This window comes from Mordavella massiliensis, from assembly GCF_016901695.1.
GTDB lineage: Bacteria > Bacillota > Clostridia > Lachnospirales > Lachnospiraceae > Claveliimonas > Claveliimonas massiliensis_A.
The window spans coordinates 1-47,911 of the sequence record NZ_JACJKS010000018.1 but is presented as its reverse complement, the minus strand read 5'-3'; the positions used below and the strand labels follow the sequence as shown (position 1 = coordinate 47,911).

Sequence of the window (47,911 nt, the reverse complement as noted above, 5' to 3'; positions counted from 1 at the left end):
GCCGCCATGCAAAGCGTCAGCAAACCTGCAAGTATTTTTCGCTTCATGATTGTTTCCTCCTTGTCAAATAAGATTGTTTATCCTTTGGTGTAAGCAAAGGATAGAAGGGGCGCCCCTTCTAAAAATTTTTCCTGCCGGCTGCCCGGGACAGGTTTTGCATGAATCCCCGCCCGCAGGCGCTTTTGCCGGTTTTGTTTTATCTCTCAGCCTTATTTCCCGGCCGCCGCCTTTTTCCGCCTGCAGTCCAGTATTCCCAGTACGCCGCAGGAGACCAGCAGAACGATATAGACGGCGTTTTGCCCTTTATCGCACTGGAGCGCTCTGCGGGAGAGCGGCGCCCTGCATTTCGGACAGAATTTCACGCTTGGGGCCGGCCGCTGTTCCTTACACAGCATAATGCCGGTCCTGCACGAAACAGCGGCGGTTGATCATCAGCTCGTTCTCAAGGTACTGGGCGACCATATCGGCTACGGCGGTCACCGCCCGTTCCTCTCCCTTGGCCGACAGGCCGGGACAGGGATCACGTACGGAAACCGTCAGTCCGGTTCCCGTGTCGCATATCTCCGCCGAAAGGCTGAAGGTGCTGACGTTCCCGTAAACCGAAAGCCGGGCGACCACCGCGCCGCTTTCATTCTTCCAGTATTCCGCCCCCTCCGCGTCCAGCACATCGTAAACAGCCATCTGCACATACCGCCGGACATAGGGAAGGAGCCTTTTCACTTGACACATTCCGTTTCTCTCCTTTCGTTTTAATCGCCATACAGAGCGGAGAACTTCTCCTGCACATCACCGCAGTGCCGACCCATCAGTCACACGGCAAGATTCCGAAAAGCAGTATCATTTTGCTTTGACATTCCATCGCAGGGGCGGCGCAGTGAAATCGTCAGTTCAGTTCCAAACGCTTTTTCCTCCGCCGTTATGGAAAGGGAGACGTCTGTTCCGTCTGCTCTGCATTCGGCAATAATCTTTCCCGGCGCTTCCTCCCCAAAAGCAATCCCTTCCTGCCGCAGCATACCATACACCGAGCGCAGGACATAGGAGCGCACATAGGGAAGTTCTCTTTGAACGTATTCCATCATTTCTTTTCCTCCTGAATTTTTGGGGAATCGTGGCGGACGCCGGGAAGAAGTAGATTCCTAAGTCCTCATTTTAGGTGAAAAGAGGCCGGATTGTCTATGCGTAACCCCCGCCAATCGTATCAAAACAGGTGGCGGTGAACCGCCATTTTTCAAAAAACCGATGGCGGTCAACCGCCACTTGTGCATATTATATAAATCAAAGCAACTATTTTGAGGCTTTATATATGCACAACTTCTAATCGTTCCAAGTAGGGGATGAGGTGTGCTTTTCGTTCCTGATTTTTCCTTTCCCGGATGCCGAATGGCGTAAATTTCATTTTTCAAGTGGGGAAAACGATATTTTTCATCAGGACAATTCGTTACCGCACACAAAAACACCCTGCCTCTCCTGAGAGAAAGCAGGGTGTCAGCCAGTATGTTAATCGTTGCGGTAAAGCAGGTACATAGTGATGCGGGATTTTGCGCCCGTCTTTTCGTACAGGGCGGAGATATGCCGTTCCACCGTCCGCTTGGAAAGGAACAGGCAGTCGGCTATCTCCTGGGCGCTGCTGTCCGAGGAAATCATCTGGGAAAATACATCCCATTCCCGTTCGGTCAGCCCGTATTTTGCGATGAACGCCTCCCTGCGCTCTTCGTCCGACTTTTGGGAAGCAGGCGGCTCCTTGGGTTCTTTGACGGCGTTCATGCGGGCGGTATACACAGCCATAACAACGCTGACCGCCACGAACAGCACCAGGGCGATGGCAATGGCGGCCAGGCTGTTGCCGGTGGACAGCAGCGCCACCGATCCGCTGGCGATCAGGGCGGCGCTCACGTTATTCATGGCGCGGCCCATGCCCGCCCACAGCGACGGCAGGCGCATATGCCGGGAAAGCTCCATAAAGCCCGCTGTGAAAAAGACAACGAAAAAGCCCGAGGACAGGTAAAAGACCACCAGTCCAATCAGGAACGGAGCGCCCAGGTTCAGTACCACAATGGACAGAACCGACATCATCATCACGCAGTACATAATAAGCCCCATATACTTCCGCTTACGGATATCGAAGACAAAGCCTGCGGCGAGGCCGCTGAATGCCAGCAGCAGGCGGGGCCACTGCCCGATATCCGTCCCGCCCGCATGGCGGAGGGTCACGGCATTGTCCAGTGTGCTGAACACGCAGGCCATCAGCACTACCAGCAGCGCCAGCATAATGCCCGCCGTCCGTTTTTTCCGGGTGAGGGAAATGTCTGTTTCTGATTTTGAGGACAAAGCCGCAGTCTCCGTCATTTCGATGCGGCTTTGGCCGGCCTGTCTCGTTCGGATGACCAGCAGGCTCAGAGCCGCCAGGAATACCGAAAGAAACGCCGCCTCCGCAACCTCCAGGTTGACAAGGTTGTTGTTTGCATACTGGAGCAGAATTCCCAGAGCGTAGGCGATCCCCGCCAGCCGTGCCAATGCATTGTCGCCGTCTATGGTGACGGAAGCCAGATAGTGGACGGCGCTGCCGAAAACGCCCAGCAGCAGAAACAGCACCATCCCGGCTGCCATAGTCACCTCATAGGAGATATGCTGCTGAACAATGAAGGTACAGATAATCGCACCCAGCGCCAGGATAAAGGTCAGTCCGCTTTTATAGCGCCTTCCAACCCAGCGTTCCATGGCCGGATACAGGAAAAAGCCGACGGCGCTGGCGCCCAGCGCATAGTTCTGGGCAATGACGGTTTTCCCTTCCGTCACCGACAGGGAGATCATATTGACAAACAGATATTCCGCACCTAAAAAGACAAAAGTGAAAATGCCGACCAAAAGGATAAAGTGAATCGCCGGCTTGTTAAAAACAAAATGATGTTTCATATGTTTTCACCCCCGTCCTCGGGTTCTTTTACGATCTCAACCACATCGCCGATGTCGCAATCCAGAGTCAGGCAGATCCGTTCCAGTACGGAAAGAGCCACATATTCACCCCTGTCCATCTTCGCCATAGTAGAGGGGGCAATCCCTGTCATTTTCGACAAAGCAGAAGGCTTTATCTTTTTATCTATCAGCAGCTTCCAAAGCTTATTGTACTGAACCGCCATTTTGTTCACCTCATAAACAGAATATATTTATTATAGCAGAAACAATTTGATAAGTCGAGCTTTAATTTGACTTGTCAAAATATTTTATGAGAAAAACATTAACAGAGGAATAACAGCAAATAGTCTGTGTTTTCTCTTTCTGCTGTATTCTCTCTTAAAGTGGGTACTTCAAGGCGGGTCAAAATGAACCGCCCCTCAGTCCACTGTTTAGGCATAGTTCTCCCTTGGCGGACGAGATTTGTTTTTTTCGGCTCACAGCAGATAGTATCGATTGGAGGTCGCACTGCCGTTTTCACGGCAGTGCGGCTCCTTTCGTATCAGTCCGGCTTTCTCTAAATCCTTGACGGCTCGTTTAACAGTGGAACGGGAGAGTGAGAGGTGGGAGGCGATAGTGTTTAGCCCCGGCCACGCCTTTCGCTCCTTATCCATATGTAATTGATATTGTATCGGCTTCCAGATGAACCTCTGAAAAATGTGCAGTCCGCATACCACGCTTTTACCATGTTTTACTATTTTAAATACAGGCTGACATTTAACTGAGCACTGTTATTAGCTGATCTGCCTGGAAAAAAATTATTAGCCACAAAGCTTTTTTATTAGCCAGATCCGCTAATTTTTGACAGTGTATTAGCTGGATTTTCATCCCATTCAGGGTAATTTTCTTCTTCAGAAAATGAGATAAGCGGGTAATTATTAAAGCCTTTCCAGCTAATAATTCCCGCTTATATCTACCGTCTCGTATAGGAATCGAACCTATAATTGAGTCTTAGGAGGACCCTGTTATATCCATTTAACTAACGAGACATTCTCTGATTTTTTGGCTTAAACACTGGGTTTTCAGCCTCTCGGTCAGATAGCCGATTCTATGGTAACAGCCTTTTTCAATGCTGATAACCAACAATTTTTTTGATCCCTTTGACACTTGAGCAAACACCTTTTTCTTGTCTCCGCTCCGTTCAAATGGTTTCCGTACCGGATCCGATTTGATCCTTTTTCTGCTTCTGTCCTGTTTCCTCAGGTGTTCGCTTAGCAAACACTTAGGAGGGATCCGTAATATCCATTTTACTAAGGGAACATAACGGTGTTTCTTCCGTACTAAGATATTTTACCATCTCGCACGGTCAAAATCAACCGTTAATTTCAGAAATTGATGCGGCCCTGCAGCCAGATATCCGCCTTGAACCGGCGTCCCTTCGCAGGTTCGCCGAACACGTCGCGCACAGGCACGCACACGTCGAACTCCAGCTCATTGACATCCAGCTTCATGATATAGAGCTCCTCGCCAGTCTCCTGGTTCTCTGTCGTATGTACGTTAAGGATCTCCCCCAGGATGGAGTACCGGTCGCACTCCACCCCGCAGGGCATGAAATAGGTGTCCACAATACTGAACACATCCTCTGTCACAAGCCGCTTTGACACTTTGGAATAGATATCAATGTCATCCAGGGTCAGGCTCTCCATCGCAGTCTGGTCGCCGTTTCTGGCCGCGCTTAACAGCATCATCCGGTTGCGCGACTCCTCCCGGCTTCTTCGCTGTGCCTCCCGGCTCTTGCGCACGGGGAGGAGCACCATGCCGGACTCGCACAGACCGGCAAGCGTCACGGAACTGAAGTTCACGCCGTCGCCGGCAAGCTGCCTCTCCCGGATGTACTCCACCGTGTTCTGCAGGTGGAAGATGAGGCTCACCCCCACCTTCATATCCTCGCAGATCCCCACATAGGCTTCCCTGTCCATCCGCTTCTCCACAACGATATCCGCATAGGAGGAGATGCCGCTTCCGATGAAGTAGGGATAGTAGTACTGCCGGTAAAAATGCTCCCGCACGTCCATATCCCCGCACACGGCCACGCCGATCCCGGGGCCGCACTCTCTCTGATACTCGCAGAAATCCGCCTCCTCGTCCAGGGCCGTCAGCTCGTGGCATGTATAGTTCTTCTCAACCGATGATAAAAACTCGTTTAACTCTCTTCTTGACCGGATCCGGCCAAACCCAATAGATCGTAAATATCTGTGCATCTGTCACCTTTATTTTTTCTTTTCCAGCTTCTCCTTGCCGCCCATGTACGGACGAAGCACTTCCGGAATACGCACGGAACCGTCCGCCTGCAGGTTGTTCTCCAGGAAGGCGATCAGCATTCTCGGAGGAGCAACAACCGTGTTATTCAGTGTGTGTGCGAAATATTTGCCCTCGGCTCCCTTTACGCGGATGCCAAGTCTTCTCGCCTGCGCGTCTCCTAAGTTGGAGCAGCTTCCTACTTCAAAATACTTCTTCTGGCGCGGGGACCATGCCTCCACGTCGCAGGATTTTACCTTCAGGTCTGCCAGATCTCCGGAGCAGCACTCCAGCGTGCGGACCGGGATGTCCAGGGAGCGGAACAGATCCACTGTGTTCTGCCACAGCTTGTCGTACCACATCATGCTGTCCTCAGGCTTGCAGACAACGATCATCTCCTGCTTCTCAAACTGATGGATCCTGTACACGCCTCTCTCCTCGATGCCGTGGGCTCCCTTCTCTTTCCGGAAGCAGGGAGAGTAGGATGTCAGCGTCTGGGGAAGCTGCTCCTCTTCCAGCATGGTGTCGATGAACTTGCCGATCATGGAATGCTCGCTCGTTCCGATCAGGTACAGGTCCTCGCCCTCGATCTTGTACATCATGGAATCCATCTCCGCAAAGCTCATTACGCCCGTCACCACATTGCTGCGGATCATAAAGGGCGGAACGCAGTACGTAAAGCCTCTGTCGATCATGAAATCACGCGCGTACGCAAGCACAGCGGAGTGAAGTCTCGCGATGTCCCCCATCAGGTAGTAGAACCCGTTTCCTGCCACTCTTCCGGCGCTCTCCAGATCGATGCCGTTAAAGCTCTCCATGATATCCGTGTGGTAGGGAATTTCAAACTCCGGCACAACAGGCTCGCCGAACTTCTCGATCTCCACATTCTCTGAGTCGTCCTTTCCGATGGGTACGGACGGATCGATGATGTTGGGGATGGTCATCATGTTCTTTTTGATCTTCGCCTCAACTTCCTTCTCCTCCGCGGACAGGCTCTCCACTCTGTCGGCGTTTGCCTGCACCTGTTTTTTCAGTTCCTCGGCCTCCTCTTTCTTTCCCTGGGCCATGCAGGCGCCGATCTCTTTGGAGATCTTGTTTCTCTCCGCACGCAGCGCCTCTACCTCCTGTTTGATCTCGCGGTTTCTCTTGTCGAGCTCCAGAACCTCGTCTACAAGCGGAAGCTTCTCGTCCTGAAATTTCTTTTTGATGTTCTCTTTTACGACATCCGGGTTGTTTCTGACAAATTTGATATCAAGCATTTTTTCCACCTCATCCTTTTTTTACTTGTTTCCCTGTTTTCTGCTTTCCTTTGTATCCTTCGCCTCCATGCTGTAGGCCTCGCTGAAGATCGCGCGGTCAAGCGCTTCCGTCTCTTCCTCTGCCAGTTCCACGTAGCTCTCTCCCTTGACGATCTCCTTAATATATGTGTAGCAGCCTTCCCTGCTGTGCATGGCGTTGATCACCCAGCCGCTGTTGTTTCCATCCAGCATGGCCAGTGCAAAACTGAGCTTTCCGCCCATCTCGTTAAACGCGTCGTACTTGACAATGCCGACTTTCTTGAAGTCTTTCTCCATCTTCCGCCAGATGTCCTTCACATCCTGCCGGTTCTGCCGTGTCAGCTTCGCGAGTCCCTCGATCTCCGCGAACTTCGCGGCAAAGCTCTCTTCCAGAGTCTTTCCATCTTTTCCTTTCATAAACGAATTGTAACTGTTTTTCAGCCGGTCGTACTTCATGCTCACATTTACGTAGAGCACAAACAGGGCAATGATCAGTACCAGCAGAAACAGAAATATAAATGCCGGATCTATGCCCAGTTTCGCTAAAATCGCACTCTCCATTAAATCTGCTCTCCTTTTCCTATGGACATTATCATATCGAACATACGTTCTAATTCCTTGTCTGAATAATACTCGATCTCGATCTTTCCTTTCCCTTTCCCCTTTGCCGAGACGTGTACTTTTGTTCCAAGCACTTCCTTCATCCGGTTTTCCAGGTCTTCGTAGACAAAGGCGTTCTCGATCTTCTTCTTTTCCTTCTGCTTCTTCGGATTTTTCAGATCCTTGATCAGCTTCTCTGTCTCGCGGACGCTGAGCTTCTCGTCAAAGATCCTGTTGGCAAGCGCATACTGCTGTTCCGGATCGTCGATAGCCAGAAGCGCCCTCGCATGACCCGTGCTGATCATGTCATCGATGATCATCTGCTGCACTCTCCCGTCAAGCTTCAGAAGGCGCATGGAATTGGTAACAGCCGTCCTGCTCTTGGACACCCGCTCCGCCACCTCATCCTGCTTGAGGTTGAACTCCTCCAGCAGCTTCTTAAACGCCATCGCTTCCTCGATCGGGTTTAAGTTTTCCCTCTGGATGTTCTCTATGAGGGCAATCTCCAGGATCTCCTGCTGGTTATAATCCTTGATGATGACAGGAACTTCTTTCACACCGGCCATCTTGGCGGCGCGCCATCTCCTCTCTCCGGCGATGATCTCATAGTAATCGTCCCGCTTTCTGACGATCAGCGGCTGCAGCACTCCGTACTGTTTGATGGAGTCTGCCAGCTCCAGAAGCGCGTCCTCCTCAAAGTTCCGTCTCGGCTGCTCCCGGTTCGGTTCGACCAGACTGATCTTCATCATCTGTTCGCCGGTTCCCGCCTTTTCAGCTGTGTCAGCCTTTTTTGACTTCTCAGGCTGTGCAGACTGGGATGTGTTCTTTTCCGGGATAAGACTGTCAAGTCCTTTTCCGAGCCCCTTTCTCTTTACCATACTTATTCCTCCACCTCTTCCTTTGCTACTCTTTTTCTATCACTTCGTCAGCCAGAAGCCGGTAACTCTCGGCTCCCGAAGATTTCGTGTCGTACAGATTGATCGGCATGCCATAGCTCGGCGCTTCTGCAAGACGGATATTTCGCGGTATGATCGTCTTGTAGATATTCTGGTTCAGATTGTCCTTCACATTCTCAACCACCTGGAGAGAAAGGTTGGTCCTCGCGTCATACATCGTGAACACAACGCCCTCGATCTCAAGCCGTTCGTTCAGTCTCTCCTTTACGAGCTCAATCGTATGTATAAGCTGACTCAATCCCTCCAGCGCATAGTATTCGCACTGTATGGGGACAAGGACGGAATCTGCTGTAGTCATGGCATTGATCGTCAGCATACTCAGAGAAGGCGGGCAGTCAATGATAATGAAATCGTACTGATCTCTGATCTTGTCTACCTCATTCTTTATGATATATTCTTTATTCTCAATGCCGATCAGCTCGATTTCTGCTGCGGAAAGATCAATATTTGTGGGAAGTACGTCAAGATTATCCAGTACCTCTTTGCACAGTATATCTTCCACCCCGGCCTCGCCAATAATGAGATCATATACTGTCTTTTCAACTTCATTTTTGTCCACGCCAAGGCCACTGGTCATGTTTCCCTGCGGATCCATATCAATTGCGAGAACTTTCTTCCCTTTTTCCGCAAGACATGCTGAAAGGTTAATGGCAGTTGTTGTCTTACCTACGCCGCCCTTCTGGTTGGCTATTGCTATAATTCTTCCCATTTCTTTTCATTCACCTTTCTCTATAGTCATATATAAGTATAACACCTTTCATTTTCTTATTCCACTGAATGTTTCACGTGAAACATATTTTTTCTGTTTTTCATAAATGTTTCACGTGAAACATTTATCTTTTATATATATTTCTTTAGTTATCCGCCCATATGTGGTAAACTATAGGTAACTCATCAGAAAGGTGGTATGGATTATGAGTTGGAAAAAAGCTCTTACAATAGGAACTCTTCTCACCGGTGCAACAGCAGTCGGCATACACCTGCTCAATAAGGCAATTTATCTTTCAGCAGTAGCGGAACATCTGTTGAAACCGTCTGCAGAAACATACTATGACTGGAAATTCGGAAAAGTATATTATACGAAACGGGGCGAAGGCGCGCCCCTGCTCCTCATCCATGACTTGAATACATACAGCAGCGGCTATGAATGGCATGCGCTGACTGAAAAACTGGCAAAAAAGAGGACCATCTACACGCTGGACCTGATCGGCTGCGGGCGCTCTGAAAAGCCAAATCTGACATACACCAATTATCTCTATGTACAGCTTATAAATGATTTTATAAAAAATGTAGTAAAGGATAGCTGCGATGTGGTTGCCACAGGTGATTCCTGTCCTCTTGTTCTCGGAGCATGTCAGAGCGGGGAATCTTCCATAAAGAGTATCTCTATGATAAATCCGGAGGATATTCATAAAGTGGCACATATTCCGACATACAGAAGCCGGATCCTGACAAAGCTGATCCTTCTTCCACTCGCAGGTACTCTCCTCTATAACATACTTATGAGGAAGGAAAATATAGAAACAGCTCTGAAGGGAGCGTTCTTCGACAAAAACAAGATCAGTCAAAGCCTGGTCCAGACATACTATGAGACCGCACACTGCGGAAATGCCTCCTCAAAGTATCTCTTTTCCAGCATCTGCGGCAATTATCTCACCGCAAATGTGATGCTGTACCTGAAGGATCTGTCAAACAGCATCTATATTATCACAGGCTGCGATGAGAAGAAGCAGAACGATGCGGAGGAATATAAAAAAGTCCTTCCGTCTGTCGAAATCTTTCATCTGGAAGAGAGCGGGTACTATCCGCATCTTGAGACACCGGATGCGCTGCTGGAACAGCTCTCCATCTGTCTTGACCTTTAATATACCTTTTCTATTTACAGAAAGAACCTCTGCACATCAGTGCAGAGGTTCTTTTGATGGAAGCCCGGCCTTCCGCGGAAACTTTCCGGGCGTCTTCTTTACTTTTCTGATCTTTACGAGAGATCTTCCGATATCCGTTCCGGGAAGCGTAAATTTCTCGACAGTTTCAATCTTCCCTCCAAGAAGGCTCACTGCCTTTTTGGATGCATCCAGTTCTTCCTCGATCTCACCGGATTTGTAGGGAATGAAATATCCGTTTTCCTTCACGTAGGGAAGACAGTACTCGGATAATGTTGCGAGATTCGCCACTGCCCGGGAAACACAGAGATCATAAGTTTCTCTGTACTCCTTCTTTTTTGCAAAATCCTCCGCCCGGCCATGCAGAAGCTCTACGTCTGCCAACTGAAGTTCTTCTGCCACATGTCCCAGGAAGCGGATCCTCTTATTCAGTGAATCAAGGAGCGTCACATGGAGATGAGGAAACACGATCTTTAAAGGAATTCCCGGAAATCCGGCGCCTGTCCCGATATCAATGACCCGGTCCGTCCCGGAGAGGTCCAGCACCCTGACAACTGCCAGACTGTCAAGAAAATGCTTTTCATTCACCTCATCATAGTCTGTGATCCCTGTAAGGTTCATAACCTTATTCCACTCTACCAGAAGTTCAAAGTACCGGTCAAACTGCCTCTGCATCTCATCTGTCAGTGTAATGCCGAATGCACTCATTCTCTCACACAGTTTCTTCTCAATCATAGTTTCTCCTATCTTCTGAACTGCTCCATATAGACGAGCAGCACGGATATATCTGCAGGGGAGACGCCGGAAATGCGGGAAGCCTGGCCAACCGATACGGGGCGGTATGCTTTCAGCTTCTGCAGCGCCTCGAGCCGCAGGCTCTTTACCTGATCGTAGTCAATGTCTTCAGGAATTTTCCTGCTCTCCATCTTCCTGAACTGCTCAACCTGTCTTTTCTGCCGCTCGATATATCCTTTATATTTTATATTTATGTTAACTTGTTCCTGTACCTCTTCTCCGAGCCAGCCAGGGAAAACAGGTCTGTCCTTATCAACAGGAGCCAGCTTCTCATAGGAAAGTTCGGGCCTGCGTATGAGTTCCGCAAGATTGATCCCCGACGTGAGCGCTGTGCTCTTGTACTTCTCAAGAAGCTCCTGCACGTCAGATGACGTTCCCACATAGGTCTTTTCCAGGCGCTGCGTCTCCTCAAGGATCAGCTTCTCCTTTTCCAGAAGCCTCTGGTAGCGCGCCTCGCTGATCAGGCCGACCTCATAGCCGATCTTCGTAAGTCTCTGATCTGCGTTGTCCTGCCGAAGCAGCAGCCTGTACTCGGCTCTCGAAGTCATCATGCGGTAAGGCTCGTGGCTTTCTTTTGTCACGAGATCGTCGATCAGCACGCCGATGTACGCCTGGGACCGGTCCAGTACGATCCCCTCTTTTCCCTGCAGCTTTCTCGCCGCATTGATGCCGGCCACCAGCCCCTGGGCCGCCGCCTCCTCATAGCCGGAACTGCCGTTAAACTGGCCCCCGCTGAAGAGTCCGTCTATATTCCTGAATTCCAGCGTAGGCCGAAGCTGTCTGGCGTCGATGCAGTCGTACTCGATGGCGTAGGCGTTCCGCACGATCTTTGCATGTTCAAGACCCGGCACTGTGCGGTACATCTCATACTGCACATCTTCCGGAAGGGAGCTGGACATGCCGCCGATGTACATTTCGTTCGTCTCAAGCCCCTCCGGCTCGATGAATACCTGGTGCCGCTTCTTATCGGCAAATTTGACAACCTTATCCTCAATGGACGGGCAGTACCGGGGCCCTGTCCCCTCGATCATGCCGGAAAAGAGAGGGGATCTGTCCAGGTTCTTCCGTATGATCTCGTGGGTTTTCTCATTTGTGTAGGTGAGCCAGCAGGAAACCTGCTCCTTCTGGATCTGTTCAGGATCCGTGGCAAAAGAAAACGGAACGATCCTCTCGTCTCCCTTCTGCTCCTCCATCCGGCTGAAATCCACCGTCCGCCTGTCGATCCTGGCCGGCGTGCCTGTCTTGAACCGGTACATCTGTATTCCCAGTTCTCTGAGAGAATCTGTCAGATGGTTGGCCGCCTGCAGCCCGTTGGGCCCTGTCTCCATGCTCACATCCCCGTAGACGCATCTGGCGCGCAGGTACGTGCCTGTACACAGGACGACCGCCCTGCAGCGGTAGATGCCGCCGGAGCAGATCTGCACCCCTGTGATCTTCTTTCTGCCCTCTGTTTCTTCCGTCAGGAGGTTGACTACCTCCGCCTGCTTGATGTCCAGATTTTCCTGCTCCTCCAGCACCCGGCGCATGGTCCTGCTGTAGAGGGACTTGTCCGCCTGGGCGCGCAGGGAGTGCACAGCCGGTCCCTTGGACTGGTTGAGCATCTTGGACTGGATAAACGTCCGGTCGATCACCTTGCCCATCTCCCCGCCCAGGGCGTCCACCTCCCTTACGAGATGTCCCTTGGAACTTCCCCCTATGTTCGGATTGCAGGGCATCAGGGCGATGCTCTCCACGCTGACTGTAAAGATGACTGTGCGAAGGCCGAGCCTTGCGCAGGCAAGAGCCGCCTCACAGCCGGCATGTCCGGCGCCTATGACCGCCACATCATACCCGTCTCTATTTTCCCATACAGAATTTGCTGAAAATTTCATTGACAAGATCCTCCCCTGCCGTATCTCCTGTTATACTTCCAAGCGACTCGTAGGCGTCCATCAGATCGATGGAATAGAAATCCTCCGGCATGCCTCCCTCTATGCTCTCCACGACTTTTTCCAGGCTTTCAAGCGCGCTCTCAAGCGCGTGCTTCTGCCTGGCGCTCGTGATGTAGATCTCGCTGTTAAAGGAGATCTCCCCGTGGTAAAACATATCCTTCAGCGTCTGTTCCAGGAGGTCCATGCCTTCCTCCTCCTTGGCGGACACCGGGACGATGGGAATGCCGCTCATGTTGTTTTCCCCGCAGATGCGTCTTATATCCTCCTCATCTGTCTTTCTGGCAAGATCTGTCTTGTTGAGCAGGATCACGCACTTCTTTTCCTTTATAAGATGAAAGATCTCCCTGTCATTTTCGTCCAGGGGAAGGGAGGAGTCTGCGACATAGAGAATGAGATCCGCCTCCTGCGCATGGCTCATGGCCCGGTCCACACCGATCTTCTCCACTGCATCGCTCGTATCCCGGATGCCGGCCGTATCCATGATATTAAGAGAGATCCCCTGCAGGTTTATATGTTCCTGCAGCACGTCTCTCGTCGTGCCCGCTATATCTGTGACGATCGCTCTCTCCTCACCGAGGAGGAAATTCAGGATGGAGGACTTTCCTGCATTTGGCTTTCCGACGATCACCGTCCGGATGCCTTCCCGCATCACGCGCCCGTCGTCGGCGGAATCGATCAGTTGCCGTATCTCTCCCATCAGGCTTACCACTTCCTGCTTCAGCGTATCGCCGTACCCGTCTACGCTGATGTGTTCCGGATCATCCAGTGCCGATTCAATAAAAGCAGTATTGTAAAGTATTTTATTTCTAATTTCACTTATTTTTTTCTTCACGCTTCCTCTTAACTGGTGAAGAGAACTTTTCAGGGCATAGTCATTCTGGGACTGTATGACATCGATCACAGCCTCCGCCTGGCTGAGATCCATCTTTCCGTTGAGGAAAGCCCGCCTGGTGAACTCGCCTGGCTGCGCCGGACGGGCGCCATGTTTCAGACATGCATCCAGCACCTTTTTCAGGACATAGACCCCTCCGTGGCAGTTGATCTCTACCGTGTCTTCCCCGGTAAAAGTACGGGGCCCGCGCATGAGCATGACGAGCACTTCGTCTATCGTCTCCCCCGCCTGTTCAATAAAGCCGTAGTGGATCGTATGTGTCTTCTGCTGCGCCAGCTTCTTCCCGTTTTTCCCCCGGTATATGCAGTCTGCGATCTCAAAGGCATCCGGGCCGCTCATGCGCACGATGCCGATCCCGGCCTCTGTCACCGCTGTCGAGATAGCTGCGATGGTCTGACTTTCCTGTACCATGGTTCTCTCCTTTCTGCTTTCTCTTCCCCGATTTTATAAAAGGCAGAGGTTGTAGCCTCTGCCTCCTTCCGCGCCGGTCTCCGGCATTATCTTCTCACCAGTGTCACAACAACGCGGCGGTACGGTTCTTCTCCCTCGCTGTGTGTTGTCACGCTTCTGTCCCCCTGCAGGGCGGAGTGGATGATCCTTCTCTCATAGGGATTCATCGGTTCAAGAGTGACCGGTCTTCTTGTTCTCTTTACCTTATGTGCAATATTTCTTGCAAGATTCTCAAGTGTCTCCTGCCGTCTCTTTCTGTAATCCTCTGTGTCAAGCTTGACCCTCACGTACCCGGACTGCATCTTGTTGGCTACGCGGTTTGTGAGATACTGAAGGGAATCCAGGGTCTGTCCCCTCTTTCCGATCAGGATCCCCATGTCATCTCCGGACATATTGATGGAGAGAGCTCCCTCCTCATCGATCTCGGAATGGAGTTCCACTTCCATGTGCATGGCTGTAAGTACATTGTGAAGGAATGTCTCGCACTCCCTGACTGTAGCCTCCTCCACTTTTGCAAGCTCTGTCTCGCGGCGGGGCTCCTTCTTCTCTTCCTGCACAGCCTCTTTCCTGCTCTCATGCTTTATTTCTTTCTTCGGCTGCTTCTTTTTCTCCGGTCTCTTTGTCTCTTTGTGCTCTTCCTTCACTTCCAGGGTGATGTCCTGCGGGACTGCCTCTTTTACAAGTTCCTCCGCGATCTCATCCACAGTCTCCTCTTCCGGCTCTTCTTTTCTCCAGGCCCGGATCACAGCCTGCTTCATGCCAAAGCCGAGAAATCCCGGTGTTCCCTTCTCGATCACATCGTATTCCAGCCTGTCGCTTGTCACGCCGAGCTGTACGAGCGCTTCCGTGATCGCGTCGTCCAGTGTTTTTGCCGATACTGTGATCTCCTCTTTGCGTCTGCCTTCCATGTTTGTTTCCCTCCCTATATCCATTTCAAGGGACTCTTCCCTGATGAAAAAGTCCCTTTTTATCCTTTAATTATTTTCGTTGTATTTTTTTACAAGATTCGCCTTTGCGGCAAGACTTCCCTCTTTTGCTGTGTTCTGGCTTGTTGCAGCCTTCTTCAGCTTCTCTTCTTTTTCCTTGTCTGTCTGAACGGACGTCTTGGCCCTGCTCTGGATGCTTCTTGTATTCGTCTGCGCCATGGCGTTGATCTTCTCGGCCCTCTCGCCGCGCTTCTCCCGCTTCTTTGCAGCCTTCTCCTTATTCTTCTCAATCAGGTCCTCTACGGAGATCTGCCTTAAATGCCTGTTGATGAACAACTGCTGGAGACATCTCACGACCGCGCTGACGATCCAGTAGATACCAAGACCTGCCGGAAGCGTTACAACGACGAACAGGGAGAAAAGAGGCATGGTCACATTCATGGTCCTCATGGTGCTGTACATCGGATTATCCTTGTCCATAGCCTGTCCGGAGATGGACTGGGAAAGCTTCATGCTCAGATACTGGGTTCCCACGGAAATGGCCGGAAGGGCGATGGCTGTGGCGATCAGAAGGGCCACGGACACGCCGAACTGCTCCGAGATCTGCGCTCTCTCCGTAAACATCTGGATCGGGGAGAGGGAGATATCCGGGATCGTCAGGAACTTCTGCACGTCTGCCGGCGCATCTTTGATGGCGGGAACATAGTTCTCGATCTGGTATACGACCGGATAGAGCGAAAACAGAAGCACCATCTGCAGGAGCATCGGAAGACATCCACCCGCCATGGACGTGCCGTACTTATCGTACACCTGCTGCATCTCTTCCTGCATCCTCATCTGAGATGCCTGGTCTCTTTTATTTTTATATTTCTTCTGGATTGCCTGAAGCTCCGGGTTCATAACCGAAGTCATCTTGGATGTCCTCTGCTGCTTGATCGTCAGCGGCATCATGATCATGTACACAAGGATCGTGTACAGTATGATGGACAGTCCCACAAGACCTACGTCTGAGGGAAGAATCTTATCCAGCATCTCGTAGATAAAATTCATAACGATACCGAGCAGCTCCGCGATCTGTCCGATGATCGGCCAGTTGGCGGCTGTCAATACTACACCTTCCATATTATCTTTTCCTCCGTTTGTGCGATTGGATCAAAAAAGCTACGGGACCGGATCGTAGCCTCCTTTGGCAAATGGATTGCAGCGGAGGATCCTCCATACGGCCAGCAGTCCTCCCTTAAGGGCTCCGTACTTTTCAATGGCCTCCACCGCATACTGGGAGCATGTCGGAAAATAGATACATGTGGAATGTCCCTTGAGGGGGGACAGATATTTCTGGTAAATCTTTACCATGCCGATCAGGATCTTTTTCACGAAACATCACTCCGCTTTATCTCTTTTAAAGATTTATATTTATCATCCCGTGAAGACGTCCCAGATGGAGAAGAGCGCTCTCTATCTCGCGGTAGCCTTTTCCTTTTGCGGATACCCTTGCGATCACAACGATATCCCTGCCGCACGGAAACATCTCCTCATTCAGACGATAACTTTCGCGTATCAATCTTGTCAGACGGTGCCTGACAATGCTGTTGCCAACCTTTTTGCTGACGGAAACGCCGAGACGGTTCTTTCCGAGTCCGTTTTCCATCTCATACATGACAAGCAGGCGGTTGGCGGCTGATCTTCCATTTTTGTATACCTGCTGAAACTCTCTGTTCTTTTTCAGCGACTCAGAATATTTCATTCCCATACCTTAATTTTAAGAGAAGAAAAGGCCACATATATGCGGCCTACGCTGATAATCTCTTTCTTCCTTTTGCTCTTCTGGCAGCAAGTACTTTTCTTCCGCCTGCTGTGCTCATTCTGGATCTGAATCCGTGAACTTTTGCCCTCTGTCTCTTCTTTGGCTGGAATGTCATTTTCATAGATATCCACCTCCTTATATTTTACACAGGATACTCCCGCTCTTTTTCTTAGACATCAGTTTTGATTATATGCAATAAACAGCGTGAAGTCAAGCAAAACCTGCTATTTTCCTCTTCTATATGTTTCATTTCTTTTCCACATTTCTGTGATGCATATATAATATAGAAGAAAAGTTATCAACAAAATGTGGATATCTCTTCTGTTTTATGTGGATAAAAAACTTTTTTTATCCTCTTTCCGGCCTATTTCAGGGTTTCCCCTTTTCCACAAGTTATCCACCTTGATTTTTCATTGCCTAATACCCTTTTTTGATGTAAAATAGATAAGAATAAGCATATGAAAGAATACAGGTTAGATTAGGAGTTATTCAAGATGAACGTCGTAGAAGAAAAATGGTCTGACATACTGGATCATCTCAGAGTGGAGCATGAACTTCTGAATGTATCCTTCGAGACATGGATCAAACCCCTGAAAGTATATAAGGTGACGGAAGACACGGTCTACATCCTTGTCTCAAACGCAAGTGTGGAATACATCAACAAGAAATACCGCCTTCCTCTCAAGGTATCCATTGGCGAGGTCACGGGAAAGGAATACGAAGTGGTCCTTGTCTCTGAAGACGACGATAAGCTGGACGATATCATGGAGATGGCTCCTGCGTCTTCCGAGAAAAGACGCACAAAGACGGCTGCCCAGAATGCGGGACTCAACCCGAAGTATACCTTTGACACCTTTGTCGTGGGAGGCAACAACAGCTTTGCCCACGCCGCCTCCTTAGCTGTGGCGGAATCTCCGGGACAGGTCTACAATCCTCTCTTCCTGTACGGGGGTGTGGGACTGGGAAAGACCCATCTCATGCATTCTGTGGCTCATTTTATACTGGATAAAGACCCGAAAAGGAAAGTGCTGTATGTGACAAGCGAGACTTTCACCAACGAACTGATCCAGGCTCTGAAAAATCCAAAGGAAAATTCCATGGCCGAGTTCCGGGACAAGTACCGGAACAACGATGTCCTCCTCATCGACGACATCCAGTTCATCATAGGAAAAGAAAGTACGCAGGAAGAATTTTTCCACACATTCAACCATCTCCACACAGCCGGCAAGCAGATCATCATCTCGAGCGACCGCCCTCCAAAGGACATTGAGACGCTGGAGGCAAGGCTCCTCACCCGGTTTGAGTGGGGACTGATCGCCGATATTTCCGCGCCGGACTACGAGACAAGGATGGCGATCCTGCAGAAAAAGATCGAGATGGACTCCCTGCAGAAATATCACATTTCAAATGAAGTCCTTCAGTATATCGCTTCAAATGTTAAAAACAACATACGTGAGCTGGAAGGCTCTCTGAATAAGCTGATCGCCCTCTACAAACTGCAAAATGACAGGGAGGAGATCGACATTCCTCTCGCTGCGGAGGCTCTCAAGGATCTCATCTCCTCCCAGGAAAAGAGGACGGTGACGCCGGAGCTGATCCTGGATGTGGTATCCGAACACTTCGGCATCAGCATCGCGGATCTGAAGAGCAGCAAAAGGACCGCAGAGATCGCAGTTCCAAGGCAGATCTTCATGTATCTGTGCCGCACCCTTACAAGCGTGTCCATGAAGGAGATGGGCATCGTTCTCGGAGGAAAAGACCACTCCACCATCAACCACGGCATCAAAAAGATCCAGACAGAGATCCAAAAGAATGAAATCCTGAGCAATACGGTTGATATCATAAAGAAGAAAATCAATCCACTGTAGGATGTGGATACATTGTGGATAATAAATTTTTTCCACCTGTTTCAACAGGCCATTCACTTTAAATCCACAGACTTATGAAATGGGGAATCCCTCAGAAACAAAGGGGATGCATGGGTTTTCCACATTATCCCGTCCCCTACTACGGTTAAGACGGAAAATATATTATATATGTATTTATAAAAAACGCGCGAAAGGAGATATACACAGCCATGAAAATAATCTGTCATAAATCTGAACTGGTAAAGGGAGTTGGAATTGTATCCAAGGCAGTTCCTTCCAAGACGACCATGCCGATCCTCGAGTGCATCCTCATCGATGCGACGCTTGATATCATCAGACTGACCGCCAATGATATGGAGCTTGGCATTCAGACAGAGATCGGGGGAGATATCAGGGAACACGGTATGATCGCCATTGACGCGAGAATGTTTTCCGAGATCGTGAGGAAGCTTCCCGACAACGATATCGTTATCGAGACGGATGAGAAAGATCAGGTTATCATTACCTGTGAAAAGGCAAAATTCGATATCATGGGGAGATCCGGCGAAGATTTCGCCTACCTGCCGGTGATCGAGAAGACGGAGACTGTCACGGTCTCCCAGTTTACCCTGAAAGAAGTGATCCGCCAGACGATCTTTTCCATTGCGGACAATGAGAGCAACAAGCTGATGACAGGAGAACTTTTCGAGATAAGAAACGGGATCCTGCGCGTCGTATCTCTTGACGGGCACCGCATCTCCATCCGCAAGATCGAGCTGAAAGGAGAGTGCGGGGACCACAAGATCGTCGTTCCGGGCAAGACGCTGAACGAGATCAGCAAGATCCTCTCCGGGGAGGCAGAGAGCGAAGTATGCATGTACTTCACGGGAAATCATATTGTCTTTGAATTTGACCGCACCGTAGTTGTATCCCGCCTGATCGAGGGGGAGTATTTTAAGATAGACCAGATGCTTTCCAGCGATTATGAGACAAAGGTGAGGATCAACAAGAGAGATCTGTTAAACTGTATAGACAGGGCAACCCTTCTTGTAAAAGAGGGGGACAAGAAGCCGATCATCATCACCATAGGGGACGATGTGATGGAGCTTCGCATCCGCTCCCAGTTCGGATCCATGGATGAGGAGATCATGATCAGCAAGGAAGGAAAGGATCTGATGATCGGTTTCAATCCGAAATTCCTCATCGACGCCCTGCGCGTCATTGACGATGAGGAGGTGGAGCTCTATCTCATGAACGCCAAGGCGCCCTGCTTTATCAAGGATGAGACGGAGAGCTATATCTACCTGATCCTTCCTGTGAATTTCAATGCGATCTAGGAGTGTGTGTGATGGAAGTTTTGCATCTCAGGGATGAGTATATCAAACTTGGCCAGGCGATGAAGGCGGCCGGCCTTGCCGGGTCCGGCGTGGAGGCAAAGGAAGTGATCCAGGACGGGCTTGTGAAGGTAAACGGACAGACGGATACAAGGCGGGGAAGAAAGCTGTACGCAGGAGATATCGTTTCATACAACGGGGAAGAGATCAGAATTGAAGATTAGATCGCTAAAACTGAAGGATTTCAGAAACTATGAACTGCTGCAGATTTCGCCCGGCGATTCTGTCAATATCTTTTACGGGAATAATGCCCAGGGAAAGACCAATATCCTGGAGTCCGTCTATCTGTGCGGCACCACGAAATCCCACAGGGGGACAAAGGACAGGGATATGATACGGTTCGGGCAGGATGAGGCCCACATAGAGGCGGATGTTGAGAAGAGGGGAATGAGCTATCAGATCGACATCCACCTGAAGAAGAACAGTCCGAAAGGGATAGCAGTCAACAAGATGCCCATCCGCAGGGCGAGCGAACTGTTCGGTATTGTCAACATCGTATTTTTTTCTCCGGAGGATCTGAACATTATAAAAAACGGTCCCTCCGAGAGAAGAAGATTTATAGATCTGGAGCTTTCCCAGCTCGACAAAGTATATCTCAGCAATCTTTCCAACTACAACCGGATCGTGAATCAGAGGAATCATCTTCTGAAGGAGCTGGCCCGCAGGGAAGAAAAAGGAACAACCCTGGCAGATACGCTGGATGTGTGGGATATGCAGCTCGCCGGATACGGCGAGAAAATAAGAAAGGCAAGAAATAAATTTATTATACAAGTAAATGAAATTATTTCTGATATTCACAGCAGGCTGACCGGGGATAAGGAAAAGATCCAGGTGATCTACGAGCCGGATGCAAAGGATGAACCTCTCCTTGATGCGCTGAAGAGAGGAAGGGAGAGGGATCTTCGCATGCGCAGTACCGGATGCGGGCCCCACAGGGATGATATCTGTTTTCTGACGAACGGCATTGACATCCGCAGGTTCGGATCCCAGGGGCAGCAGCGCACGGCGGCCCTTTCTTTGAAACTGTCGGAGATAGAGCTTGTAAAGAGAGTGGCGAAAGATACGCCCATCCTGCTTCTTGACGACGTGCTGTCTGAGCTGGACAAACACAGGCAAAACTATCTGCTGGACAGCATTCACGATATACAGGCTCTCATCACCTGCACAGGGGTAGATGAATTCGTAAACCGCAGGTTTCGCGTAAATAAAGTATTTCATGTCCGGGAAGGGCATGTGACAATGGAGAACTAGGAGGAGAATATGAGTACAGAAAAGGTACAGCATGAGTATGGCGCAGATGAGATCCAGATCCTGGAAGGTCTGGAGGCAGTCAGAAAGCGTCCGGGTATGTATATAGGCAGCACATCGGCGAGGGGGCTCCACCATCTTGTGTATGAGATCGTGGATAACTCCGTGGATGAGGCGCTGGCCGGTTTCTGTGACAGGATCCATGTCAGGATCAACAAAGACAATTCCGTCACAGTCACGGACAACGGGCGCGGTATTCCCGTCGGGATCAACCACAAGGCCGGCATCCCGGCCGTGGAGGTTGTATTTACGGTTCTCCATGCAGGCGGCAAGTTCGGCGGCGGGGGATACAAGGTATCCGGCGGACTCCACGGCGTGGGCGCCTCTGTCGTAAACGCCCTCTCCAACTGGCTGGAAGTGGAGATCTGCAATGAGGGCAAGGTGTATAAACAAAGGTATGAGCGCGGGAAAGTCGTGGATAAACTGCGTGTGATCGGGGAGTGCGACCCGGACAAGACGGGGACAAAAGTTACGTTCTTCCCGGATGATACGATCTTTGAAGAGACGGTATTTGACTATGATGTCCTCAAGAGAAGATTACGGGAGATGGCTTTCCTGACAAGAGGCCTCCGGATCGTCCTTACGGATGACAGGCCGGAGGAACCGGTGGAGAAGGAGTTCCACTACGAGGGAGGCATCAAGGAGTTTGTCACGTACCTGAACCGCAGCAGCACGCCCCTCTATGAGGACGTCATCTACTGCGAGGGGACAGTGAACAATGTGCAGGTGGAAGTGGCCATGCAGCACAACGACTCCTACACGGACAACACATACGGGTTTGTGAACAACATCACCACGCCGGAGGGAGGAACCCACATTGTGGGATTCAGGAACGCCCTCACAAAGACGTTCAATGATTATGCGAGAAAGAATAAACTGCTCAAAGACAGTGAGCCGAACCTGTCCGGTGAAGATATAAGGGAGGGACTGACGGCCATTGTCAGCGTCAAGATCGAGGAGCCCCAGTTTGAGGGGCAGACGAAGCAGAAGCTTGGAAACAGCGAGGCGAGAGGCGCGGTGGACAATGTGGTGAGCCGCCAGCTGGAGATCTATCTGGAGCAGAATCCGTCCATTGCCAAGATGACCATCGAGAAATCTGTCCTGGCCCAGAGAGCCAGGGAGGCCGCGCGCAAAGCGAGAGATCTGACGAGAAGAAAGTCCGCGCTGGACGGCATGTCGCTTCCAGGCAAGCTGGCCGACTGCTCAGACAAAGATCCGGCCAACTGCGAGATCTACATCGTAGAGGGAGATTCCGCCGGCGGTTCCGCCAAGACGGCCAGGGACAGGGCCACGCAGGCCATCCTGCCGCTGCGGGGCAAGATCCTCAATGTGGAGAAAGCCCGCCTGGACAAGATTTATGCCAATGCGGAGATCAAGGCCATGATCACAGCTTTTGGCACCGGCATCCACGATGATTTCGACATATCCAAACTCAGGTATCACAAGATCATCATCATGACGGATGCGGACGTGGACGGCGCCCACATCAGCACCCTTCTGCTCACATTTATGTACCGGTTCATGCCGGAGCTGATCAAGCAGGGGTACGTATATCTGGCAAAACCGCCGCTCTACAAGCTGGAGAAGAATAAAAAGGTATGGTATGCCTACAGCGATGAGGAACTGGACTCCATCCTGCGGGAAGTTGGAAGGGATACGAACAACAAGATCCAGCGCTACAAAGGCCTGGGTGAAATGGATGCAGACCAGCTCTGGGAGACGACGATGGACCCGCACCACCGCATCCTGATGCGCGTGACGATGGATGAGGAGACAACGTCCGAACTGGATCTTACCTTTACGACCCTCATGGGTGACAAGGTGGAGCCGAGGCGCGAGTTCATTGAAGAAAATGCAAAATACGTTCAGAACCTGGATGTGTAGAACAGACAGATAGAAAGGTAGAAGACGATGGAAGATAATATTTTTGATAAAGTCCACGAAGTGGATCTGAAGGAGAGAATGGAGAAGTTCTACATCGACTACGCCATGAGTGTCATTGCTTCCAGGGCCCTTCCGGATGTCAGGGACGGACTGAAGCCGGTGCAGAGAAGGATCCTCTACTCCATGATCGAACTGAACAACGGTCCGGACAAGCCCCACAGAAAATGCGCCCGTATCGTCGGCGATACCATGGGTAAATATCACCCCCACGGCGACAGTTCCATCTACGGAGCGCTTGTCAACATGGCGCAGGACTGGTCCACCAGATATCCCCTCGTGGACGGACACGGCAACTTTGGTTCCGTGGACGGGGACGGGGCTGCTGCCATGCGTTACACGGAGGCCCGTCTCAGCAGGATTTCCATGGAACTGACAGCGGATATCAACAAGGATACAGTTGATTTTGTTCCGAACTTTGACGAGACAGAGAAGGAGCCTATGGTGCTCCCGTCCAGATTTCCCAATCTCCTTGTAAACGGGACGTCCGGCATCGCCGTCGGCATGGCGACCAATATCCCGCCCCACAATCTCAGGGAAGTCATCGATGCCGTGGTAAAGATCATTGACGACCAGATCGCGGATAAAGAGACGACCACGATGGAGGAGATCCTGGAGATCATCAAGGGACCGGATTTTCCGACAGGAGCCACGATCCTCGGCACACGGGGCATCGAGGAGGCTTACAGGACAGGCCGCGGAAAGATCCGCGTCCGTGCCGTGACCAATATTGAGACAATGCCAAACGGCAAGAGCAGGATCATCGTAACAGAGCTTCCCTACATGGTGAACAAGGCAAGGCTCATCGAGAAGATCGCGGAGCTTGTCCGGGATAAGAAGATCGACGGCATCACAGAGCTCAGCGATCAGTCCAGCCGCGAAGGCATGCGGGTGTGCATCGAGCTTCGGCGGGATGCCAATGCAAACGTGATCCTGAACCAGCTCTACAAGCATACGCAGCTTCAGGATACGTTCGGCGTTATCATGCTGGCGCTTGTGGACAATGTGCCGAAGGTCCTGAATATCCTGGATATGCTGAACTACTACCTGCGCCACCAGGAAGAGGTCGTGACAAGGCGGACCAGATATGAGCTCAACAAGGCGGAGGAGAGGGCCCACATCCTGCAGGGACTCCTGATCGCCCTGGACCATATTGATGAAGTGATCCAGATCATCCGCGGTTCTGCCAATGTGCAGGAGGCCAAGGCGGAGCTGATGAAGCGGTTCGACCTCTCAGACGCCCAGGCCCAGGCCATCGTGGATATGAGACTCAGGGCTCTCACAGGTCTGGAGCGGGAGAAGCTGGAGAACGAGTACAATGAGCTGATGAAGCGCATCGGCGAGTTGAAAGCGATCCTGGCGGACAGGAAAGTACTCCTCTCCGTGATAAAGGAAGAGATCCTTGTGATCCGGGAAAAATACGGCGATGACAGAAGAACGAAGATCGGCTACGACGAGTACGACATCTCCATGGAAGATCTCATCCCGAGAGAGAATGTTGTCATCACCATGACAAAACTCGGCTATATCAAGCGCATGTCCGAGGATACATTCAAGTCTCAGCACAGAGGCGGAAAAGGGATCAAGGGCATGCAGACGATAGACAACGACTACGTGGAAGAGCTGTTCATGACGAACACCCACCACTACATCATGTTCTTTACAAACACCGGGCGCGTATACCGCATGAAGGGGTACGAGATCCCGGAGGCCGGAAGGACAGCCAGGGGCACGGCGATCATCAACCTCCTGCAGCTTCTGCCGGACGAGAAGATCACAGCGGTCATCCCCATCGACGAGTACCGGGACGGCGAGTACCTGTTCATGGCGACGAAGAGGGGACTTGTGAAGAAAACGCCCATCAAGGAGTACGCAAATGTACGGAAGACAGGGCTTGCGGCTATCACCCTGCGGGATGATGACGAGCTCATTGAAGTGAAGTACACGGATACGCAAAAGGATATCATCCTGGCAACAAAATACGGACAGTGCATCCGCTTCCACGAGACAGATGTGCGCCCGACCGGAAGGACATCCATGGGCGTGCGCGGCATGAACCTGACAGATCACGATGAAGTCATCGGCATGCAGCTCGACTCCCAGGGGACCCACCTGCTCATCGCCTCCGAAAAAGGAATGGGCAAACGGACAGCCATGGAGGAGTTTTCACCGCAGAACCGCGGCGGCAAAGGCGTGAAGTGCTACAAGATCACGGAGAAGACAGGCAATGTGGTCGGCATCAAGGCTGTGGATGAGGATGACGAGATCATGATCATCAATACAGACGGGATTGTGATCCGCATGAAATGCTCCACGATCTCCATTCTCGGACGCATCACTTCCGGCGTGAAGCTGATCAATTTACAGGAAAGCGATAAGATCGCCAGCATCGCAAAAGTGAGAAAAGGAGATGAGGATGAAGAAGAGGAGACAGAAGAGACAGAGATTTAGGAAGAATCATAAACAGAAAATGCGTGGCGTCTTTTGAGATGCCACGCATTTTTTATATGGATTTATTCCTTTTTACTGAAATCTGCTGTTCTCCAGATTTGCAAGAATGATCTCCGCTGTCTTCACAACCGTGCCGGAAACCATCTTTGTGCAGTGCGCCTTTCTTTCAGGAGACTGCTTCTCCATTCCTCTTGTCAGCACGCGGCAGCAGGCAGCGCCGTAGTTCTCCTTAAAGAAATCATGCAGCTCATTGCACAGCTTAAAACAGAGCTGGTTGCGGGGATCGCCGGGCTCTGTGCGTCCGTAGAAGTAGCCGATGCACATGGTGCCGCCTGCCAGGGCGCCGCAGATGCAGCCTGCACCGCCAAGTCCCCACGGGAAACCGGAACTCATGGCAATGGCGTCATCAGACATCTCCAGTTCAAAATTTTTCCGGATCGCATAGATGACAGACTCGGAGCACGTGAAGCCGGAGTTAAATATATGTACGGCATCCTCCCGCAATTTTTCCATATCGATCGATGTATTCATAGAAAAAACCTCCTTTTGTAGATATTATAGGACGGAGGGAAAAAAACCGCAATTCCGGACGTAACATTTTTTAAAAATGTTACGTCCGGAATTAACATTACCCCTGTGTTATTGTGTCAGATTATCTGAATTTTCAATTGATTGAATACGCAAAAACCGATAAAATAGAATCAGAACGCGAACAGAGGATAAACAGGAGGGCCCGGCCATGATCTTTAACAATGTGAAAGGGCATCCGGGAGCGAAGGTGGCCATCGGTGTGCTTGCCAGCAGAAAGAGGGTGGCGGCTCTTCTTGGCGGCCGGCCGGAAGACCTCGGGAAAATGCTCTGGCACAGTGTGGACAGTCCTGTCCCGCCGGTTTTGAAGGAAGGTCCGGCGCCCTGCCAGGAAGTAGTCCACCGCGCATCAGACCCGGATTTTGATCTGTATAAACTGGTTCCCGCGCCGACCAACACGCCGGACGACGCGGGCCCGTACATTACCCTTGGTATGTGCTATGCCACCCATCCGGATACGGGCAGAAGCGATGTGACCATCCACAGGCTCTGCATTCAGGGAAAGGACGAACTATCCATCTTCTTTACGCCGGGGGCCAGGCATATCGGGGCCATGGCAGAGAGGGCGGAAGAATTGGGACAGAAACTTCCCATCTCTATCAGCATCGGAGTGGATCCCGCCATTGAGATCGGCTCGTGTTTTGAGCCGCCCACGACGCCGCTCGGCTATGACGAACTGGCCGTGGCAGGCGCGCTGCGCGGGGAGCCGGTAGAACTGTGCAAATGCCTGACCGTAGAGGAAAAAGCCATTGCAAATGCGGAGTACGTGATCGAGGGAGAGGTGATCCCCCACGTGCGGGTGCAGGAAGACCAAAACAGCCACACCGGCTATGCCATGCCGGAATTTCCTGGATATACAGGGCCTGCCAGCGATCAGTGCTGGCTCATCAAGGTGACGGCTGTGACTCACAGAACAGATCCCATCATGCAGACATGCATCGGACCAAGTGAGGAACATGTATCCATGGCCGGCATCCCGACAGAAGCGAGCATCTACGGCATGATCGAAAAGGCCATGCCGGGCCGGCTTCAGAATGTGTACTGTGCGTCTCCGGGCGGCGGGAAATACATGGCTGTCCTGCAGTTTAAAAAACTTTCTGCCATCGATCCGGGATCACGGCATCGCCTGCAAGACGATCTTTGACTGCACGGTCCTCTATGACCAGAAGGAGAGATTTGTGAGGGCAAGATTTATGGAAGTAAAACCGGAGAAATGGATAAAAGATGGAAAATAATAATATAAGAAACAAAAAAATTATCATTGCGTCGACAGGAGCCAGCGGAATGCCCATTCTGCAGGAATGCCTTCAAATTCTTCACGAGACGGAAAACTGCGAGTCTGTTCTCATCATGAGCCGGAGCGCGGTCCTTACGCTGGAGCACGAGACAGCGCTCTGTAAAAAAGATATGGAGCGTCTGGCGGATCAGGTCTATGAGCCCGAAGAGATCGGCGCGGGACCTGCCAGCGGATCATACCGGGCAGACGGCATGCTGATCGTTCCCTGCAGCATGAAGACAGTGGCGGGCATATGCAGCGGTTATGCGGACAATCTGATCCTGCGGGCTGCAGACGTTACCCTGAAGGAAGGACGTCCACTTGTCCTGGCGGCGCGGGAGACGCGCTGAGCCCCATTCATCTTCGGAATCTGCATGAACTCTCTATGATCCCCGGCGTGCGCATCATCCCGCCCATGATGACCTTTTACCATAAGCCGGAACAGATCCGGGATATGGTGCATCATATCGCAGCCAGACTTCTGGAGCCATTCGGGATTGAGGCAGAGGGATACCGGCGCTGGAAAGGACTTTAAAAGAAGATGGAACAGGAAATTATAAAACAGCTTTCTTTTGCTGAATTAGCTATAAAATTTACAAAAATAGGAAATGATTATCACGTTCTTCTGACAGGAGGAGACATCCCCCATATAGGCTGTACCGTGCTGGCCCTTCCACGGCCCTCTCTGACAGGAGACGGAAGTGTGAGCAGTACGGCTTCTGTTCTCAATGTGACGGGGCACAAGGACGAAGCGCTGTGCAGGCAGCTTGCGGAGAGACTGGCAGCTACAGGGAACACGACTGTGGTCTGCAGCGGAGGCTTTCACGTGGATGGGATCACCGGGCAGCAGATCAAAGAAGTGCAGCAGGCGGTGGATGAAATCTGCCGGCTTTTGTGTGAAGCACTGCAAAAAGAAGAAATATAAATATATCTGAACAGGAGGAAGACAATGCGTACAGTCCAGGTAAGTGAGATCACACGAAATATAAAAGAGATGTGCATAGAAGCAAATCATTTTCTTTCGGAAGATATGAAAAAAGCGCTTGAGCAGGCAAAGGAAAAAGAGGAAGCACCTCTCGGAAGACAGATCCTGGGCCAGCTTGAGGAAAACTTAAAGATCGCGGGGGAGGATATGATCCCCATCTGCCAGGATACCGGCATGGCGGTTGTCTTCCTGGAGATCGGACAGGATGTGCATCTTAAGGGAGGCCTTCTGGAAGACGCGGTCAACGAGGGCGTCCGCCAGGGATATACGGAAGGATTCCTGCGCAAATCGGTTGTGGGCGATCCCATTCTCCGGGAGAATACAAAAGACAACACACCTGCTGTGATCCACACCCGGATCGTGGCCGGAGATAAGGTAAAGATCAAAGTGGCACCAAAGGGATTCGGGAGCGAAAATATGAGCCGGGTCTTCATGCTCAAACCGGCGGACGGCCTGGACGGCGTCAGGAACGCCATCCTCACCGCTGTAAAAGATGCAGGCCCCAATGCCTGTCCGCCCATGGTGGTCGGTGTCGGAGTGGGGGGCACGTTTGAAAAATGCGCGCTCATGGCCAAGGAGGCACTGACAAGGCAGGCGGGCTCTCACGCAGATATCCCCTGGGTGCGGGAGCTGGAAGAGGAAATGCTGGAGAAGATCAACAGCCTCGGCATAGGACCGGGAGGACTCGGCGGTAGGATCACCGCCTTCGCTGTAAATGTAAATACGTATCCGACCCATATTGCGGGTCTTCCCGTGGCGGTCAATATATGCTGCCATGTGAACCGGCATATCGAAAGGGAAGTATAGGGAGGAGACAGGCTATGGAGAAAAAAATACATGTTCCAATGACAAAGGAGGAGGCGTCCGGCCTGCAGGCCGGCGACTACGTCTATCTGACGGGAACCATCTACACTGCCAGGGACGCCGCCCACAAGAGGATGGATGAGGCGCTGGATAAGGGGGAAGAACTGCCTCTCTCCATACAGGACCAGATTATCTACTACATGGGGCCGTCTCCGGCAAGAGAAGGACGTCCTATCGGTTCCGCCGGCCCGACCACGGCCAGCCGGATGGATAAATACACCCCGCGGCTACTCGATCTGGGACTTGGAGCCATGATCGGAAAGGGAAAGAGGAGTCAGGCCGTGCTTGACGCCATTGTGCGGAACGGGTGCGTCTATTTTGCGGCTGTCGGGGGCGCGGGAGCCATCCTGTCAAAGTGCATCCGGAAGTCGGAGGTGATCGCCTACGATGACCTGGGCACGGAGGCGATCCGCAGGCTGGATGTAGAGGATTTCCCGGTGATCGTTGTGGTGGACAGCCAGGGACGAAACCTGTATGAAACTGCAGTAAAGGAGTACCAGAGATGAAGAGAATCTTACTTATGATATTCCGGAATTTCTTTTTTGTTCCGGCTGCCTGGTGCCGGCTGTGTTATCACGCCGCGCATCCGGATAAATATACGGAAGAAGAGCAGTACGCCCTTCTGAAATATATCACGATCCATGCCAACAGGGGCGGAAATGTGAAGATCGATGTCCATGGTGTGGAAAACATCCCGGAGAAGAACGGATTTATGTTCTTCCCCAATCACCAGGGACTTTACGATGTGCTTGCTATTATCGAGGCCTGCCCGAAACCCTTTTCCGTAGTGGCAAAAAAAGAGATCGGCAACATTCAGTTCCTCAAACAGGTATTCGCCTGCATGAAGGCATATCTTCTGGACCGGGAGGATGTCCGGCAGGCCATGCAGGTCATCATCCATGTGACAGAGGAGGTAAAGAAGGGACGCAATTATCTGATCTTTGCCGAGGGAACCCGGTCAAAGAACGGCAACGAGCTGCGGGAATTCAAGGGCGGAAGCTTCAAGTCCGCCACAAAGGCGAAGTGCCCCATCGTGCCGGTGGCGCTGATTGACTCCTTCAAGCCTTTTGACACAAACACGATCAGCCCGGTCACAGTCCAGGTGCATTTCCTGAAGCCGCTGTCCTACGAAGAGTATAAGGATATGAAGACTACAGAGATCGCGGCGGAGGTGAAGAAGAGGATCGGGGAAGTGATCGAAAAGTACACGCAGTAGAAATGCAGGATGAAGGAAAAGGGGGGAATCTTTTATGTCTGCGCACACAGACGATTCCCGGCAGATCACGGGAGGGATTATCTGGAAGCAGCTTCTGATCTTCTTCTTTCCCATCATGCTGGGCAGTTTTTTTCAGCAGCTTTATAATACGGTAGATACGGTTATCGTAGGCCAGTTTGTCGGCAAGGAAGCCCTGGCGGCGGTGGGCGGATCTGCAGCCCAGATCTCCAGTCTGATCGTTGGCTTTTTCACCGGCCTGTCATCGGGAGCGACCGTCATCATTGCCCATTTCTTCGGAGCAAGAGATAAGCGGTCCGCCAGCCGCGCTGTACACAATGCCTATGTTCTTGCCCTGACCGGCGGGATCATCCTGACGGTGATCGGCATCGCCCTCACGCCGGTTATGCTTGCACTGATGAATACGCCCGCGGACACAATGCGGGATTCTGTTGTCTATCTTAGGATCTACTTTGGGGCCCTGACATTTACTTTCATATATAATATGGGATCCAGCATCCTGCGGGCGGCAGGCAACTCGCGCACGCCGCTCTACTATCTGATCGTTTGCTGTTTTACCAACATTGTTCTGGATATCCTTTTTGTTGCCGGACTCGGCATGGGCGTGGAGGGAGCGGCCATCGCCACATTTCTGTCCCAGGCGCTGAGCGCTGTGCTGATCACTGTCCGGCTGGCCACAGACAGAGGACCTCTGCGGATCACCAGAAAGCGGATGCGCTTTACATGGCCGATCCTGTCGTCCCAGATGCGGCTTGGCATCCCCACAGCGGTGGAGTCTGTCCTTTTCGCCATTACCAATATCGTGATACAGGCGGCTCTTAACACTTTTGGAACAGACGTGGTGGCGGCATGGTCCGCCTATGGCAAACTGGATATCGTATTCTGGATGGTCAGCACATCCTTCGGCATAGCGATCACATCCTTTGTAGGGCAGAACCACGGGGCGGGAAGACCAGACCGGGTGAAAAAGAGCACCTGGATCTGCCTGCTGATGGATCTGGCCGTATCCATTGCCATCGTGGCAGGACTTCTCCTCCTCCGCACCTGGCTGTTCCGGCTTTTTACGACGGATCAGGAAGTGATCCGTATCGGCTGCCGGATGATGGTACTGATCGTGCCCTGGTATGTCGTCTATGCGTTTATTGAAGTGCTGGCAGGCGCACTGCGCGGTGTCGGAGATGTACTTGTGCCTCTTGTGATCACACTGATCGGTATCTGTGCGCTGCGTGTGATATGGCTTGTTGGAGCTATGGAAATATCACCCACGATCGAGGCGATCATCTTCAGTTATCCGGTCACCTGGCTTCTCACAGCACTTGCATTTATCGTCTATTACTGCAGGAGGCTTATTTTGGAGAATAGGGAAAAACACGTTGACAAGCAGACAAGGGTTTAGTATAATTACTTCTGCTGGAGAAATACTCAAGAGGCCGAAGAGGCGCCCCTGCTAAGGGTGTAGGTCGGGCAACCGGCGCGAGGGTTCGAATCCCTCTTTCTCCGTCAAAAAAGCACCTCAATTTTGATACAATGGGTATCAAGATTGCGGTGCTTTCTTTTTGCCTGAATGGGCTTATTTCAAGGGCTTTCCGACTTTTGAGATGTCTGCTGCTCCCCGGTAGAACGATAGCCCGCCGCCAATCCAGTGCTCAAAGGCACCGGATGGCAGTGGGCTATCGTTTGTTTTTAGGGCTACCGTTTAATTTGTGGGCTATCGTTTATTCTTAAACGCCAAGCCGATGACGGATATCGTTGAGCCTTTCGCCCTTGTATTTGAAGTATTTTGGTCCGGCAATGGAGTACTGCTTGCCGGTCAGAAGTTTTGCAAGGGCGGTCAGCGACATAGTCTCCCCATTATATTCAACACTTCTATCACCAACAACTGTTGCGGTTACCCGCCGCTTTTTGCTCTCTTAGCCGCTTGAACAGGGCGTTTTGACACCGAAAATCGTTGCATATTCCACTTGTTTTCGCAATCGCTTGACTTTTGAACTGCGTTCAGTATAATGTGACTGAACAGTGTTCAATAGGAGGTACAGTGTGGATAATAAAGAAGCAATCATACAGGCAACGATTAAACTCATTGAGGAAAAAGGGGAACATTTAGAAGAAGTTACAGTCCGTGAGATATGCAAAAGAGCAGGCGTTGGATTAGGGCTTGTCAATTATCATTTTGGAAACAAAGATAAACTTATCAAGCAATGTATTGAGCGTATGATAAACGGAACAGTCGAGCATTTTCAGAATATACGAGAAAAAACAGATGGTTTTACTCCTTTTGAAAAGTTGAAGTGTCTCGGTAATATGACGCTTGATTTTCTGTTTGAACATTATGCCATTTCCAAAATTTCTGTTCTTACCGATATGCAGTCACCGAAGGAAAATGACAACACTTACAGAACTTATGCCGCATATCTTCCTCTTGTCGCTGCCTGCCGTCCTGATTGGGACGAAAGCACCGTAAAAAGAAAGACTTTTTGCTTGATTTCGGTTATGCAGCAGACATTTCTTCGGTATGAAACGACCTCGACAATACTTGATATTGATTTAAGTAAAAAGGAAAACCGCAAGGCGTGGCACACGCAAATTCTGCACGATATTTTGGAGGTATCAGAATGAAAATAACGGTTATAAACGCAACGGAAAAACGAGGTGTAACCTACCGCTTGAAAGAGATGTTTTTAGCGGAGTTTAAAAATAAGGCAAACATTACGGAATACTATCTCCCAAAGGATTGCCCCAATTTCTGTGTCGGCTGCACAAACTGCATCTTAAAGGGCGAAAAGGCTTGTAAAGACGCAGAATACATCGAAAGAATTGATAGATCGCTCTTGGAAGCAGACTTAATTGTAATGACCTCTCCTGCTTATGTGTTTCACGCAACCGGCGCAATTAAAAATCTCCTCGACCATTTTGCTTACCGCTGGCTGCCGCACCGCCCTGCTCCTGAAATGTTCGGGAAACGTGCGGTCATCATTACACAGTGTTTAGGTGCCGGTGCAAAATCTGCGGCAAAAGATATAAAGCACAGCTTATCTTGGTGGGGCATTTCTAAAATCGGTATTTTTACCGGAGCTTTAATGGGTAATATTATCTGGGATAAGCTTTCCCAAAAGAAGCAAACGGAACTGACAAAAAAGATAGAAAAGCTTTCACGGGAATTTTCACGCATCGACTATACCAAACCTGCACATACAAATTTGATTACAAAACTTAAGTTTTCTTTCTGTCGTAAAATGCAAAAGTCCTTACATAAAGCTGATCCCGAATACCTCGACGGCAAATATTGGGCAGAGCAAGGCTGGCTGGACAAAAAGCGACCGTACTAATGCAAGATTGAAAAATCTTCCTTGACTTTTATCCTGTGTCTATGTAAAATAGAGTTATATAATAAGTTTACATAACTATATTTTTTATGGAGGGACGACTATGCCAAAGCAAAGGATAACAAAAGAAATGGTAGTGGACGCCGCCTTTGAGATAGCCCGAAAGGACGGAATTGAAAAAGCGACTGTAAAAACCATTGCGGAGAAATTGGGCTGTTCCGTACAGCCGATTTACAGCTACTGCAAAAATATGGACGGACTGAAGAATGACGTTGCAGAAAAAGCAAGGACCTTTATTCTGGCGGAAGTCGGAAAAACCGTTGACAGAAACGACCTGTTCCGCAGCACCGGACACGCATATATTCAGATTGCAAAAAATGAACCTCATATTTTCAGAATGTATCTGTTTCAGGAACGAAAAAATGTTTCCTCTCTTGATGACATTTACTGTTCGGAAACCAATCCGAATGTTTCAAAAATAATTGCAGAAAATCTAAATATTTCCATTTCTGCGGCAAAGCGGCTGCACCTGAATATGCTGATTTATACCATTGGTATCGGAACAATTTACTCCGTCACCTCTTCCTCAATTTCCGAAGCTGAAATTTTCAACCAGCAGGAGCTGGCTTATGAAGCATTTTTGAAACAAGCATTGGAGGACAATAGAAATGAATAAGCAGATCTTAGTAGTTTATAAGAGCGTCACGGGCTTTACCAAGCAATATGCCGAATGGATTGCCGAAAAGCTGAACTGCTCCGCCGTGGAGTTGAAAAAAGTTTCCGCAGAGACAATGTCGGAATACAAAACCATTATTTTCGGCGGACGGTTTCATGCCGGATTTGTGGACGGACTGAAAAATGCAAAAGCTCTTTTCGAGAAAAGTACGGCGGAAAAGCTGATTGTTTTCGCTACCGGAGCTACGCCTAATTCGGCAACAGAGATGATAGAAGAAGCTTGGAAAAATAATCTTACAACAGAAGAGATGGATAAAGTTCCCCATTTTTATATGCAGGGCGGACTGCGCTATGAAAATATGCCTTTTGGTGACAAGCTGATGATGAAGGTGTTTGCCGCTATGGTAAAACGAAAAAAAGAGAAAAGCGAATACGAGAAAGAAATGCTGAAAGCTCTGAATACATCTTATGACCATACCTCAAAAGAATATATTGAGCCGCTTGCTGATTTTGTTCTCGGGGAGGAACGCCGATGAACGGTCATCTTGGATTTTCTTATGTAGGGTTACTCTTTCTGTCGGCGCTCTTTATCCCAAATATTATTTGGACGAAAAACCTGCCGCAAGGATATACTTCGGAGAATGAGAACAAAATTTTACTGGCATTTGAACGTCTCGGAGAGGTGCTGACCTGTTGCTGTGCGTTAATTTTTTCTGATTTTAATCTGCATAAATGGACGGTATGGTCGTGGTGGTTGATTGCCGCTGCACTTATGATGGTTTTGTATGAGCTATGGTGGATACGCTATTTTCGCAGTAACCGAAAACTCAGCGATTTTTACAGTGGATTTCTCGGTATACCTCTTGCAGGCGCAACACTGCCAGTCGCCGCTTTCATTCTGCTGGGTATTTACGGCAAGGTACTATGGCTGATTCTTTCGGCGGTTATTTTGGGAATTGGGCATATCGGAATACATATACAGCATAAGCGAAAAATCAATGAATGACGCCGGAAATAAATGCTCGGCAGTCACGGATTGCGGATGTTATATGACTTTTCAAAAAAACCGTCACGAAAAGTCTTGACAAACAGATGTTCAGTCGCATATAATGTAAATTGCTCTTGTAGCAGAGTTACAACTGAATACTGTTTTCACAGTGGATTGAAAGGACGGCTGAAAGCCGGATAACGCCTGCGGTATGCTAAGAGAAAATACCGCCGCTTCCGAATCCGCCCCGAACTGTCGGCGGAGGTCAAGCGTAAAAGACAGTTTCGACTTTGAATTTCAAAGCCGGTTACATTGATGTGAAACCAACCTTCACAAAGGGGGGGGTAGTCTACCCTTTTGCCAAGTCGGTGCGCATTGATGTGCCGGCTTTTTTTGTTGCCCAAAAGCCGGTTACAACTGAATGACCGTCCGAATGGGATATGATTTTGCGATGACTTCCCTCCGTGGGGAATGAGCAAAACAACGCTGCGGTGAGACTCCGGGGCAGGCATAGAAAAACAACATTCGGGTAAAGCGGTGCACATTTACCACTGCAAACGAGGAAGGAAGTGACAGCTTTGAAAGAGATGACAAAGGGCGAAAGACTTGTGGCGGAAATACTCGGAGAGATACCGAGTAAAAGCGAGCTGATACTGACCGATAAACACCCTTTTCTTCGGAAGATAATCCCGTTTATCGAAAGCCGGAAATATTGGTCGGGCTCGGCAACGGAATTGCTGGCGGCAATCGGTGACAATGCCACTCCGCCCAATACCGTCACCAAGCTGCTGAACCGTTTTGATTACGACTGCTTTTACAAAAAAGATATCATCTACCATCCCACACCGCACCTGACTGAGGAGGAGATTAAGGCCCGGTTCCTGGATGCCTTCAATGCGCTGGTGTCGGACAAAGAGCGGCTGCTGGATGAGTGCCGCACCATGCAGGCGGCGCTCACCGACACCGGCTCCCTGGACAGCGAGATAGCGGCGCTCCTTTCCGAAATGGAGGTGGTGGCCGAGCTGACCAAGCGGTGCATTGAGGAGAATTCCACTACGGCACAGGACCAGGCCACTTACCTGGAACGGTACAACGGTCTGGCAGAGCGGTACGAAACCGCCAAGGTCAGGCTGGAGAAGCTCCAGGCGGCAAAAGCCCAGCGGGAAGCCAAGGCCGAGGACATTGGCGGCTTTATGTTCGAACTGGCGGAGTACGGAGAGTCCCTCACGGAGTTTGATGACCGGCTTTGGCTCACGGTCATCGACACTGTAACCGTCCACCGGGACGGACAGCTGACATTCAAATTCCAGACGGGGCATGAGATGCTTGAATAAGAATCAATTTTATTAAAAAGGCTATGTTAGACCTGTGTGTTGTTCTTGAGAGAGGACAATATCAATTCAATGCACAGCAAGATAAAGACTTGGATTAGACCATTCAACGGAGTTGCCACCAAGTATTTGGGCCACTATATGTATTGGTTTAACTGGTGTGAGAAAAACCGTAGGGTTGACCGTACCGAAAAGGGCAGAAGATTGATTTTAGACAGTTTTTCGAGTACAATTACATATACACAAGCAGATGTTCGTGCAACAAAGGCATTTTAGGCTGAAATATGGAACTTTTGCTGATTTTTCCGTCTATATAGATAGAAACAGTTAGACAAACTTGAATTCGAAGAGGTGAGTATACAACATGAAGATTCATAATGCACAGTATAAAATTGATGATAGCAGTATTTTGAACTACTATGAGGTTGGAACCGCAAAAAACAAATTATTACTGCTTCATGCCCAAGGGACAAACTCTTGTAGCTTCGATAATGTTGTTACAAAGCTCGCAAAGCACTATCATGTGTATCTGGTAGATTATTACGGACACGGAAAGAGTTCCCACAATCCAGAAAAATATAATCTGGTCAGTATCGGAAACGACATCATAGACTTTATTGAAAATGTGATTTGTGATTCTGTTGCCGTGTTGGGTCATTCATCGGGTGGACTGATTGCAGCATACATTGCAGCACAATCTCCCAGATGCATCAAACTAATATTGGAAGACCCTCCGTTCTTCTCAAGCTGGGGCGAAAGAAGATACAATACATACAATTACAAGGATTTATCCTCTGTCTGCCATAATTTCCTTTTACAGGATGAGGAAAAGGATTTCGTCTATTACTATTTCAAGAATCAGTATTGCTGGAATTTCTTTCCTGATGAATCCAGAGAAACTGTCAGAGAAAAACTGAGTGGTTTTGCATTGAAATACCGAACCAAACATCCCGATAAAAATCTGAAAGTTCTGTTTTGGCCTAAAAAGTTTTTAGAAGGCTTTAATGGCCTGCAATATTACGACCCCCATTTTGGAGAAGCCTTTTATAACGATTCGTTCAATGATACTGTTGATTACAATGACCTTCTTTCTAAAATCAAATGCAAAACTCTGTTTATGAAAGCAAACACAACGATTGGTGAAAATGGTTTGTTGCAAGGTGCATTGTCTGATGAAGATTTGCAGAGAGTCAATTCCTTGATTGAAAATATGAAAATCCAGCGATTTGATTGCGGTCACGGTATTCATACAGAAAAGGCAAACCAGTTTGTGGAAGCAATAATTCAAATTTGACCAAATCCAATTTGGTGAACTGAATACTTATATGAGAGGGTGCATATAACAGAAAATTATATGTACCTTTTCGTTAGCAACACACATGTCTAACATAGCCATTAAAAAAGGGGGCGGAAGGTTTCCGTCCCCTTTACTATTATGGAATGTATTTCATCCCCCACTGTGAAATAGCATAAAACACTGGCAATAAGTCCTGCCCTTTCTCTGTGAGGGAATACTCCACCCGCAGCGGCATCTCATTATATTGAATGCGCTGCACCAGTTCATCCTTTTCCAATTCTTTGAGCGCATTGGTTAGCGCCGTATTGGTGATGGGCTTGAGCAGCTTTTTGAGTTCGCCAAACCGCATGGGAGACTTGATGCACAGCTCATAGAGGATCTGGAGCTTCCACTTACCCTGCAGCATCTGCACCACCGGCATAACAGGGCAATTGCCACTCTCCGTAAGAATGACGTCGCTTACCTTTTCTTTGAATTCCTCGTAAGTCATTGTTGATTCCCCACTTTAGACAGGTATTGTTTTTGATACCAGGTACAAACAATTTGCGTACTTGATTTATTATGACAATCAAGTATAATAATTGTACCAGCAGAAGCTGGATATGTCAATCTCCAAATCACTCTGAAAGGATGAAACACGATGAGAGAACTGAACATTATGGCGGCCACTGTCTATTCTTCCCCCAATCCGCTGACTTTGATCTGTTCTTTGAATGAAGATGGCACCACCAACCTGGCCCCCATCTGCTTTGTCTCCTATCTCTCTTTCAACCCGCCGATGGTGGGATTCGCCGCCGGAAAGCAGTCCCACACCGGCAAGCGTGTGCGGGAGACTGGAAAAGTCATCGTCACGGTCCCCGGTGAAAGTCTGGCTGGCGCAGTGATGGCCTGCGGCACCTCCACCGGCGCCAAGTTAAACAAGGTGTCCGAAAATCACATCGAAATGAAGTCGGTGGACGGCAGCGACATTCAGATTCCAGCGGACACCCGGCTGGCTATGGCGGCGACCCTGCAGCAGTCCGTGGAGGTGGGCGACCACATCCTGCACATCTGCCAGGTGGAAAAGTTCCTGGGCGATGAGGACAAGAAAGGTCTGTATGCTTGGAACGGCTTTGGAAAGGTCGCATCTGCGGCAGAAGGTTGAATCTTAAAGCAGGAAGGAGGCGTCAGCGGTGGCCATCTGCATCAAGGACTGTATTCAGAATATGAATCTGGTGATCGGCTGTCCCATTGGCTGCAGCTACTGCTACGCCAGAAACAATGTCCGCCGGTTCCACATGATCGATGACTTTGAAAAGCCGGAGTTCTTCCCAGGTAAGCTGCGGCTGATGGAGAAGAAGCGTCCTCAAAATTTCCTGCTCACCGGCATGAGCGATTTTGCTCACTGGCAGACAGAGTGGCGAGATCAGGTATTTTCCAAAATGGCTGAAAATCCACAGCACCAGTATCTGTTCTTGACCAAGCGGCCGGAGGACATCGTCTTTTCCACCCCATTAGACAATGCCTGGTTCGGCGTGACTGTGACTTCCAGCAGGGAGAAAGGCCGCATCCAGACTTTACGGGAGCACATCTGCGGCGGGCATTACCATGTGACCTTTGAACCCATGTTTGACAACATCGGTACAGTAGACCTCACTGGCATCGAATGGATCGTCATTGGTACTGAGACTGGACGCAGGAAGGGCAAGGCCGTCTCCAAACCGGAGTGGGTGTGGAATTTGACTCATCAGGCTCACGCACTTGGTACTCCTGTGTTCATGAAGGAAGATCTGCTTCCTATCATTGGCGAGGAAAGCATGACACAAGAGCTGCCCCCGGCCTTCTGCCGGGTATTGGAGGAACAGAAAGCATGGCGGAAATAGTGGAAAGCGGTGTCCTGATCCGGGATGTGGAAACGAAAAACATCATGACCAAATCCACCCTTCCAGTGGGCGGCTATTCGGTGAACCCCTATGTAGGCTGCACCCACGGCTGTAAGTACTGCTACGCCTCGTTTATGAAGCGATTTACCGGGCATACCGAACCATGGGGCACCTTTCTGGATGTGAAACACTGGCCTGCCATTAAAAATCCCCGGAAGTATGCCGGGCAGCGTGTAGTCATCGGCTCGGTGACAGACGGATACCTGCCTCAGGAGGAGCAGTTCGGCAATACCCGCAGGCTGTTGGAGCAGCTGAAAGGCAGCGGCGCGGAGATTCTGATCTGTACCAAATCCGACTTGGTGGTGCGGGACATCGACTTGCTGAAAGAGATGGGAAAAGTCACTGTTTCCTGGTCGATTAACACGCTGGATGAGGGTTTCAAAAATGACATGGACAATGCCGTCAGCATCCAGCGGCGGTTGGACGCCATGAAGCAGGTCTATGATGCAGGCATCCGCACCGTGTGCTTTATCGCTCCGGTTTTTCCCGGTATCACGGATTTCGAGGCCATCTCCCACCGGGTGAAAGGCCAGTGCGACCTGGTGTGGCTGGAAAATCTGAATTTGCGGGGCGGCTTCAAAAAAGACATCCTGGCCTATATTCAGGAGAAATACCCTGACCTCATGCCGCTGTACAACGCCATCTATACCAGAGGAGACAGGGGCTATTTCCGGGAGTTGGAGGAGCGGGCAGAGCGCCTTGCGAGAGAATATGATTGTCCCTTTGTGGACAACGAACTCCCCTACGGCCGGGCAGAGCCGGGGCATCCGGTCATCGTGGATTACTTTTATCACGAGGAAGTGCGCGGCTCGGAGAACACCGGCCTCAGGAATCGGTGAACCCCCTTGGCGCAAAGTGAACCCCCTGACGCCCAAAGGGGGTTCATTTGTATCACAATTAGGGTCATTTGCCAAAAGCACCGCAATTTTGATACAAAGCGTATCAAGGTTGCGGTGCTTAATTTTTGCCTATTTTACGGACTTTTTCATCTTTTTTATACATTCGACCAAAGATAAATCCCTGCCATGACAGCTTCCAAGGTAGGGATTTTTTACTTTAGTTAGCGATTACGATTAAAGTAATCGTTAAAAGATATGGAATGGATAGGATTGATGAATAACATACAGGCTTGTGCAAGAGAGATTGTAAATCACGAAATAGATTTTATATAACACTAAATAACAGGGCTAAGATACTTTTTCGAGTATCTTAGCCCTGTTGATTTTTCGCAAGTATGCCCTGTCCTGTTAGAATGATTAGTATATATTTATTAACGACAAACATTAAAAAATAGGTGACAAACATATCTTGGAAGTGTATACTAAAGCTATACCAACAGAGGAGGTAATATTTATGGATAAAATCATCAAGACATCCAAAACTATTCGAGCAATTCTCAAAGTTCTTTTTTGGGTGGTTGCCGTAGTAAGTGTGGTTATTTTGGCAGCTATCCTTGTTGCATTATTTATGAAAGGCGGTACAGCATTGGATGGTGGTTTTTCTATCACACTTGGGAACTATTCACTGCTTTTAAATCAGGAGTATTCTTCGCAACAGCTTACATCGTTGCATTTTATGACATTTGCAAATGTTGCACTATTTGGAACATTGTCCTGTTACATCATTAGGGTACTTCTGAATGTATTTGAACCAATGTCTCAGGGGAAGCCTTTTAGCACAACTATAAGTGTTGCTTTGAAAAAGCTGGCGTATGCGATTCTAATTATGGGCATTATAAGCTTTGTTCTTCAGATTGCCACGAATTTGATATTCTACAATGTATTTGATATTCCGTCTCTATTCAACGCAGACAGGGTAGAGTCTTGTTCTATATCAATTGTGAGTGACGGGAGCTTTATTATTTGGTTCTTTATTCTTCGTTTGGTCGGTCACATCTTTAAATATGGGGAAACATTGCAACAATTATCGGATGAAACATTGTAAATTCAAACAGGAGGGAGATTATGCCAATTATTTTAAGATTGGATAGGGTTATGGCTGATAGAAAAATATCTCTCAACACATTGTCTGAGAAAGTTGGAATAGCCAATGTTAATTTATCAAAAATTAAAACAGGCAAAGTGAGTGCCATTCGTTTTTCAACATTAGAGGCAATTTGTGAAGCATTAGATTGTCAACCAGGTGACATTTTAGAATATCAACCGCCTATAACTGATGACAAATAAGTATCAATACAACTGGCATGTCATACGGTGGCCACTTGAGTTACCGGCTGGTCTACAATAATTTGTCAAATGCAGCCCATAATACAATGCGCCCCCTAAAGTCAAAGGGGGTGCATTGTATCAAAATAAGGGTTATTAGCCAAATTATGACGTCGTCTATGGATATCGCATAGCGGCGAGGAATTATAGGACACCCCTGTAAATAACGGGGTGTCCCATTTTTTTGCACTCTTTTAGATTATTTCAGGCTTTGCTTGGAGATCAGATTGCACCAATGGGGAAAATGAGAGGAAAAAGGCCAATTCTAATAATTGGTCTACAACACCACTTTTGACACAGAAGGTTCTCCCCCGCACCGCTTTTTCTTAGAAGTGACACGGGTGTTTTTTGCACAATAGAAAAGCACCATATCCGTTTCTGAGCAAGATGGATATGGCGCTTTATGGACTTCATCTTCGGTTATGAAAATTTCTGCTGTCTGGCAATAGCGTGGGGCGTCAGCACAAAGCGGCGTTCATTTTACCATTGATTAACTCGGCTGACTTTGCTATTTATCAACTTTGCGTAGCAATATGCCACATACACAAATAGCCAAAATAAGAATTACTACCAGCGGCAACAAATTTTCAAGCTGAAATACGCTGTCTGTCATTACTTTGTACCCCCATGTGGCTGGAAAAATCTTCCCTATTGCCTCAAATGCCTTTGGCAGCAATTCAATCGGAAACATAATTCCAGAAAGCATGATAGAAGGCAGAAAAATGATGATAGAAACCATTGAAGTTTTTGCCTGGTCTTTTACTACTAAGCCAATTATGCTGGCAATACTAAGGGATACAGCAATAAAAATAGCAAGACTGGCAAAGTACAACGCCGGATTTTCTGGTATCTCAGCATTAAAAGCAATCGGTGCGGCAATGTATAGAATTATACTCATAATAAACAGGTGTATATATGCGGAAATATTCGTCAAAACAAGACCAAGATATAGTGGCACACCATTTGCCTTATAAACTTTTTTAATATCGCTGCTGTAAATTTCAACAAGAGAGGGCGGCAAGCCAATTAACGCACCCATTGTTACTCCGAAAACGGTCATAGACTGAATGAGTGTGTATCTTGCTTCCGGCATAACAGATGTAAATATCCCACCCATAATCGCAAAAAACAGGAGAGGAACAATATAGCAGGTTATAAGTAATGTTTTGCTCCGTATATCTAACTTCCATTGCAGGTAAATCCCGTATAAAAAAGCACCCATCTATTATTCTCCTTTTGTAATCTTCATAAAATGTTGTTCCAGAGTACCGCGGTTTATCTGTATATCTACAATAGATTCTCCATTTTCTTTATACTGTGTAAGCAACGACAGCAATGTTTCTCCGATATTATCAGATTCGTATTTTTTGGTGCTGTTTTCTGTTTGAATTATGATGTTATAATGCCTTCCTACGGTTTCCCCCAATTGTCCAACGGTTCCAATAAAAACAATCTTCCCCTCGGACAAAATAGCAATCCGGTCACATAAATTCTCTACTTCAGCCATGTCATGGCTTGTTAATATGATTGTTTTCCCCATTGCCTTTAATTGTCGAATTTGTTTGTGTAAAGAAAGCCGTCCTTCCACATCAAGACCAGCTGTTGGCTCATCCAGAAAAAGAATGTCTGGATTTCGCGTTAGAGCGAGTGCTAAATGAAGTCGCCGCTTCTGACCTGTCGATAATTGATAATACTGTTTCTTCGCAAGGTTATAAATGCCGAGAGCCTCAAGCATTGCTTTATCAAGGGGATTTTTGTTCCATTTAGCAAACAATTTAGCCGCTTCCAATGGTTTAATATGTTCCGGCAAAGAAGCTGACTGTAATTGGATGCCTATTCTACCGTGGATTGTAATGTTTCCACTATCATATTTTCTTAGACCTTCGATACATTCGAGAGAGGTGGTTTTTCCTACGCCATTTACACCGAGCAGCGCGAAAATCTCCCCTTGCCGTACACAAAAATCCAAACCGTTCAACACAACATGGGCTCCGTAGCTTTTCTTTAAACCACTGACTTTTATAGCCTCATTCATTTCGTTCCCTCCTGAAACGGGTCAACTCCTAATTTAGAAAAATAGAAGCCCAATGCTTGCTCAACATAGCTGTTGGCAATAGTTTGCTTTTCTTTCCAGTCCTGCTTGGCATTTTGAAATTGCCCTAATTCAATGAGTTTAGGGAGCATACTCATATCTCCACCAGTGAAATCATTTATCATATTCCAATAGGCTTTTGCAAAATTCTGTCCCTCATCACTGTCTCCGGGAACACCTGCATTTTGAAGCCTTATCGCGTCGTCTTGAAGCTGCAAAAAAGTGTCCATAAATGCCTTTCCGCTGTCTTTGTCAAAATGGCTGCGGATATGGTCAAGGGTCTGGTCATCGAAATGCTTGATAAGCCAGTAGAAATCATTTTTCATCTGCAAATTAACAATAATGTCAGCGTATTTTTTGAAGTCAACGGACTGCATTTGAAGGACTTCCTCACGCAACGCTTCCAGTTCTCTCAACGATTCGGACAGGCTATCTATTTTTTCTTTAATGGTTGCGGCCTGTTCCGCTAGAGCAGCAGCAATTTCAGCCGGCGTGTCTAGAGGAATAACCCGATTCTTAATATCGTTCAGGGAAAAACCTAAATGTTTGAGGGACAAAATCTGATGAAGTTTAACGATGTCTTTATCCGTATATAACCTACGCCCTCCTTCGCTTATAGCCGAGGGAGAAAGCAAGCCTTCTCTATCGTAATGTTGTAATGTCCGTACAGTGACATCCATTTTCTTTGCTACTTCGCCAACTGTCATATAGCCCTGTGGTATAGCCTTATGTTTATCCATATCACACCTCCTGCTTATAGTATATCTTATTACGTTGCGTCACAAGCAAGTGTTTTTTTGAAAAAACTCCAAGAAAAAACCATGGAACAGTGGGGCCGCCCCGGCAGACCTTAACGGACTCCACCAGCTTATTCCACCTCCCATCGGTATAGACGGGATTGGGATCGCCACATTTTTGCAGCATTTTCTCAAAGGTCGCTTTGACTTCCTCATCCCGGAGTCTGGGAGACTCGCAGGCCTTATCGCCATCGTACTTGTGGTTACAGTACCAGACATTATAGTGTTCGCCTGTGCTGCGCAGCCGCCAGACTTTGTGACTATAAAAGGAGCCGCAGTCGCCACAGATGAGCTTCCCGGCAAAAGGATGTCTGGTGCGCACTTTCGCCCGGCGCTTGGTGGACTCTGCTAATATCTCCTGCACCCGGTCAAAAACCTCTGCTTCTATAATCGGTTCATGGGAGTTGCGCACACGGACGGATGGCACCTCGCCGTTGTTTTTCCGGACTTCTTTAGTCAGATAGTCTACGGTAAAGGTTTTCTGGAGAAGTGCCTCACCTTTGTATTTCTCGTTGCTGAGAATACTGCGGACAGTGCTGACGCTTCATTTGGCTCTGCCTGCTGGCGTCAGGACGCCCATACTCGTCATGATGGCGGCAATCTCATTGATAGTCTTGCCGGATAGAAATAAGTCATAGATTTTGCGGATAATGGCAGCTTCTTCTTCCACAATCTCCGGCCTGCCATCCGCGCCTTTTTTATAGCCGAGGAAACGCGAGTAGGCCAGGGACACTTTCCCGTCCCGCATACTTTTCTGTTTGCCCCAGCGGACGTTCTCACTGATGGAACGGCTTTCTTCCTGTGCCAGAGAGCTCATGATCGTGAGCATCATCTCACACTTGGGATCAAAGGTATGTAAGTTCTCTTTCTCGAACCTCACCTCGACACCGACCGCCTTGAGCTCCCGGACGGTTTGAAGTGTATCCACGGTATTCCGGGCGAAACGGGAGATGGACTTGGTCAGGATAATGTCGATGCCGCCATTCAAAGCCAGATCGATCATCCGGTTGAAGTTCTCCCGGTTCTTGGTATTGGTGCCGGTAATACCGCGATCTGCAAACACTTCTACAAACTCCCAGTCAGGATTGCTTTTGATGTGGCGGGTGTAGAAATCCACCTGCGCCTCATAACTGGATTGCTGCTCGTCCTGTTCCGTAGAGACCCGGGCGTAGGCGGCGACCCGCTTTTTGCGGGCTACCACGGATAGCGGCTGTTGCTGCAGTGTTTTGGTTGCCGCTATGATCTCTATTTCTGGCATATTTATAGTTTTTCCTCCTTCCTGTATCGCTTTAATGCTTTTTGTCGTGCTGCCTCGCGCATCTCATCCGTCCAGCTCAGCCTGCGGGACGGATGCTTCCAGAATACGTCCAACGAGGAGCCGTTCCTTAGCTCGAAGATCAGGTGGTTGTGTTCTGACCGCCTCTTAAAGCCGCTCTGGCACGCTGGTCAGGGGGTGGACTCCCTGGAAACAGGGAGAGAGCCGTTTCCCAAAAAACTTACGGTCGGCGCAGTTTGCGGACGCTTCTGGGCTTTGTTCTCGTCCCGATGCGTCAGGCGGTAGGTCTCGGGCTTCCTGCTGCTTACCGCTCTTTTCTTCCTGCCAATGGGTGCATTTATAAACCTGGCAGCTACGCTGCTTATGCTGATATTGCTATTTTGTGCCATATGTACACATTCCTTTTCTTTAGTTAACCTGCCCTGATTAAAGCACATTTTACAGATATGGCAAGGGCTTTTTGGGGCTATATTTGGGGCGACCGGACGCTTAAATGCAAAAAATAACAGAGGTGGGAAATCTGGCATTTTGCAGGCGAGTTGGATGGAATAAACTTGAAAATATTTTATTTTAATGCTCGAATATTAGGTTGGGGACATTTTTCTCCCTACTAGATATAAGACAGAATGGAAGATTTTGAGCCTGGGTCTGTTGGGTATTTTCTCCAACTTCATAAAAAAGAAAGGACACATCCGTAGGCGCGTCAGCATGACAGTTTGTCTATTTATCACTATCGCCTGGCTACCAACAACTACCCAGCAGCCACGCAACGGACAGATTGACCGCTGTAGCGGCTACTGTTAAAGCTGGCGTTGACGTAGCTCGAGTAGAAGTACAAGCGGTAAGCGCCGCCAGACGAGCTAGAAGTAGATGACCAATAGTAGCCATATGACCCTGCATCGTACAGCGAACTACTGGCGAGGTAGCCGCCGCGCAGAAGGTAGTGATTAAGTAAGATGATCACAATTATATAAAAGGTGCAAACCTTGCTGTCCGTATCACCCACAATGAAAATTAGCGCAAATATGTCATAATATGATATACTTTAGAAAGTGGCGTTAGTGATATCCATAGACGACGTCATAACACAGACAAAAAACTGCTGAGAAGCTCAGTAGTTTTTTGTTTGCTCTATTTGGAAGAAAACACAGATGGATATATTGTGTTTCTTCTATTATAAATATACTACCACTTGGGTGTCGGAAAAAAAGAGAAAAAATTTAAAAAAAAGCTATTGACACTAAGAAAAACAAATGGTATTATGTTTAAGCTGACTCGCAAGAGACAGCGAAAAACATCAAGAACCTTGATAACTGAACAATAGACAACGACCCTGAAAATTTCTAAGAGAAATATTCAGAACGGAAATCGGATTGAAGCGAGAGCGAAGATC

The 47,911-nt window shown here is 49.0% G+C and carries 51 protein-coding genes, 2 tRNA genes and 2 pseudogenes; 28 read left to right on the top strand and 27 right to left on the bottom strand.

The genetic code is table 11. The features are described 5' to 3' along the window. Window positions 1-209: 209 nt before the first annotated feature. The 12 genes from H6A20_RS10970 to H6A20_RS10915 form a co-directional block, all read right to left on the bottom strand. Entirely contained in the window at window positions 210-395 is a 186-nt protein-coding gene (locus H6A20_RS10970) for a hypothetical protein (RefSeq protein ID WP_204907166.1), read from the bottom strand. Continuing rightward, window positions 385-729: a hypothetical protein gene (locus H6A20_RS10965; RefSeq protein WP_204907165.1), complete on the bottom strand. Its 345-nt coding sequence runs from the start codon at window positions 727-729 to the stop codon at window positions 385-387. The genes H6A20_RS10970 and H6A20_RS10965 overlap by 11 nt, the downstream gene beginning before the upstream one ends. A gap of 80 nt (window positions 730-809) precedes the next feature. Beyond that, window positions 810-1,079 carry a hypothetical protein gene (locus H6A20_RS10960; RefSeq protein ID WP_204907164.1) on the bottom strand — a complete coding sequence of 90 codons (270 nt, stop codon included), beginning with the start codon at window positions 1,077-1,079 and terminating at the stop codon, window positions 810-812. A 418-nt stretch (window positions 1,080-1,497) separates the two neighbouring features. Further along, window positions 1,498-2,913: a helix-turn-helix domain-containing protein gene (locus H6A20_RS10955; protein ID WP_204907163.1), complete on the bottom strand. Its 1,416-nt coding sequence runs from the start codon at window positions 2,911-2,913 to the stop codon at window positions 1,498-1,500. Continuing rightward, window positions 2,910-3,137, bottom strand: coding sequence for a helix-turn-helix domain-containing protein (locus H6A20_RS10950; RefSeq protein WP_176792557.1), 228 nt, complete (start codon window positions 3,135-3,137; stop codon window positions 2,910-2,912). Before H6A20_RS10950 ends, H6A20_RS10955 begins: the two co-directional genes overlap by 4 nt. Window positions 3,138-3,389: 252 nt before the next feature. Then, window positions 3,390-3,566 carry a helix-turn-helix domain-containing protein gene (locus H6A20_RS10945; protein ID WP_204907162.1) on the bottom strand — a complete coding sequence of 59 codons (177 nt, stop codon included), beginning with the start codon at window positions 3,564-3,566 and terminating at the stop codon, window positions 3,390-3,392. 303 nt (window positions 3,567-3,869) lie between these two features. Further along, a tRNA-Arg gene (locus H6A20_RS10940) sits at window positions 3,870-3,941 on the bottom strand. A 336-nt stretch (window positions 3,942-4,277) separates the two neighbouring features. Next, complete coding sequence (locus tag H6A20_RS10935) at window positions 4,278-5,153, bottom strand: DUF3881 family protein (RefSeq protein ID WP_204907161.1); 876 nt, start codon at window positions 5,151-5,153, stop codon at window positions 4,278-4,280. 9 nt (window positions 5,154-5,162) lie between these two features. Then, window positions 5,163-6,449 (bottom strand): serine--tRNA ligase, encoded by a 1,287-nt coding sequence (gene serS / locus H6A20_RS10930; protein ID WP_204907160.1) that lies wholly within the window; start codon window positions 6,447-6,449, stop codon window positions 5,163-5,165. 21 nt (window positions 6,450-6,470) lie between these two features. Beyond that, on the bottom strand, window positions 6,471-7,028 hold the full coding sequence (locus H6A20_RS10925; RefSeq protein ID WP_204907159.1) for a DUF4446 family protein: 558 nt from the start codon (window positions 7,026-7,028) through the stop codon (window positions 6,471-6,473). Beyond that, window positions 7,028-7,945: a ParB/RepB/Spo0J family partition protein gene (locus tag H6A20_RS10920; RefSeq protein WP_204907158.1), complete on the bottom strand. Its 918-nt coding sequence runs from the start codon at window positions 7,943-7,945 to the stop codon at window positions 7,028-7,030. Before H6A20_RS10920 ends, H6A20_RS10925 begins: the two co-directional genes overlap by 1 nt. Window positions 7,946-7,970: 25 nt before the next feature. Further along, the gene (locus tag H6A20_RS10915) at window positions 7,971-8,732 is read right to left on the bottom strand and encodes a ParA family protein (protein WP_204907157.1); all 762 of its coding nucleotides are present in this window, start codon (window positions 8,730-8,732) and stop codon (window positions 7,971-7,973) included. Window positions 8,733-9,048: 316 nt separating this feature from the next. Between H6A20_RS10915 and H6A20_RS10910 the strand changes: the two genes are divergently transcribed. After that, window positions 9,049-9,888, top strand: coding sequence for an alpha/beta fold hydrolase (locus H6A20_RS10910; protein WP_243426210.1), 840 nt, complete (start codon window positions 9,049-9,051; stop codon window positions 9,886-9,888). Window positions 9,889-9,924: 36 nt separating this feature from the next. Here the strand turns inward: H6A20_RS10910 and rsmG are convergent, their stop codons facing one another. From rsmG to rpmH, 8 genes are all read right to left on the bottom strand, one after another. Then, window positions 9,925-10,641, bottom strand: coding sequence for a 16S rRNA (guanine(527)-N(7))-methyltransferase RsmG (rsmG, locus tag H6A20_RS10905; RefSeq protein ID WP_204907155.1), 717 nt, complete (start codon window positions 10,639-10,641; stop codon window positions 9,925-9,927). Between the two features lie 8 nt (window positions 10,642-10,649). Beyond that, the gene (mnmG, locus tag H6A20_RS10900) at window positions 10,650-12,572 is read right to left on the bottom strand and encodes a tRNA uridine-5-carboxymethylaminomethyl(34) synthesis enzyme MnmG (RefSeq protein WP_204907154.1); all 1,923 of its coding nucleotides are present in this window, start codon (window positions 12,570-12,572) and stop codon (window positions 10,650-10,652) included. Further along, complete coding sequence (mnmE, locus tag H6A20_RS10895) at window positions 12,538-13,935, bottom strand: tRNA uridine-5-carboxymethylaminomethyl(34) synthesis GTPase MnmE (RefSeq protein ID WP_204907153.1); 1,398 nt, start codon at window positions 13,933-13,935, stop codon at window positions 12,538-12,540. Before mnmE ends, mnmG begins: the two co-directional genes overlap by 35 nt. A gap of 86 nt (window positions 13,936-14,021) precedes the next feature. Next, on the bottom strand, window positions 14,022-14,882 hold the full coding sequence (gene jag, locus H6A20_RS10890) for an RNA-binding cell elongation regulator Jag/EloR (RefSeq protein ID WP_204907152.1): 861 nt from the start codon (window positions 14,880-14,882) through the stop codon (window positions 14,022-14,024). Window positions 14,883-14,948: 66 nt separating this feature from the next. Continuing rightward, a complete protein-coding gene (locus H6A20_RS10885) occupies window positions 14,949-16,022 on the bottom strand; it encodes a YidC/Oxa1 family membrane protein insertase (RefSeq protein WP_204907151.1) in 1,074 nt (357 codons plus the stop codon). A 39-nt stretch (window positions 16,023-16,061) separates the two neighbouring features. After that, window positions 16,062-16,274 carry a membrane protein insertion efficiency factor YidD gene (gene yidD / locus H6A20_RS10880; protein WP_204907150.1) on the bottom strand — a complete coding sequence of 71 codons (213 nt, stop codon included), beginning with the start codon at window positions 16,272-16,274 and terminating at the stop codon, window positions 16,062-16,064. 25 nt (window positions 16,275-16,299) lie between these two features. Further along, window positions 16,300-16,644, bottom strand: a complete 345-nt coding sequence (gene rnpA / locus H6A20_RS10875; RefSeq protein WP_204907149.1) for a ribonuclease P protein component — start codon at window positions 16,642-16,644, stop codon at window positions 16,300-16,302. Between the two features lie 46 nt (window positions 16,645-16,690). Then, a complete protein-coding gene (gene rpmH, locus H6A20_RS10870; RefSeq protein WP_101695292.1) occupies window positions 16,691-16,825 on the bottom strand; it encodes a 50S ribosomal protein L34 in 135 nt (44 codons plus the stop codon). A 373-nt stretch (window positions 16,826-17,198) separates the two neighbouring features. On the opposite strand from rpmH, the gene dnaA reads away from it, so the two are divergent. The 6 genes from dnaA to gyrA all read left to right on the top strand — a co-directional run bounded on the left by dnaA (window position 17,199) and on the right by gyrA (window position 25,645). Further along, complete coding sequence (dnaA, locus tag H6A20_RS10865; RefSeq protein ID WP_204907148.1) at window positions 17,199-18,572, top strand: chromosomal replication initiator protein DnaA; 1,374 nt, start codon at window positions 17,199-17,201, stop codon at window positions 18,570-18,572. Between the two features lie 209 nt (window positions 18,573-18,781). After that, window positions 18,782-19,888, top strand: coding sequence for a DNA polymerase III subunit beta (gene dnaN, locus H6A20_RS10860; protein WP_204907147.1), 1,107 nt, complete (start codon window positions 18,782-18,784; stop codon window positions 19,886-19,888). Between the two features lie 11 nt (window positions 19,889-19,899). Continuing rightward, window positions 19,900-20,109 carry an RNA-binding S4 domain-containing protein gene (locus H6A20_RS10855; RefSeq protein WP_204907146.1) on the top strand — a complete coding sequence of 70 codons (210 nt, stop codon included), beginning with the start codon at window positions 19,900-19,902 and terminating at the stop codon, window positions 20,107-20,109. Further along, window positions 20,099-21,196 (top strand): DNA replication/repair protein RecF, encoded by a 1,098-nt coding sequence (gene recF / locus H6A20_RS10850; RefSeq protein WP_204907145.1) that lies wholly within the window; start codon window positions 20,099-20,101, stop codon window positions 21,194-21,196. Before H6A20_RS10855 ends, recF begins: the two co-directional genes overlap by 11 nt. 9 nt (window positions 21,197-21,205) lie before the next feature. Next, the gene (gyrB, locus tag H6A20_RS10845; RefSeq protein WP_204907144.1) at window positions 21,206-23,137 is read left to right on the top strand and encodes a DNA topoisomerase (ATP-hydrolyzing) subunit B; all 1,932 of its coding nucleotides are present in this window, start codon (window positions 21,206-21,208) and stop codon (window positions 23,135-23,137) included. Window positions 23,138-23,164: 27 nt separating this feature from the next. Next, window positions 23,165-25,645 (top strand): DNA gyrase subunit A, encoded by a 2,481-nt coding sequence (gene gyrA / locus H6A20_RS10840; protein WP_204907143.1) that lies wholly within the window; start codon window positions 23,165-23,167, stop codon window positions 25,643-25,645. A gap of 72 nt (window positions 25,646-25,717) precedes the next feature. Here gyrA and H6A20_RS10835 read toward each other — a convergent pair whose 3' ends face one another. After that, window positions 25,718-26,176: a C-GCAxxG-C-C family protein gene (locus H6A20_RS10835; RefSeq protein ID WP_204907142.1), complete on the bottom strand. Its 459-nt coding sequence runs from the start codon at window positions 26,174-26,176 to the stop codon at window positions 25,718-25,720. A gap of 193 nt (window positions 26,177-26,369) precedes the next feature. Here H6A20_RS10835 and H6A20_RS10830 point away from each other — a divergent pair. The 16 genes and pseudogenes from H6A20_RS10830 to H6A20_RS10760 form a co-directional block, all read left to right on the top strand. Next, window positions 26,370-27,468, top strand: a pseudogene (locus H6A20_RS10830) (UbiD family decarboxylase); the annotation flags it as partial. Between the two features lie 49 nt (window positions 27,469-27,517). Further along, window positions 27,518-27,859, top strand: a complete 342-nt coding sequence (locus tag H6A20_RS13925; protein ID WP_338106687.1) for a flavoprotein — start codon at window positions 27,518-27,520, stop codon at window positions 27,857-27,859. A gap of 35 nt (window positions 27,860-27,894) precedes the next feature. Then, entirely contained in the window at window positions 27,895-28,044 is a 150-nt protein-coding gene (locus H6A20_RS13920) for a hypothetical protein (protein ID WP_338106686.1), read from the top strand. Window positions 28,045-28,050: 6 nt separating this feature from the next. Beyond that, on the top strand, window positions 28,051-28,434 hold the full coding sequence (gene lpdD / locus H6A20_RS13915; RefSeq protein WP_204907141.1) for a prenylated flavin chaperone LpdD: 384 nt from the start codon (window positions 28,051-28,053) through the stop codon (window positions 28,432-28,434). Between the two features lie 24 nt (window positions 28,435-28,458). Continuing rightward, window positions 28,459-29,301: a fumarate hydratase gene (locus tag H6A20_RS10815; RefSeq protein ID WP_204907140.1), complete on the top strand. Its 843-nt coding sequence runs from the start codon at window positions 28,459-28,461 to the stop codon at window positions 29,299-29,301. A gap of 14 nt (window positions 29,302-29,315) precedes the next feature. After that, window positions 29,316-29,864 (top strand): Fe-S-containing hydro-lyase, encoded by a 549-nt coding sequence (locus H6A20_RS10810; RefSeq protein WP_204907139.1) that lies wholly within the window; start codon window positions 29,316-29,318, stop codon window positions 29,862-29,864. Continuing rightward, the gene (locus H6A20_RS10805; protein WP_204907138.1) at window positions 29,861-30,574 is read left to right on the top strand and encodes a lysophospholipid acyltransferase family protein; all 714 of its coding nucleotides are present in this window, start codon (window positions 29,861-29,863) and stop codon (window positions 30,572-30,574) included. Before H6A20_RS10810 ends, H6A20_RS10805 begins: the two co-directional genes overlap by 4 nt. A 34-nt stretch (window positions 30,575-30,608) precedes the next feature. After that, window positions 30,609-31,988, top strand: coding sequence for an MATE family efflux transporter (locus H6A20_RS10800; RefSeq protein WP_204907137.1), 1,380 nt, complete (start codon window positions 30,609-30,611; stop codon window positions 31,986-31,988). A 16-nt stretch (window positions 31,989-32,004) separates the two neighbouring features. Then, window positions 32,005-32,092 (top strand) — tRNA-Ser (locus H6A20_RS10795). 537 nt (window positions 32,093-32,629) lie between these two features. Further along, the gene (locus tag H6A20_RS10790) at window positions 32,630-33,208 is read left to right on the top strand and encodes a TetR family transcriptional regulator (RefSeq protein WP_204907136.1); all 579 of its coding nucleotides are present in this window, start codon (window positions 32,630-32,632) and stop codon (window positions 33,206-33,208) included. Further along, a complete protein-coding gene (locus H6A20_RS10785) occupies window positions 33,205-33,918 on the top strand; it encodes a flavodoxin family protein (RefSeq protein WP_079989178.1) in 714 nt (237 codons plus the stop codon). The genes H6A20_RS10790 and H6A20_RS10785 overlap by 4 nt, the downstream gene beginning before the upstream one ends. Before the next feature lie 100 nt (window positions 33,919-34,018). After that, window positions 34,019-34,591 (top strand): TetR/AcrR family transcriptional regulator, encoded by a 573-nt coding sequence (locus tag H6A20_RS10780; protein WP_204907135.1) that lies wholly within the window; start codon window positions 34,019-34,021, stop codon window positions 34,589-34,591. Continuing rightward, on the top strand, window positions 34,584-35,126 hold the full coding sequence (locus H6A20_RS10775; protein ID WP_066832346.1) for a flavodoxin domain-containing protein: 543 nt from the start codon (window positions 34,584-34,586) through the stop codon (window positions 35,124-35,126). The genes H6A20_RS10780 and H6A20_RS10775 overlap by 8 nt, the downstream gene beginning before the upstream one ends. Next, the gene (locus H6A20_RS10770) at window positions 35,123-35,596 is read left to right on the top strand and encodes a hypothetical protein (RefSeq protein ID WP_204907134.1); all 474 of its coding nucleotides are present in this window, start codon (window positions 35,123-35,125) and stop codon (window positions 35,594-35,596) included. The genes H6A20_RS10775 and H6A20_RS10770 overlap by 4 nt, the downstream gene beginning before the upstream one ends. A gap of 716 nt (window positions 35,597-36,312) precedes the next feature. After that, window positions 36,313-36,912 (top strand): hypothetical protein, encoded by a 600-nt coding sequence (locus tag H6A20_RS10765; protein WP_204907133.1) that lies wholly within the window; start codon window positions 36,313-36,315, stop codon window positions 36,910-36,912. Window positions 36,913-37,273: 361 nt separating this feature from the next. Further along, a complete protein-coding gene (locus H6A20_RS10760; protein WP_204907132.1) occupies window positions 37,274-38,203 on the top strand; it encodes an alpha/beta hydrolase in 930 nt (309 codons plus the stop codon). Between the two features lie 139 nt (window positions 38,204-38,342). Here the strand turns inward: H6A20_RS10760 and H6A20_RS10755 are convergent, their stop codons facing one another. After that, entirely contained in the window at window positions 38,343-38,696 is a 354-nt protein-coding gene (locus H6A20_RS10755; RefSeq protein WP_022190734.1) for a winged helix-turn-helix transcriptional regulator, read from the bottom strand. Window positions 38,697-38,846: 150 nt separating this feature from the next. Between H6A20_RS10755 and H6A20_RS10750 the strand changes: the two genes are divergently transcribed. From H6A20_RS10750 to H6A20_RS10730, 5 genes are all read left to right on the top strand, one after another. Next, on the top strand, window positions 38,847-39,350 hold the full coding sequence (locus H6A20_RS10750; protein ID WP_204907131.1) for a flavin reductase family protein: 504 nt from the start codon (window positions 38,847-38,849) through the stop codon (window positions 39,348-39,350). A 28-nt stretch (window positions 39,351-39,378) separates the two neighbouring features. Beyond that, a complete protein-coding gene (locus H6A20_RS10745) occupies window positions 39,379-40,068 on the top strand; it encodes a radical SAM mobile pair protein A (protein WP_204907130.1) in 690 nt (229 codons plus the stop codon). Next, complete coding sequence (locus H6A20_RS10740; protein WP_204907129.1) at window positions 40,056-40,967, top strand: radical SAM mobile pair protein B; 912 nt, start codon at window positions 40,056-40,058, stop codon at window positions 40,965-40,967. Before H6A20_RS10745 ends, H6A20_RS10740 begins: the two co-directional genes overlap by 13 nt. 514 nt (window positions 40,968-41,481) lie before the next feature. Beyond that, window positions 41,482-42,072, top strand: a complete 591-nt coding sequence (locus H6A20_RS10735) for a hypothetical protein (RefSeq protein ID WP_204907128.1) — start codon at window positions 41,482-41,484, stop codon at window positions 42,070-42,072. Window positions 42,073-42,092: 20 nt separating this feature from the next. Beyond that, window positions 42,093-42,314, top strand: a complete 222-nt coding sequence (locus H6A20_RS10730; RefSeq protein WP_204907127.1) for a helix-turn-helix domain-containing protein — start codon at window positions 42,093-42,095, stop codon at window positions 42,312-42,314. Between the two features lie 547 nt (window positions 42,315-42,861). Here H6A20_RS10730 and H6A20_RS10725 read toward each other — a convergent pair. The 5 genes and pseudogenes from H6A20_RS10725 to H6A20_RS13600 all read right to left on the bottom strand — a co-directional run. Next, window positions 42,862-43,575 carry an ABC transporter permease gene (locus H6A20_RS10725; protein ID WP_204907126.1) on the bottom strand — a complete coding sequence of 238 codons (714 nt, stop codon included), beginning with the start codon at window positions 43,573-43,575 and terminating at the stop codon, window positions 42,862-42,864. Window positions 43,576-43,578: 3 nt separating this feature from the next. Next, window positions 43,579-44,388 (bottom strand): ABC transporter ATP-binding protein, encoded by an 810-nt coding sequence (locus H6A20_RS10720; RefSeq protein ID WP_204907125.1) that lies wholly within the window; start codon window positions 44,386-44,388, stop codon window positions 43,579-43,581. Continuing rightward, window positions 44,385-45,185 carry a MerR family transcriptional regulator gene (locus tag H6A20_RS10715; protein ID WP_204907124.1) on the bottom strand — a complete coding sequence of 267 codons (801 nt, stop codon included), beginning with the start codon at window positions 45,183-45,185 and terminating at the stop codon, window positions 44,385-44,387. The genes H6A20_RS10720 and H6A20_RS10715 overlap by 4 nt, the downstream gene beginning before the upstream one ends. A gap of 1 nt (window position 45,186) precedes the next feature. Then, window positions 45,187-45,564, bottom strand: a complete 378-nt coding sequence (locus H6A20_RS13910; protein WP_338106688.1) for a recombinase zinc ribbon domain-containing protein — start codon at window positions 45,562-45,564, stop codon at window positions 45,187-45,189. Between the two features lie 33 nt (window positions 45,565-45,597). After that, window positions 45,598-46,500 (bottom strand): annotated as a pseudogene (locus H6A20_RS13600) (recombinase family protein); the annotation flags it as partial. Between the last annotated feature and the right edge of the window lie 1,411 nt (window positions 46,501-47,911).

Excerpts from the sequence above, each read along its gene's own strand:
- H6A20_RS10970 (WP_204907166.1), bottom strand. The coding sequence starts at position 395 with ATGCTGTGTAAGGAACAGCGGCCGGCCCCAAGCGTGAAATTCTGTCCG.
- H6A20_RS10965 (WP_204907165.1), bottom strand. The coding sequence starts at position 729 with ATGTGTCAAGTGAAAAGGCTCCTTCCCTATGTCCGGCGGTATGTGCAG.
- H6A20_RS10960 (WP_204907164.1), bottom strand. The coding sequence starts at position 1,079 with ATGATGGAATACGTTCAAAGAGAACTTCCCTATGTGCGCTCCTATGTC.
- H6A20_RS10955 (WP_204907163.1), bottom strand. The coding sequence starts at position 2,913 with ATGAAACATCATTTTGTTTTTAACAAGCCGGCGATTCACTTTATCCTT.
- H6A20_RS10950 (WP_176792557.1), bottom strand. The coding sequence starts at position 3,137 with ATGGCGGTTCAGTACAATAAGCTTTGGAAGCTGCTGATAGATAAAAAG.
- H6A20_RS10945 (WP_204907162.1), bottom strand. The coding sequence starts at position 3,566 with ATGGATAAGGAGCGAAAGGCGTGGCCGGGGCTAAACACTATCGCCTCC.
- H6A20_RS10935 (WP_204907161.1), bottom strand. The coding sequence starts at position 5,153 with ATGCACAGATATTTACGATCTATTGGGTTTGGCCGGATCCGGTCAAGA.
- serS (WP_204907160.1), bottom strand. The coding sequence starts at position 6,449 with ATGCTTGATATCAAATTTGTCAGAAACAACCCGGATGTCGTAAAAGAG.
- H6A20_RS10925 (WP_204907159.1), bottom strand. The coding sequence starts at position 7,028 with ATGGAGAGTGCGATTTTAGCGAAACTGGGCATAGATCCGGCATTTATA.
- H6A20_RS10920 (WP_204907158.1), bottom strand. The coding sequence starts at position 7,945 with ATGGTAAAGAGAAAGGGGCTCGGAAAAGGACTTGACAGTCTTATCCCG.
- H6A20_RS10915 (WP_204907157.1), bottom strand. The coding sequence starts at position 8,732 with ATGGGAAGAATTATAGCAATAGCCAACCAGAAGGGCGGCGTAGGTAAG.
- rsmG (WP_204907155.1), bottom strand. The coding sequence starts at position 10,641 with ATGATTGAGAAGAAACTGTGTGAGAGAATGAGTGCATTCGGCATTACA.
- mnmG (WP_204907154.1), bottom strand. The coding sequence starts at position 12,572 with ATGAAATTTTCAGCAAATTCTGTATGGGAAAATAGAGACGGGTATGAT.
- mnmE (WP_204907153.1), bottom strand. The coding sequence starts at position 13,935 with ATGGTACAGGAAAGTCAGACCATCGCAGCTATCTCGACAGCGGTGACA.
- jag (WP_204907152.1), bottom strand. The coding sequence starts at position 14,882 with ATGGAAGGCAGACGCAAAGAGGAGATCACAGTATCGGCAAAAACACTG.
- H6A20_RS10885 (WP_204907151.1), bottom strand. The coding sequence starts at position 16,022 with ATGGAAGGTGTAGTATTGACAGCCGCCAACTGGCCGATCATCGGACAG.
- rnpA (WP_204907149.1), bottom strand. The coding sequence starts at position 16,644 with ATGAAATATTCTGAGTCGCTGAAAAAGAACAGAGAGTTTCAGCAGGTA.
- rpmH (WP_101695292.1), bottom strand. The coding sequence starts at position 16,825 with ATGAAAATGACATTCCAGCCAAAGAAGAGACAGAGGGCAAAAGTTCAC.
- dnaA (WP_204907148.1), top strand. The coding sequence starts at position 17,199 with ATGAACGTCGTAGAAGAAAAATGGTCTGACATACTGGATCATCTCAGA.
- dnaN (WP_204907147.1), top strand. The coding sequence starts at position 18,782 with ATGAAAATAATCTGTCATAAATCTGAACTGGTAAAGGGAGTTGGAATT.
- H6A20_RS10855 (WP_204907146.1), top strand. The coding sequence starts at position 19,900 with ATGGAAGTTTTGCATCTCAGGGATGAGTATATCAAACTTGGCCAGGCG.
- gyrB (WP_204907144.1), top strand. The coding sequence starts at position 21,206 with ATGAGTACAGAAAAGGTACAGCATGAGTATGGCGCAGATGAGATCCAG.
- gyrA (WP_204907143.1), top strand. The coding sequence starts at position 23,165 with ATGGAAGATAATATTTTTGATAAAGTCCACGAAGTGGATCTGAAGGAG.
- H6A20_RS10835 (WP_204907142.1), bottom strand. The coding sequence starts at position 26,176 with ATGAATACATCGATCGATATGGAAAAATTGCGGGAGGATGCCGTACAT.
- H6A20_RS13925 (WP_338106687.1), top strand. The coding sequence starts at position 27,518 with ATGCCCATTCTGCAGGAATGCCTTCAAATTCTTCACGAGACGGAAAAC.
- H6A20_RS13920 (WP_338106686.1), top strand. The coding sequence starts at position 27,895 with ATGATCCCCGGCGTGCGCATCATCCCGCCCATGATGACCTTTTACCAT.
- lpdD (WP_204907141.1), top strand. The coding sequence starts at position 28,051 with ATGGAACAGGAAATTATAAAACAGCTTTCTTTTGCTGAATTAGCTATA.
- H6A20_RS10815 (WP_204907140.1), top strand. The coding sequence starts at position 28,459 with ATGCGTACAGTCCAGGTAAGTGAGATCACACGAAATATAAAAGAGATG.
- H6A20_RS10810 (WP_204907139.1), top strand. The coding sequence starts at position 29,316 with ATGGAGAAAAAAATACATGTTCCAATGACAAAGGAGGAGGCGTCCGGC.
- H6A20_RS10805 (WP_204907138.1), top strand. The coding sequence starts at position 29,861 with ATGAAGAGAATCTTACTTATGATATTCCGGAATTTCTTTTTTGTTCCG.
- H6A20_RS10800 (WP_204907137.1), top strand. The coding sequence starts at position 30,609 with ATGTCTGCGCACACAGACGATTCCCGGCAGATCACGGGAGGGATTATC.
- H6A20_RS10785 (WP_079989178.1), top strand. The coding sequence starts at position 33,205 with ATGAAAATAACGGTTATAAACGCAACGGAAAAACGAGGTGTAACCTAC.
- H6A20_RS10780 (WP_204907135.1), top strand. The coding sequence starts at position 34,019 with ATGCCAAAGCAAAGGATAACAAAAGAAATGGTAGTGGACGCCGCCTTT.
- H6A20_RS10775 (WP_066832346.1), top strand. The coding sequence starts at position 34,584 with ATGAATAAGCAGATCTTAGTAGTTTATAAGAGCGTCACGGGCTTTACC.
- H6A20_RS10770 (WP_204907134.1), top strand. The coding sequence starts at position 35,123 with ATGAACGGTCATCTTGGATTTTCTTATGTAGGGTTACTCTTTCTGTCG.
- H6A20_RS10760 (WP_204907132.1), top strand. The coding sequence starts at position 37,274 with ATGAAGATTCATAATGCACAGTATAAAATTGATGATAGCAGTATTTTG.
- H6A20_RS10755 (WP_022190734.1), bottom strand. The coding sequence starts at position 38,696 with ATGACTTACGAGGAATTCAAAGAAAAGGTAAGCGACGTCATTCTTACG.
- H6A20_RS10750 (WP_204907131.1), top strand. The coding sequence starts at position 38,847 with ATGAGAGAACTGAACATTATGGCGGCCACTGTCTATTCTTCCCCCAAT.
- H6A20_RS10740 (WP_204907129.1), top strand. The coding sequence starts at position 40,056 with ATGGCGGAAATAGTGGAAAGCGGTGTCCTGATCCGGGATGTGGAAACG.
- H6A20_RS10735 (WP_204907128.1), top strand. The coding sequence starts at position 41,482 with ATGGATAAAATCATCAAGACATCCAAAACTATTCGAGCAATTCTCAAA.
- H6A20_RS10730 (WP_204907127.1), top strand. The coding sequence starts at position 42,093 with ATGCCAATTATTTTAAGATTGGATAGGGTTATGGCTGATAGAAAAATA.
- H6A20_RS10725 (WP_204907126.1), bottom strand. The coding sequence starts at position 43,575 with ATGGGTGCTTTTTTATACGGGATTTACCTGCAATGGAAGTTAGATATA.
- H6A20_RS10720 (WP_204907125.1), bottom strand. The coding sequence starts at position 44,388 with ATGAATGAGGCTATAAAAGTCAGTGGTTTAAAGAAAAGCTACGGAGCC.
- H6A20_RS10715 (WP_204907124.1), bottom strand. The coding sequence starts at position 45,185 with ATGGATAAACATAAGGCTATACCACAGGGCTATATGACAGTTGGCGAA.